We start from the raw sequence: 57,671 nt of genomic DNA on the forward strand, positions 1-57,671 counted from the left end.
TAGATTGATTTGTATTAGCCTAGTACAACCCTGCGATGTAAATGATGAACTACACCTTAGCAGTATATAATTTGATAGAATTAACAGTTGAATCAATAGATTAATTTTATTGATCATCTGACTTGTAAGTTATAAAGACTTTTTTCTGCGCCTGAGTGAGCGATTTTTTTTATACTTAAGTCGTGAAGTGAATGTTTTGACTCAAAAAACAGTATGATCAATGAAGCCAACATTCAGCCGATGTTGTTTAAAACAATGATAAGCAGGAAGGATCAATAAAATGAGTTTTGCTCCACAAATTAAAATTCCAGCAACGTATATGCGCGGTGGAACCAGTAAAGGTGTGTTCTTTAAACTGGATGATTTACCATCTGCCGCACAACAGGCCGGAGCTATTCGAGATCAATTGTTATTGCGTGTGATTGGTAGTCCAGATCCCTACGGTAAACAAATTGATGGCATGGGTGGAGCAAGTTCAAGTACCAGTAAAACAGTGATCTTAGCTAAAAGTTCACAGCCCAATCATGATGTAGATTATTTATTTGGTCAGGTGGCGATTGATCGTGCTTTTGTAGACTGGAGTGGAAATTGTGGCAACTTAACTGCGGCGGTTGGGGCATTTGCGATTTCAAATGGCTTGGTCAATGCAGAGCGCATTCCTGAAAATGGGTTATGTACAGTCCGAATCTGGCAAGCCAATATTCAAAAAACAATTATTGCGCATGTTCCGATGAGTCACGGGCAGGTACAGGAAACAGGTGACTTTGAACTTGATGGTGTGACTTTTCCCGCAGCAGAAGTTCAAATTGAATTCCTTGATCCAGCCGATGATGGTGAGGATGGCAGTGCCATGTTCCCCACTGGAAATGTAGTCGATACTTTTAATGTGCCCAATATTGGCACTTTCCAAGCCACTTTTATTAATGCGGGCATTCCGACTATTTTTCTAAATGCAGAAGAAATTGGCTATACTGGAACAGAATTACAAGATGTGATTAATGGAAATGCTGAAGCATTGGCACGTTTTGAAACCATTCGTGCGTATGGTGCAAAACAGATGGGTTTAATCGAAGATATTTCCGAAGCCGAGAAACGCCAACACACGCCAAAAATCGCTTTTGTAGCAAAACCAAAAACCTACATTTCTTCAAGTGGTAAGCAAATTCAAACTGAAGATGTCGATTTGCTGGTTCGTGCCCTCTCAATGGGCAAACTGCATCATGCCATGATGGGTACAGCTGCAGTGGCGATTGGTACAGCTGCAGCTATTCCAGGTACACTGGTAAATTTAGCCGCGGGTGGGGGAGTCCGTGAAGCGGTACGTTTCGGCCATCCTTCAGGTACATTACGTGTTGGTGCACAAGCGGTTCAAGAAAGTGGACAATGGCAAGTTAAAAAAGCAGTCATGAGTCGTAGCGCACGTGTGTTGATGGAAGGTTGGGTACGCATTCCTGAAGAAAGTCTGAACGCATAAACGTGATAGAGAATTTTGTAAGAAACCAGTATCATGAGTCATAAGTTCTCTGTTAGTCACCAGCAGAATAATGCAGATGAAATTCAGCTCATTGAGCAGTATTTCTGTTGGTTTATATCTCTAATCACCAAGTAAAATGTTCGAGGCGAATGTGTCATCTTTAACTGACCTACCTGCTCATGTATTAACTGAAGCACAGCAACGTATTCAACAGGATTTATTGACGGCATTAGAGGCATTTTCTATTCCAGAACCACTGAAAAGTGCGGTACATCATACAGTGATGTTAGGCGGTAAGCGTGTACGTCCAGCACTATGTTATGCCACGGCTGCAATCCAGCAAAATCCGAATTTTGCCGCAGTACGGCGTGCGGCAGTTGCAATTGAAATGATTCATTGCTATTCGTTGGCACATGATGATTTACCGTGTATGGATAATGATTTGCTGCGTCGTGGTCAACCGACTTGTCATGTGGCTTTTGGTGAAGACACTGCCTTGTTGGCGGGTGATATTTTACAGTCAATGGCTTTTGAAATATTAGGCAGTCGTTTGTTTGATCAAGGCCCTATGGTTGATCCATCGATTGTTCTCAAACAGATGCAAATTTTGGCAACGGCCAGTTCAAAAATGGTCTGTGGTCAAGTGTTAGATTTACAGGCAGAAGGCAAACAGATAGATCGACAAGCTTTAGAAAATATTCATCAGAATAAGACGGGTGCACTTATTTCTGCGGCAGTCATGATGGCAGCGGTTACAGTATTTAAAGGAACCGATCCCGCGATTCCGAAACTGAGAGAATATGCGCAAACTATTGGTTTGGCATTTCAGGTTCAAGATGACATTCTAGATATTATTTCAGATACAGCTGTCTTGGGCAAAACCGCAGGCAAAGATCAACAAGTGGAAAAATCTACTTATCCTGCATTAATGGGATTAGAGCAAGCCAAAATGTATGCGCAAGAGTTGCATCATCAAGCCATGGCTGCTTTATCATCTTTCAATGATCAAGCGCAGCAGCTGAGTCAGATTACTCAGTTTTTACTAGCGCGTAAAAGTTAAACATACATGTGCAATAAAAAAAAGAGGACATTAAGTCCTCTTTTTATGCGCTTATTCTAAGATCAAGCTATTGAGCATCTTTGTATAAGCGATCACCTTCGTCGAAACGCGTTGTGATCTCCTCAGATGGTACTTTACCCAATAGGCTCACTACAACAATGGCAATAAGCGAACAAATGAAGCCTGGCACAATTTCATACAACTCCGTTGCACTAAAGAAATTTTTCCAAACAATCACCATAATCGCCCCCACAATCATCCCTGCAAGTGCGCCATTTAAGGTCATGCGGCGCCAAAATAAAGATAAAATAATCAGTGGGCCAAATGCTGCACCAAAACCTGCCCAAGCATATGAAACCAAGCCCAATACTTTCGATTCAGGATTACCGGCCATCCAAATTGCAAGCATGGCTATGAGTAACACCATTAAACGACCAATCCAGACCAATTCCTTTTGTGAAGCATTTTTGCGTAAAAATGATTTATAAAAATCTTCGGTTAAGGTACTTGAACAGACCAAAAGTTGACAGCTTAACGTACTCATGACAGCAGCTAAAATGGCCGCCAATACAATCCCTGCAATCCATGGATTAAATAGGATTTTAGTCAGTTCCATAAACACTGTTTCAGGGTTGGCATTGACCACACTGGCGAGCTCTGGATGCTGTTGGAAATAGGCAATTCCAAAGAAACCTGCAGCAACAGCTCCACCCAAGCAAAGAATCATCCAAGTCATGCCAATACGACGTGCATTTGGGATTGATTTAACCGAATCTGCTGCCATAAAGCGAACCAGAATATGCGGTTGACCAAAATAGCCTAAGCCCCAAGCCAATAATGAAATAATCGCAACCACACTTAAATCGCCTATGACATCTGTTGCTTGCGGACGAGCTGCCTCAAGCGCTAAGGTCATTTGATTGATATCTGCAAAGCTTAACACCACCACCACAGGGGTGAGCAACAAAGCAAAAATCATCAGACCTGCTTGAATGGTATCTGTCCAACTGACTGCCAAAAAACCGCCAATAAAAACATAACTAATGGTTGCAATCGCACTGACCCAAAGAGCAGTGCTGTATGACATATCAAACATGCTTTCAAATAAACGTGCGCCTGCAACCATGCCTGAAGCACAATAAATTGCAAAGAAAATGAGGATGATAAAAGCAGATGCGATACGTAATATTTTCTTTTGATCATTAAAACGATTGGAAAAATAATCGGGTAAGGTCAGAGCATTGTGTTGCACTTCAGTATGTACCCGCAAACGTCCAGCGACCAATAACCAGTTTAGCCATGCCCCAATAATGAGGCCAATAGCAATCCACATTTCAGATAGACCTGAAAGATAGATTGCGCCTGGAAGCCCCATAAGCAACCAGCCACTCATATCTGAAGCACCGGCAGAGAGCGCTGTGACAAAACTACCTAAGCGTCGACCTCCCAAAATATAATCAGAGAAATTGGCGGTCGCACGATAGGCCATTAAACCAATGACAATCATGGCGACGATATAAAAAAGAAAGGTAATTAAGGTCGGATTTAGGGAGCTCATACAGTATCCATTTACACGGTGGACAGTAGATCGAAATATAGGGCTTAAAAACTGGCACCTATAATTTCAAAAAAATAACGCGAAATTTAAGCATAATTTCGCAAGGATTGCAGAGTTTTTCGTATTTCAAATAACAATAGACAGCAAAAGCTGTCTATTGAGTACCAATAATTTGGAAGTATTATGGATTACGACCCATCACACCACGAATGGTATTCATGATGTCGGCAGGTAATACCACCGTTTTAGCATTATTGGATTTGGCCATTTCTTGCATGGCTTTCACATATTGCTCACCGAGCAAGTACGCAACAGGAACTTCTTTATCACCGACCGCAGAAGTAATCATTTCAATGGCACGTTGTGATGATTCTGCCAAAACCACTTGAGCTTCAGCATCACGACGTGACGCTTCTAAACGACCATCTGCTTCTAAAATAGCGGCTTGTTTTTCACCATCTGCACGGGTAACTGTGGCACGACGCTGACGCTCAGCGGCAGCTTGTGCTTCCATGGCAGATTGCATAGTACTAGAGGGTTGAATATCTTGGATTTCTACTGTTTTTAAGGTAATACCCCAATCAGAAATATCATCAGAAATAGCTGCTTTTAGTTTGGCTTTAATATGATCACGTGAAGACAAGGCATCATCTAAATCCATTTCACCGACAATTGAACGCAATGAAGTTTGAACCAAATTTTGAATCGCCCATGTATAATTTTCAATACCATAGACTGCTTTTTCTGGCGTCGTGATATTGATATATGCCATGGCATTCATCAGTAAAACAGCGTTATCACGAGTAATCACTTCCTGAGATGGAATATCCATTACAATATCTTTGGTCGTGACTTTATAAGCCACTTCATCGACATAAGGGATGACAAAGTTTAGACCCGGTGTAAGGGTGGTATGGTATTTACCCAAGCGTTGAACAATCCATTTGTATCCTTGCGGAACAATACGAACCCCTTTGAAAATGGTCACGCCAGCAAAAGCCAACAAGGCTAAAACAATAATAAAACCACCAGACATACTCTTTCCTCGCTTTATAAATTTTCGTTATTTGAATTATGTGGTTTAACCACAAGCTCATTGCCTAAAATATCGATTACGCGTACACGATCTCCAACACGAACAGGCTCTAAGCTACGACAATTCCACTCATCTGAGCCTAAAACAGGCATCGGAAAACGTACCGTGGTTAGGTCATGTTCCAGATGAATTTTAATGACCATCCCGACTTGACCGATGGTGGCCTCGCGCGATAAACCTGCTTTGGTTTTGTCGGTCGAAAGTGGCTTAATAAATTTAAACCACAGTAACGTGCACAAAATCGATAAAATAATCCAAGTGACTATTTGGGTGGTAAACCCCATCATTGGAAACAGCCAAAATAAAATACCCACCATGATGGCTGCGATGCCAAACCACAGTGCGGCAAAAGCGGGCAGTACCAATTCTGAGAGAATCAGTAAAATACCCAATACAAACCAATGCCAAGGTTCGAAAGCAAATTCCATACATCTACTCGTGTATTGTAAAAAAATTGATATAGATCAAAAAATGTCTATATCAATTTAGCAGATATATAAGTCTTTGAATATTAAAAAAGCATAATTTTTAGATTTTAGCTTTGGGTGCAGGTTTGAACGCCGCAGGAGACTTTTTAAAATCAGTAATGATTTTTTCGATGGCGCGAATTTTGAGTTGAGCTGCTTTTTCGCCTTCTAAAATGGATTGATTACTGGCTTTTAAATCTAAGGTTCCTAAATGCCCCACTTTAGGTTGAATCACAATCGTTGCTTGTCCAAGCTCTTCGTTAATACTTTGTTGTCCCATAATATTAATGGTTTGATCGAGTAAGCCCCACATGTTGAGTGGTTTATCCCCAACAGGTCGTGCAGAAATATCCACGGCAATGACAATATCCGCCCCCATGGCTTTGGCTGTTTTGACTGGAATAGGGCTAATTAATCCACCATCGACATATTTTGTTCCACCAATCAGCGCTGGTACAAAAACATTGGGAATACTGCATGAAGCACGTACTGCTTGTCCTGCATTGCCCTTTATAAATTCAGCTTTTCGACCATTGTCTAAACGGGTAGCGACTGCAGCAAAACGAATGGGAAATTTTTCAATGGGTTTATTTGCCACATGTGCGTTGACATAGTTTTGCAGTTTTTGACCTTGCACAAAGCCTTGACTGTTCAAGGTTAAATCACGAATGTCAGACTCTTTTAAAGTCAGCGCAATTTGTTGAAGTTGAAAAGGTGATTTACCGCTGGCATAAATACTACCGACAAAACTACCAGCACTGGTACCGGTCACAATTTTGGGTTTAATACCATGCGATTCTAGAACTTTGAGCACTCCAATATGTGCAAAACCTTTGGCGCCACCGCCACCCAAAGCAATTGCAATGATAGGTTCACGTGCTTTAATGGTGGTGATTTGGGTCGGTGTTTTAGTGGCTTTATCACAGCCAATAAGACCCAAACCAAGTAGGCTAATTAAACAATATCGTGCAAGTTTCATATTAAAATTGAAGATTAAATAGACAAAAAAAGTTGCGCACATGACAGCAGATTATGAGAGTGATGACCAGTCTTATTTCAGACGCTTTTGTAACGGTTCTGCTAACCAGTCAGGATTTTTGGGAGAAAATTTTCCAATATAGCGATTTAAAATATAATCTAAGTCGTGTTCGTACTGCCCCGTCGGATGAAATACGCCTAAGCAATGAATTGTTTTATCATCATAATCGAAAGAGAACATCACAATAGGAATATGAGCGCCTAAAGCAATTTGATAAAAACCACTTTTAATGTTTTGCGCATGCTTGCGTGTACCTTCAGGCGCCATGCCTATCCAAATTTGATCCTGCGTATCAATAAAATGAATGATTTGCTGTGTTAAACCCTGTTTTTGATTGCGTTGCACTGGAATCACCCCAATCCATTCTAGTAACGGTTTTAATGGTGTCTTAAACAGTGTATGTTTGCCAAAAATGGTCATTTTAAGGCCAACACCCAACAGTGCTGTAAAGCCATACCACGCATCAAGATTGGAAGTATGTGGAGAAATGATAGCGACAGCTTTGGGTAAGTCAGGAAGTTGACCTTCAAAGCGCCAGCCTTGAGTCAGAAAAATATGCTTAAAAAGCATTTGGCTGAAGCAATGACCACGACTCGGCACCTGTTTTGGCAAGATCGGAAAATTTTTATTCATGCTCAGTTATCCATAACATTACCAAGAATAGACTGCATTTTAAATATGTTAAGCTTTAGTAAAATAAGAGGCATTGGCAAAAGATAGGCTGCAATTGAGTGTGCATGAGCATAATCGCCAATGTTGTTTTGACCTTCAAGGTAGCTGATGCCAAAAATACGTAATCTCTATTTTTTATTGTTTTCGCTTTATTGGGCGCAAGGCTTACCTGTAGGTTTTATGACCCATGCTTTACCTGTGATTTTAAGAGCGCAGGGCGTGTCATTGGCTCATATTGGTGGCTTTGGCTTACTGATGTTGCCTTGGTCAATTAAAATTTTTTGGGCACCTTGGGTCGACCGTTTTGGATATTCAGCTTTGGGGCATTATCGAAGCTGGATTATTCCGACTCAATTTTTAAGTATGCTGACTTTGGTTGTTCTATCTTTTTTGCCGATACAGGCTTTAAACCAACCTGAATATTTATGGGTATTTTTTATTGTTTTACTCAGTATGAATCTGGTCGGTGCAACCCAAGATATTGCTACGGATGGTTTAGCGGTCAGTATTCTTAAAAATCAGCAACAACATTGGGGCAATACCTTTCAGGTGGTGGGTTCACGTTTAGGTTTTATTGTGGGTGGTGGTGCTGTGTTGTGGGCATTAGATCGCTTTGATTGGCAAATCACATTTTTGGTTTTAGCTGGGCTGGTTTTCTTGAATACCTTGCCCATTTTATATTTTAAAGAACCTAGCCAACCCCCAAATACTCAAAATCCTTCTGATCAAGAGTTATTTAGTTGGCACAAGGTCAAAGATTATTTAGCCTATTTTTATCAGACGCCACATCTGGCTTCATGGTTAATGGTTTTAATCAGCTTTAAAATTGCAGATGGTTTAGCTGGCCCTTTATTGAAACCTTTCATGATCGATGCGGGTCTTAGCTTTGCACAAATTGGAATTTATATCAGTATTTTGGGAGCACTTGCAGCTTTGCTGGGTGCAGGACTTGCAGGTTTGTGTTTGAAGTATTTTTCACGTGGCAATATGCTTTTAAGCTTTTCGCTGTTAAAAATTTTGAGCTTGATGGCCTACACATGGTTGGCACAACAATATGAATCAGGGCAGTCCATCCAACCTTGGGTTATCTATAGTATAAATGCCTTTGAAGACATGATTTCTGCCATGCTGTTAGTGGTGATGTTGACTTTAATTATGCAATATAGCCGCAGAGCATGGGCAGGCACTGATTTCACTTTTCAGGTGGCATTATTGGCTACGGTAAGCGGTGGTTTATATAGTTTGAGTGGAATAATGGGGGATATTTTAGGCTATGCTCAATATTTGGGTATCATCACTTTAATTGCTGTGCTGTGTTTAATTCCAATCTTTAAATGGCAGAGCCTCATGGATCACTCGTCCAAAGCTGATTAATTCAATTCAATATAGATTTAAAACCTAAACATAAAAAAAGATAAGCACATAAAAATTAAATCATTTTTTAAAATATTTCCAAACAGTAACATCTGCTACAGGTTTACTTCGGGGATATTTATAAATGAAAACCAAAATTGTAACAGCGCTTTTTTTAAGCGTATGGGCAGGGTCAACTTTTGCTGCACCGACGCTTTATGGGGAAATTGATGCCACTCTGGATTATCTGCCAGAAGACAATGCAACGCAGTCTGACCGTGATGTCTGGGAAATCAGTTCTAATAGTTCTTTTATTGGGGTGAAAGGAGAAGAAAAGCTCACAGATCGACTTAATGCGATTTATAGCATTGAGTGGGCATTTAATGCAGATGGGGAAGGCAGTGATTGGGCGAAACGCAACCGTTTTGTGGGTTTGAAAGATACCCAGTTGGGGACTCTAAAAGTCGGTGCACATGACACACCATTAAAACAGTTGTCGAGTTCGGTGGATACTTTTAATAATTATGTTGCAAACAAAGCCGATATTGCAGGAATTTTTACTGGTGAAAACCGACCTGCAAATGTTGTGGTTTATGAGTCACCTGCTATTTTAGTGCCTACAGGTGCAATTAAAGTGAACGCTTTGTTGGCGACAGGTGAAGGCAGTGCTATTAAATCGGACAATGGTGTGGTTAAAACTGCGGGTCGGGGTTTAGGGGATGCATGGTCAGCCTCAGTGGTATACGACAGCCCTGTTTTTGTGGCAGGTCTGGCTTATGACAAAGCCATTCCAAGCAACTTTGTTGGGCGAGGTTTTGTGAATGCTTCTGAGCCAGAAGTCACAGGCGGTTCATTGTTTGCAGCAGCCAATACAATTCGTGCAATTGGTCGAGCGAATTTAGCCAATGGGGTAGCACTTAAAGCGTTGTATCAAACCTCAGAAGTACAAGATGCCGAAGGCAATGCAGTGGGTTCAGAATTTATTGATGATGCGCAAGGCTGGTTAGTGGGCGCTGAGTATAATATTGCCACAGCTAAAGCGTGGACGATAAAAGGACAATATAGCCAAAATACCACCAGTTTTATCAATGGATCAGCTGATCTAGAAGCCAAACAAATTTTTGCAGGTTTAGATTATGCCTTCACGAAACAAGTGAAAGCCTATGGTTATGCAGGTTATTTAACCTTAGAACGGGGGAATGCAGAAACCAAGCAACCTGTAGCAGGAACAGGTTTAGAATTTAAATTCTAATGCAAGCCTGTTAAACATTGATTTAAAAGCGATGGTGACATCGCTTTTTTTATTTAAGTGAGTTTTAAGTTTAAAATTTTACATTGCAGCATCAGTATAAAAGATTAGCGATAAAATAATGCTCGATGCAATCCTCCAATTTCGGAATAAAATTCATCCGATTTCGTTAAACCAATTTAATTTAGTGCTGGCCATTTGGCTGGGCGTAGTTTTGAATTTGAGTTTTTTTCAACAGATTCATCACCTCACACCTTATCAAGGCATGAAAGCCTATTTATTTTTAGCTGCAACCGTAGTGGTTATCATCGCGGCGTACTATTTTATTTTTCAGCTATTAAATTGGAACTGGACAGCGAAACCGATTGCGATTGTCTTGCTATTTATTGGTGGCTTTGCGGCTTATGCAGTCAATTCTTTGGGCGTGCTGATTACGCCAGATCAAATTCAAAATTTGATGCAAACAGATCTGGCCGAGGCACGTGATACTTGGTCATGGCGTTTGGTCGGGTGGACAATCGTCATTACCTTATTGCCAATTATTGCGACTTTAATGGTCAAAATTAAGTCAGAGCCTGTGATTCGCCAAATGTGGAAAAAAATACTGACTTCGGTACTTTCTTTGGCTATGGTGGCTGGACTGTTGTTTGTATTTTATGTCGATTTTGCTGCAATATTTCGTGAACATCATGATTTAAAAAGCATGATTTCACCGCAAAATATGATTTCTTCTTTCACGTCATATTATAAAAATAAAACCCCAAAGCAAAATTTACCTTTAATTGTGTATGGTGAGGATGCACATTTAATTCAACAAGTCGCAGCACCGAATAAACCGAAATTGATGGTTTTGGTGGTAGGAGAAACGGCCCGTGCTGAAAGTTTTTCTTTAAACGGTTATGCTAAAAATACCAATCCTGAATTATCAAAACTTAATATTATCAATTTTAATCAGGTCAGTTCATGTGGAACAGCCACAGCAGTTTCAGTGCCTTGCATGTTTTCTGGCATGACGCGTAAAGACTATGATGAACAACTTGCAAGTCATCGCGAAGGATTGCTCGATATTGCACAGCGTGCAGGCTATAAAGTCACTTGGATTGATAATAATTCAGGTTGTAAGGGAACGTGTAATCGAGTGGAACAATATCAAATTCCACAGGCTATTCAGGATAAATGGTGTACAAAAGCAGGTGAATGTCAGGATGAAATTTTAATCGACAGCTTAAAAGCCTATCTTGCAGGGCTTGCGATTACAGATACAACGCCACGTCTCATTGTATTACATCAAATGGGCAGTCATGGGCCAGCTTACTATCAACGCTCAACCGTGGCATTCCAATCTTTTAAACCGAGTTGTGATACTAATGCGATTCAAGGTTGTAGCCGCACAGAGTTATTAAATAGTTATGACAATACAATTGTGTATACCGACCATGTATTAAGTTCACTCATTCAAGAATTAAAAACCCATACGCATTATCAAACAGGCTTTTGGTATTTGTCTGATCATGGTGAATCGACAGGGGAGAGTGGTATGTATTTGCACGGTGCACCCTATGCGATTGCGCCGAGTCAGCAAACACATATTCCCATGCTGATGTGGTTTTCAAATGATTGGCGCAAACACAATGCTGCACAAATCACTTGCTTAGCCCAACAAAAAAGCAAAGAATTGAGCCAAGATAATATGTTCCCCAGTTTGCTTAGTTTGTTAGATATAAAAACCCAAGTCATTCATAAACAAAATGATATGTTGCAACAATGTGAAACCCAAGAAAAAGTGTGAGTTTAAAGCATGACTAAAATATTAATGATTGAAGATGATTTTATGATTGCTGAATCCAGCATGACACTACTGAAATATCAACAATTTGACGTGCAATGGGTCAATAATGGAATTGATGGCTTAAAAAAACTGGCTGAAGAAAAATTTGATATCGTGTTACTCGATTTAGGCTTGCCGCTGCTGGATGGGATGCAAGTATTAAAGAAAATTCGGTTGCAATCAGCAACTTTACCTGTGCTGATTATTTCTGCGCGTGATCAACTGCAAAACAGGGTCGAGGGATTAAATCAGGGCGCCGATGATTATTTAATTAAACCTTATGAGTTTGATGAACTGGTTGCACGGATTCATGCATTATTACGTCGTAGTGGCAGTGACGTGATTCTGCAAGAGAGCGCAAAAATTTTACACTATGCGGACTTGACCTTAGATGTAGAGCAGCATATTGCTCAGTTCAAAGGACAATACCTAGATTTGTCTAATCGAGAATGGGCAATTTTGACACCTTTAGTCAGCCATCCCAACAAGATTTTTTCTAAAGCCAATTTAGAAGATAAGTTATATGACCTAGACAGTGAAATTAACAGCAATACCATTGAAGTTTATATCCATCATTTACGCGCTAAACTGGGGAAAGATTTTATTCGTACAATTCGCGGATTAGGTTATCGTCTTGGACAACAATAGGACAATGGATTGGTGCAGACACAATATTCATTAAAAAAACGCCTGATTATTTATATTTCTATTTTTAGTATTGCTTTGGGCTGTCTACTGGTTTTTTCTGCTTATCGGATTGCGCTAGAAGAAATTAATGAAGTTTTAGATGCTCAAATGAAAAATTTGGCAGAACGTATTGCTTTACACGACCCAGAACCAGTAAAAAGTCAGTTTGACCAAATGCGGCATTATCATGAAGAAGATTTGTTTGTCGATGTTTGGTCGTATCATGAAGAAGATCATAGCCAGCATCATTTAAATTTATTGGTGCATCCTGTACAAAAAGCCGGTTTTTATACGCATAAAACTGCAAATGGCGTTTGGCATACCTACATTCTACCTTTAAAAGATTATCAGGTTCAGATCAGCCAGCAGCAGAGCACGCGTCAGCATTTGGCTTTGGAGCTGGCAGGCAGCATGTTTATTCCTTATTTGCTGTTCATGCCTTTTGTGATTTGGGGATTAAGTTGGATTATTGGTCGTAGTTTACAACCACTCGATGATTTTAAAACTGAATTGGCCCAGCGTGATTCACATGAGTTAAGCCCAATTCAAATCAGTCATTATCCTGTGGAAATTGCACCGACGATTCGGGAAATGAATTTTCTGTTTGAACGTATTTTAAATGCACAACAAGAACAGCGACAGTTTATCGCAGATGCAGCACATGAATTGCGCACGCCCATTACTGCTTTAAATTTACAAATGCAAATTTTATTAAAGCAATTTCCAGAAGCACAAGATTTACAAAATTTGAGTAAGGGTTTAATTCGGATTCAGCATTTGGTCAGTCAGTTACTCAGTTTGGCAAAACAAGATGCCTCTATTTTGGAATTAGAAACAAAACAGCCCTGTTCGCTGCATCATGTCGCGCTCAATTGCGTAGAACAACTGATTCACTTGGCGATGCAGAAAGAAATTGATTTGGGTATGGAGCGTCAAGAGGAAATTTTTTTGCTTTGTCCAGAATCGGCGGTACATTCCATTCTTTTTAATTTGATTGATAATGCGATTAAATACACCCCCAAGCAGGGCATGATCAATGTTTCTGTTTTTGAGCAAGAGGGAGTGGCAGTTTTGCTAGTCGAAGACAATGGACCAGGCATTGCACCAGAACTGTATGAGAAAATTCTCAAACGTTTTTATCGTGTCCATCATCATTTAGAAATTGGAAGTGGACTGGGGCTTTCAATTGTAGATAAAGCAGTAGAACGCTTAGGTGGTCAAATTTCTTTTACACGCAGTGAGACGTTGGGTGGATTACAAGTGCGTGTTAGCTTACCTATGCAGTAAATTCAGATTCGCATTTATGGGGTTTTATTCGGATCTAAACTGAATTTTTTATAATTAAAAATATAAAAAACAACGTTTATGAGCCAAATAATCCAAGCGGTCCATAAGTTGTGACTCAGGAAATGTGCCCCGCGCATCATTTGTGCCCAACCCAAGGCAAAACCTAAAATCACAGCAGAAATGAGATAAAAATAAGCACGCTTTTGATTGGAGTCTCGGAACACAAAATAGCCTACCATCATTGCGAAACCTGTAGCAGCGTGTCCACCGGGGAAACAATGCCCCTTGGTCGCTGAAAAATCCCAAAAAAAACCTTGTGGTGTCGGAATAGTGATATTCCAAGGACAGGCATGAGCAGATTGTGATTTGAGTAAGCCAATCATTGAGGTGGACAGAATCACCATGCCAAAGAAATAACCGTATCGCCAACGGTTTGGTTTCAACGTACTGAATTTAAAAGAACCCAGCCATAGGATTAAAAAGCTGACATAGATCAAGATAATGAAGTTTTTAATATAGCGATGATTAAGTTCAGCCAAATACCAGTTATCGCGAAGTATAAATTGTCCTGAGGGGCTAATCCATGGATCGATTAAGATCAAATCAAGCATTCCCCCTATAGGAAAACCAATCCAAAGCACACAAAAACTGACGATCAGAAAGCAGCCTTGATAGAGAATAATGCGTTGTTGGTCATGCATATAAAAGTTCAATAGATTTTATTTTGGCTATTACAGCAACATAAACTTAATTTCGCCTTAAGACAGAGTGAAGAATTTTTTAAGCTGATTAATTTCAGAATTCTAGCTTAGGTTGCTCATGCTATTGATATTCTGTATCGAGATTGATTTAAAAATAAAAAAAGCGACTTTGATTCGCCGCTTTAAAATTTCAGAACATCATTAAAAAATAGCATCTTCCGAATTTGCTGAGATTTTATGGATGGATAAATCTGCGCCATTGAATTCATCTTCTTGCGATAAACGAATGCCTATGGTGTATTTAAGTACGCCATAAACCAAAAAGCCGCCTGCAAGTGCGATTGATATCGCGAGTAAGGTACCGATGATTTGAGAAATCATGGAAACTCCACCTAAACCGCCCAACCAAGATTGCCCAAAAAGACCCACTGCCAAACCACCGAAGGTTCCACAGATGCCATGTAGTGGCCAAACGCCTAAGACATCATCTACTTTGAGTTTATTTTGGGTATAGGTAAACAGTTTGACAAACATAATACCTGCTATCGATCCAATGACTAAAGCACCCAAAGGATGTACCACATCTGAACCTGCACAAATAGCGACTAAACCTGCCAAAGGACCATTATGTAAAAAGCCTGGGTCATTTCTACCCGCAAAATTTGCCGCAATGGTTCCACCCACCATGGCCATAAGAGAGTTAATAGCGACCAGTCCAGAAATAGCCTCTAAACGTTGTGCGCTCATGACATTAAAACCAAACCAACCCACAATTAAAATCCAAGAACCTAATGCCAGAAATGGAATAGAAGAGGGGGGATGAGCACTTACACGCCCATCCTTTTTGTAACGACCATGACGTGCGCCGAGTAAGATTACTGCAGCAAATGCGATCCAGCCCCCCATAGCATGTACCACAATAGAACCCGCAAAATCATGAAAATTGGCACCGAATGTCTGAGCTAACCATGCTTGTAGACCTAAGTTGCCATTCCATGCAATTCCTTCAAAAAAAGGATAGATCAAGGCAACCAACAGTAAAGTGGCAATGGCTTGCGAACGCATTTTAGCCCGTTCGGCGATACCACCCGAAATAATGGCAGGAATGGCAGCGGCAAAGGTCAACAAGAAGAAACAGCGCATCAGGTTGTAGCCATGATCTGTAACTAAAGTTGCACCAGAATGGAAAAAATGTTGCCCATAGGCAATGTAATAACCCACAAAAAAGTAAGCCATGGCAGAAAGAGCAAAGTCCGTCAAAATTTTACTGAGGGCATTGACTTGATTTTTATGTCTAACGGTCCCCAATTCCAAAAATGCAAAACCTGCATGCATGGCCAATACTAAAATCGCACCAAGAAGGAGAAAGAGTAAATCTATGTTTTGCATTTTATGGCTCCATTTTAGTGCTTAAATCACAAAAAGGTAATCAGTATACTCATATGATTATTTTCGGGAAGAGATTTGGAAAAGGGAAATTTTGATTAAATAGGGCTAAAAAATAATAAGCCTCGATATAAAGCAAAGCTATGCACTATGATGGAATCCACGCACTATTTTAGAACATCTTGCAGATCGGTGCTTTATTTTATCTTGTTGAATAATATATATAAATTATATTCAATCCATTCAGTCAAAGAATAAATCATTCAAAATTTAATCAAAAATGAGATAAACATTCTATCGGAAAAGTTAAAAATAATAGAAAAAACCAATTCTAGATCTTCTAGTGCAGCTTATTTTAATTTTTAAGGACCAGTGGAGATGCATCTTTACATGACAATCGCTTGCTGCTGTGTAGATTTGATAAAACTAATATTTGAGATGATGAATTATAAGTTTTAGATAACCCTTTAATAAGAATGAGTGAGTTTTAATCGTGCAATACAATTAGGCAATTAACACGGCAGTTTAATTCACCGAGTTATGAATTGTATCTCTCAATAAAATAAATAAGGCAACAAAAAGCAGATCGATTGATCTGCTTTTTTTGCTATGTGCAAAGTTTAATGCAAAATTTTATCTAGGAATTGCTGAGCACGTTCACCGCGCTTTGTATTAAAGAATTCATCTTTAGTACAGTCTTCAACAATTTTACCTTGGTCCATGAAAATCACCCGATTGGCAACTTGACGTGCAAAGCCCATTTCGTGGGTTACACACATCATCGTCATGCCTTCTTTGGCTAAACCGACCATAACATCAAGTACTTCTGTAATCATTTCAGGATCAAGCGCAGAAGTAGGTTCGTCAAATAACATTGCGATGGGATCCATGCTTAAAGCACGGGCAATTGCCACACGTTGTTGTTGACCACCTGAAAGTTGAGCAGGGAATTTATCTGCTTGAGCACTGAGGCCAACACGATCTAAGTAGGCCAATCCTTTTTTCTTAGCTTCTGCTTCAGAACGTCCTAAAACTTTAATTTGGGCAATGGTTAAGTTTTCAGTAATGGTGAGGTGAGGAAATAATTCAAAATGCTGAAATACCATTCCCACTCGGCTACGTAATTGGTTTAAGTTGGTTTTTGGGTCTTTAATGGCAATGCTATTGACCAAAATATTGCCTTGCTGGAAAGCCTCTAAGCCATTCACGGTCTTAATCAGAGTCGATTTACCTGAACCCGAGGGACCACAAACTACAACGACTTCGCCTTGACAAATTTGCGTGCTGCAATCGGTCAGTACTTGAAATTTATCGTACCATTTACTCACGTTCTGAATGTCGATCATCACTTTGGTATCATTCATACACGTAACCTTCTTTGTAATTTTTTAACGGCATAAGTAGCCAAAAGACTAATGGTGAAATACACCAAACCTGCAAATAGAATATATTGCGTGAGTAGCGACATGAGGTCACCGCGCACATAGGTGGTTCTGAAAAAGTCCAGTAGCCCAATGGCATACACCATAGTTGAATCTTGAAACAAAATAATCGTTTGTTGTAACAGCAACGGTGTCATTTTGCGAAAAGCTTGAGGCAAAATAATGAGTCGCATGGATTGCCCATAACTCATCCCTAAAGCTGAAGCCGCGGCAGATTGTCCTCTTGGAATAGACTGAATGCCTGCACGTACAATTTCAGAGAAATAAGCCGCTTCAAATAGCATAAAGGCCACAATACTGGAAACCAAAGCCGTATCAATGGTCAGATAATTCCCTGTGACTGCGGTATAAATGAAGGGCACTGCAAAATAGAACCACATCAATACCAATAGCAATGGAATAGAGCGAAACAAGTTGACATAAGCTTGTGCTATGACATTTAAAACTTTAATGGAAGATAAACGCATTAAAGCCAAAATGGTGCCAATGAAAATACCGCCTACTGTTGCAATACACACGACTTTCAAAGTAATACTAAAGCCATGCCACAAAGCAGGTCCAGACAGTTGTAAGTCATTTAAAAATGCAGAGAGCCATTCCATTATTTACCTCCTGCAATTAAACCGGGAACGTGTAAGCGTTTTTCTAACAGGTTCATCGCCGAAATGAGGCAGACATTAATCACCACAAAAATAATGGTCACGATAGTATAAATTTCGATCGTGTTTTGGGTATATTCACTAATGGTTTTCATTTGCGAAATAATTTCTGCAACCCCTACGAGGGAAGCAACCGAGGTATTTTTGACACAGTTGGTTAATTCTGAACTGAGTGGCGGTAAAATAGTACGAAATGATTGCGGTAAAACCACATAACGATAGAGTTGAGCTGTGCTGAACCCCATGGCATAACCTGCATTGATTTGACCAGTAGGTAAGGCTTCAATCCCTGTTCGTACTTGTTCACAGACTCGAGCTGCGGTGAACAAACCCAAACCGACACTGGCAGAAATGATGGCTGTGGTATTGGCACTTAAATCATTAATCCACCAGTCACGAATGCCTGAAGGTAAAAAATTAGGTACCACATAAAACCAGATAAACAATTGAATCAGCAGCGGGATATTACGGAAGATAGTGACATAAGCTGTACCGATGGTTCGAGCAGTTTTATTGGGCAAGGTACGCATAATGCCTAAAATACTGCCCAGTACCATGGCAATGGTCCATGCAACAAGTGCAATTACCAATAACCAGCCAAGTCCAATAAATACCCAATGCAAATAAGTGCTATCACCGACACCGGTGGTTTGCCACAAGACACCCCAGTTCCAAGTATAATTCATAGTGTCTCCACCAAAGCTACAGGTTAAACATCCATTTCAACCTGTGCTTCTATGTTTTTAGAGTTTATTGATCGCGATCGTGTGGTGTTGCAATTAACGCTTTAAGTTGATCTGACATTGGGAAATTCAAATTGATATTTTTCGGTGGAATGGGTTGTTGGAACCATTTTTGATACATTTTATTAATCTCACCCGAGCCATAGGTGGTTTTAATGGCATCATTAACGACTTGTTTAAAGCCAGCATCGCCTTTACGCAACATACAACCATAAATTTCATGGATAGGTGCAGTCCCTACAATTTCCCATTTGTTTGGATCAGATGCTTTAGATTTTTCGCCCGCAAGTAAAATGTCATCCATCATAAAGGCCGCTGCACGTCCATTTTGCAGCATTAAGAAAGATTCAGCATGATCTTTGGATGAAATAATTTCACCAATACCCAGTTCTTTTTGGTGTTGACGGATATAACGTTCAGACGTTGTACCTGCGGTGGTCACCAATTTTTTGCCTTTTAAATCAGCAAAATCTTTTACACCCGAATCTTTTGCAGTGAGTAAACGTGAACCGACTTCAAAGAAACCTAAAGAAAAATCGACCTGTTGCTGACGTTCTTTGTTGTTGGTGGTCGAACCACACTCTAAATCGACTGTACCATTTGAAACCAACGGAATACGATTTTGGCTGGTGACTAAGTTATAACGCACTTTTAAGTCGGGCATATTCAATTTTTGTTTGACTGCATCTACCACTTTAAGTTGCAAATCATGCGCATAACCTACAGGTTGATTTGGATTATCTGCAATGTAGGAAAATGGAATAGAAGAATCACGATAGCCCAAGACAATAGTGCCAGATTTTTTAATTTTATCGAGGGTACCAGAGGTACTTGCGTCTCCAGCCGGTTTTTCACCCGATGCTGGTGCTTTATTATCGCTACAGGCACTTAAACCCAAGATAAGCGCACTGGTAAAAAGTAAAGAGGTCATACTGCGTTTAGGTGACATATTAAAAACTCCTTGTCTATTATTGAGCATCATTTGCTTAAATTTTAGGCTGATTATTCATTAATCATGCAGTGGTAACAAATGAACTTTTTGTCACATTTTTTTGTCCTAAGTCTCATATTAATCGAGTTTGGTCTTTAAGCTCAAGCAAGATTTTTTACCATTTTGTTAAGAGTAAATGTTTATGATTTATAGACTTTTTGTGACAATTGAAGTTCTGAAAATAGAGCATAATCTATGCCAAAATCAACTTAAATCGATTTTTATTAGACTATAGGATAAGGTTTATTTCACTTTAAGCGCGAGCGTTAAAATATGCGTTTAAAATTAAACGCAATAAAGTAAAAAACTAGATCATGAGGCACCATTACTCAATTTGTTCTTTTTGTATTCAAGGCTTTTGTCCATTCACAGCATTTACAACGTATGCATTGTTGTTGTGCATTGCTCAGCATGTCGACAAAACCGCAATAAATACAGGCGTAATGGGTTTCTGGGAGAACCTGTTTAACCACTTGGCAGGCTTTGGGGAAAAGGGGAAGTCCATATTTGACTTGGTCTGCTTCGTAAAAAAGAATACTAAATTTACCATCCGTTTCTAACAGCGCCGTTCTGATCTGTCCTAAATGTTCAGTATTTTGCTGACGCATTTCTGCAAAGAATTCATCGTGTGAGTATTTCCCTTTTTTAATATCTTCCAACACCATCATGCCATCCTCCACAATATACAGCGATTGTCCTTCTAAAATATCTTCAAACCATTGATATTTCATCATTAACCATGTGGTTAAACGATACATCAGAATAATGACCGACATCACCAATACGGCTTGTATCAGCGGAATTTCTTTGGTAAACATTGGATCGCCTGCGATAGATCCCAAAGCCAGAATAATGGTAATTTCAAAAACAGAAAGTTGACGTACACCACGTTTACCCGTAAGCCGTAAAAATAAAACAATCATCATAAACATGATGACGCAGCGAATTAAAATTTCTGCTGCAAAAGTCCAAGTGGTGTCATGAATAAATAATTCTAGCCAATCCATATATTTCTCAATCCTGATGCTTAGCGACTAATTTAACAGGACTTTTTGTAATGAAGTTTTATTGTTTGTCAGTGAAATTTGTCTTGTGATGTGAAGTTAAAACAAGGAAAGGATTTTTAAATTGATCAAGCCTGAAGTTCTAAAACGTTTTTTATCATTTTAAATGACTCAATTCATGTGATCCATCATTTTTAAATCATTAGGCAGAGAAATGGTTATGCAATTCTTCCACATATATCATTTCATCACGCACTCCAGAAACCTGAGCTGAAACTGTTCACTGTTATTGAAGTATGATTATTGCTATAGTTTTTCTTTTGCTTTTATGTTCATTATGTCGTTCGATTTAAAACTCAGTGTACAGCAAGAGTCGCAAAATTTATCACCACAACAAAAAAAGCTAAATCGGCTGATTGAGCAAATTGAACAGCAAAAAATACAACTGGCAGCGTGGCAAAAAGCTCAAGCCGAAATTCAGCAACAGGCACGTAAAACCCTTGTTCCCATCTATACCGAACTGCATGACATACTGTTTCAGCAGCTTGAACAGTTATGGAACAGCTTACAGCGCTATGATTTTTCGAAAGCGGATATTGCGCAGTTGGATGATAAAATCCAAAATCTCGCTGCAATCTTAAAAAGTTCCCAAGTGCTTTCAGAACAGCAAAAGCTGAAAGTCGCTCAAATTGATCACTTTTACCAACAACATGCAGAACATACTCAAGCTAAAAAGCACAAGAAAAAGCCAACGATTGAAAGTCATGATCCGACAGAAACCTATGATCAGCACTTAAATCATGAACAAGCAGAAGTTGATTTAGATGGCTATGAATATGATACGCAGCAATATGAAGTAGAACGTGAACAGCACAGGTTAAATAGACAAAAACAAAAACGTGAGCAAGCGCAAAAAATGGCCGAGCAATCACTCAAAACGGTTTATCTTAAAATTGCCTCGATTATTCACCCTGACCGTGAGAAAGATGAAAGCAAAAAAATTGAAAAAACGGAGATGCTGCAACATGCCAATGCAGCTTATGAGAAGCAGGATTTATTTTATTTACTCAAACTGCAAATACAAGTTGAGCAGAATAGGGGGGAAGCTCAAAAAGGTTTGAGTAATGAGCAACTGAAGTTTTATAAACTGGCTTTAGATGCGCAAAAACAGCAATTAGACAGTCAAATTGATGACATTATTGAATCGTTAAATTGGACGAAACAAGAAAAATCAAAAGTTAAAAATTTTTCAAATCCACTTCAAATTACGGATATGTATAAAAAATTAGAAGCGGATTGTGCTGAATTAAAACAGCAAGTGAAATGGGAAAAAGAGGGGTTGAAGTATATCAGTCGGGTGAAAGGCTTAGAGATGTTGTTGGAGAATGGGGCGCTGTAATTTTTTAAATCAATGAAAATATTTTACAAGTAGAATTTATAATATATAACCAACTGATTATGGTGATATTCTAAGAAATATACTAGAAATATTAATGAGGGGAAGATGGGAAATTATTCAAATATTACAATTGAAGATGATCAGTTTTATAGTTTAGAAAAGCATTTTGAAATTGCTTGTAACCGCCATCCCCATTTAAAACTTTTAGAGTCTCAATGGCGTTTTGATCAAGAGTTAATTAGTAAAGCTCTACAAAATATCAATACAATTTTTCCTCATTATAGTAGACACGATGCTTCACACTCAAAGCAAATAATTGTAAATATTGAGCGAATGCTTGGAGATAAAATCAAGTATTTAAGTGCAACCGATACTTGGCTAATACTTGAAGCAGCATATAATCATGATATTGGAATGGTTATAACTCAAAAACAAATTGAGGATATGAATTCTTTAGAATTTGCAGAATATGTAAGAACTTTAAAAGATGATAAGGAACATGAGTTACATAGCTTCGCAAAAAAGTGGTTAAAAGAAAAAGCAATATTACCCCAAAAAGCTAAAGCTCACTCATTTTTTCATAATTATATTCAATTGCTTGCTGAATGGTATAGACGAAAACATCCTATAAATTCAGCTAAGATTGTACGAAATCCACTACAAGAAATCGGTTTGGATTCTCCTCGGAATGAACTATTACCAGATCGATTATTTAGGGTCGTAGCTGATATATGTCGTGCACATGGTGGTAGCTTTGAAGATGTTATGAAGTTACCCAAAGCTGAGGCAGGCATGGCATCAGAGGATTGTCATCCAAGATATGTAGCTTGTTTAATAAGGATGGGTGATTTATTAGATGTAGACGATAACCGTTTTTGTCCTGTAATGATGAATATGTGTGGTAGTAATATGCCACATTTAAGTAAGACACATAATGAAAAGCACCAATCCGTCCGACATTTGCGTCTTGATTCAGAGAGAATAGAAGTCGATTCTGTATGTCCTAATCCAGATGCTTATGAGGTTACACATGACTGGTTCAATTGGCTACAACAGGAATATCATAATCAAACTCAAAAATGGGATCAAATTGTTCCTTGTAAAGAGTTAGGTAGATTACCAACATTAACTACCCCTAAAGTTGATATAGAAGAACCATATTTAATTTTAGAAAAAGGGAAGAAGCCTAATTTTAAAGTTAATCATGATGCAGTTTTAGGCATATTACGTAGCACAGGATTATATACATCTAAAATAGATAGTATTCGTGAAATACTGCAAAATGGTGTAGATGCAACTCTACAAAGAATTTGGTTTGAAGATTCAAAAGTTGTTGATGATGCAAAGAGTCCTTTGGATATAACAATTCAAGATTTATATGATAAATATCCTATTGATATTAAATTTGAACAAAAAAGTGATGAAATATGGGCTTTAGAAATTACCGATCGTGGAGTCGGTATTGATTTTGAAACTCTTAAATTTATGCTTGAAGTTGGTGGTTCAAGAAAGAACAAAAATAAAATAAAAATGATAAAAGATATGCCTAAATGGTTTAGACCATCAGGTATGTTTGGTATAGGTTTGCAAAGTGCTTATTTATTAAGTGATAAGTTTACAATTATATCTAAATCAATACATAGTAATGAGGTTTTGAAGATAAACTTTAATAAAGAAAAAGGAACTGTAATTATAAAAAAAGTCAGTGGAAATATTTTTTATGATTTTGGCACTAAATTTATTGTAGATTTAAGAATTAAAGACTTTCCTGAGCGTATTTCTCTGGGATGGGGTGAAAGTGAAATAAAAAGAAAACTTAATGACTATGATTTTACTAAGTCAGGGTCAAATCTAAAAGATTATGAGGTACTCAATATAAAAAATAATATTATTAATTTTTTTTATGAAAGTCCAATTGGTAGTAATTTTCTAAATATAAAAAGAACTGAAAAAAACTATTATTATGATTGTAAAACAATGATTATGCTTTCTGAAATAAAATTCGGAGATTTTTCTTATAGTAATTTTAATACTTACTTTAGAGGTCAAGAATTTAAAGATTTAAATTCAAGTAATGTTCTAAATTTTTGTGTAGGTAGTATTAATTTTTATGGTGAAAGGGCAGATGAATTTTTAACGTATAATCGAGAGAAGATTTTAATTGAGGCAAAGTCTGGTGCCCTGAAAAATATAAAAATTGCAATTAAAAATTATATTCGAGAAAAATATGATGCTATTCCTGACATTGAAAAACCATATGCTTCTGCTTGTTATATTGGATTGTGTCGTCTCGATGAAATTGAGGATAATATTTTAAAAGGTTTAGATGAGCTAGAGATTATTTTAGATACAGATAAAATTAAGTTTAAAAAATTGATTGATAAAATTAAAAATGAAAAAATTAAAGAGATTATTATAAGTAATAATACGACTTTAGCTGATAATGGCTTAATGAAAAATAAATCGAAAGATGATATTTTGAATCTTCTTCTTTTTTTTATTACAAAGCAGGATATTTATTATCAGGTTGATTATTTAGATTTGTCTGTGAGGAGGTATAAATTTTTTTCTCAAGATATTCAGCCTATATCAGATGATTATTTCAAGAAAATTTTAAATTTTAATATTAGTAATAGTTTTTATGCAATAGGATGTCGTAAAATTTTCCCAGCTTGGGGGGAATTCAGGGATTTAAGCTTTAGTGCAAAAATACAATGGCCTGATCGTTTTCACTATCAAGACAGCCGCGGTGATTTATTAGTTTTGCCTTACTTATTTAATAAGAATTTATCTTTGGAAGATAGATTTGATAATAGTAACGAATTCGTAGAATGGATATTTAATAATAGAAAAAATAAAGTAGTAACTTTAGATGAAATACGTATTTTAAATTCTAAATTAATAGATAGATTAAAAAGTATCATGGAATAAAAAAATCCCCTCAATCGAGGGGATTTTTTTAAATCAAACTGACAACACCTTAAAGCGCCGCAATCTGATCCATATTCGCTTTAATTTTCACTAACTGATCCGCAAATTCAGCTAATTTCACTTTTTCACCTTCAACCACAGCAGCAGGTGCTTTCGCTACAAAACCTTCATTCGAAAGTTTTCCTGCAATTTGGTCATGCTGCTTTTGAACTTTATCAAAGTCTTTTTGCAAACGACCCAATTCCGCTTTCGGGTCAATTAAACCCTTCATTGGAACAAATACAGACACATGACCCACAACGCTTGATGAAGACAATGGCGGTTGCTCAGCATCGGTTAAGAACGTAATGCTTTCAACTTTTGCCAAGGCTTTCACCAATGGTTCAATACGTGCAATCTGCGCTTTTTCAGATTCAGTTGTGTTCTGTAAAAGAACAGGCAATAAACGTGCATTGCCTAAGCCCATTTCACCGCGAATGTTACGTACCGCACCAATCAAACCTTGTAGCCATTGCATGTCTGCTTCAGCTTGATCATTGATTTTCGCTGGATCAGCAACAGGGTAAGCCTCAGTCATAATAGTTTCGCCACCCAAACCAATCATTGGTGCAAGGGTTTGCCAAATTTCTTCGGTCAAGTACGGCATGATTGGATGCGCAAGACGTAACGATGCTTCCATGACTGCAAGTAGCACACGACGAACTTCAGCTTTACGCTCTTCAGCAACATTTTCATCATTTAGAACTGGTTTCGTCAGCTCTACATACCAGTCACAGTATTCATTCCAAATGAACTCATAAATCGCTTGCGCAGCCAAGTCTAAACGATAAGTCGCAAAGGCTTGTTGAACCGCAGCTTCCGCTTTTTGTAAACGGCTCACGATCCATTGTTCAGGCAATTCCCACAGATCAGGACGAGCCGTTTGACCCACCGTTTGACCTTCAACATTCATCAGAACGAAACGTGTACCATTCCAAATTTTGTTACAGAAGTTACGGTAGCCTTCAACACGTTTCATGTCGAATTTAATGTCACGACCCGTGTTGGCAAGCGCGCAGAAAGTGAAACGAACCGCATCTGTACCGTAAGCTTGAATGCCTTCTGGGAATTCTTTACGCGTTGATTTTTCAATCTTCGCGGCTTGTTTCGGGTTCATCAAACCTGTGGTACGTTTTTGTACCAAAGTTTCTAAATCGACGCCGTCAATCAAATCTAAAGGATCAAGCACGTTACCCTTAGATTTAGACATTTTCTGACCTTCGCCATCACGTACTAAACCGTGTACATACACAGTTTTGAACGGAACTTGTGGCGTGCCATCTTCATTTTTCATGAAGTGCATGGTCATCATAATCATGCGGGCCACCCAGAAGAAGATGATGTCAAAACCAGTTACCAATACATCTGTTGGGTGGAAAGTATTAAGGAAATAGTTTTCAGCGTCTTTCTTTGCGTCGCCAGTCCAACCGAGTGTTGAGAACGTCCACAAACCCGATGAGAACCACGTATCCAACACATCTTCGTCTTGGGTGAGTTGAACATCAGCAGCAATGCCATTTTCTTCGCGCACTTCAGCTTCATTACGGCCGACATAAACGTTGCCATCTACATCGTACCAAGCTGGAATACGGTGACCCCACCACAATTGACGTGAAATACACCAGTCTTGAATGTTGTTCATCCAAGCCATGTACATGTTGCTGTATTGCTCAGGTACAAATTTAATGTCGCCATCTTTAACCGCTTGAATTGCAGGTTCAGCCAAGGGTGCAATTTTGACATACCATTGATCGGTCAGTAGAGGTTCAACGATCACACCTGAACGGTCACCGCGTGGTGGCTTCAATGTGTACGGTTGAATTTGCTCTAACCAACCTTCAGATTCTGCTTGTTCAACCAATTTTTTACGTGCCGCAAAACGCTCTAAACCGATATAGTCCGCAGGGGCAGCAATGGTTTTCGAAATTTGTTCGCCCGCTTTGGCAATAAACTCAAACTCTGCCAAAATTTCTGCATTTTTATTGAAAATATTGATGATTGGCAATTCACAACGTTTACCCACTTCATAGTCATTGAAGTCATGTGCAGGGGTAATTTTGACACAGCCTGTACCGAATTCTTTGTCTACATACTCATCTTTTACGATGGCAACACTACGACCTGTGATTGGCAAAATAATATTTTTGCCCACAAGATGTGCATAGCGTTCATCATCTAATGCTACCGCAACCGCAGTATCACCGAGCAATGTTTCAGGACGTGTGGTTGCAACGACGATATAATCTTTATCATCGTGAGTACGTAGTGATTGATCTTCAAAGAAGTATTTGAAGTGCCAAAGTGAACCTTGTTCTTCTTTATCAGACTCTACTTCTAAGTCAGACAGGGCCGTTTGTAATTTTGGATCCCAGTTGACCAAACGTTTACCACGGTAAATTAAACCGTCTTTGTGCAAACGAACGAAAACTTCTTTCACTGCATTGGATAAGCCATCATCCATGGTGAAGCGTTCACGCGACCAGTCTACAGAAGAACCTAAGCGACGAATCTGATTGGTAATGTTATTGCCTGATTGTTCTTTCCATTCCCAAATTTTGTCGATGAACTTTTCACGACCAAGATCATGGCGGCTAATGTCTTGTGCAGCCAATTGGCGCTCAACCACCATTTGCGTGGCAATCCCCGCATGGTCTGTTCCCGGTTGCCATAAGGTATTTTTACCTGACATACGGTTGTAACGGGTCAGAGCATCCATGATGGCATTGTTAAAACCATGACCCATGTGCAAGCTACCCGTGACGTTAGGCGGCGGAATCATAATGCAGAATGAGTCGCCTTTTTGAGAAGGCTTAAAGTAACCATTCTCTTCCCAAGTCTTGTACCATTTTTTCTCGATCTCGGTAGGATCGTAGGTCGTAGCAATATTTTGCGCAGAATCAGTCATAGTAAAAACAGATCAAAAGTGAATAAAAAATGGCTTTTATTGTAGCAAAAAAAATGCAAGGTGAGGGATGTTCAGCAAATGCAAAATTTAACAAATTCACGCACAATCCATTTAATCTTAAATCTAGATTGTAGAAAAAAGTATTCAGCGGTACTGAACACAATTAAAAAGGATAAAACAAAGAATGAGTAATTTAATTTCACTGAAACTCAAACCAGAAACGCACCAGCGTTTTCAAGATATTTATCGTAAGTTAAATGCAGGTGAACGTACAGATCAGGCAAAACCTTTGGGTGAAAACTTGGCCGACATTACTTGTGAAATTATTGATCAAGTCTTTGGAACCATCTCAAAAATTTCAACGTCTCAGGATCAGGAATCAGATAAAGTCATTCAGCAAATTTTGGACACCACACGAAAATATATGCCGTGGTCAGTGTCATTTTTTGGTAATGAGCGTTTAACGCCGATGGTAAATTATTTACAAAATATGACGTATGAAAAAGATGGTCATTATTTTATTGCTTATTCTGTCGATAAAAATTTAATTTCAGAACTGATGGGAAATGTAGACCAGATTAAAGCGGGCAATGGTCAGTATGTGTCACCTGCGTTAAAAATCTTTACGCAAGTGGTTGATCAGGGGGTAACCAGTCTGATTCGAGAACCTAAAAAAATGCTTAAATTTAATATGGTGGTAGATAAAACCTTAAACGGGGTGATTAGTCTGACCACGCAATTGGGTTATAAACGTTTTGATAAATTGGGCAGCATGTATGATGCGCAAACAATTAGTCAATTTTTTGATCATTTCCTTGTGTTTTTAGAAAATCAGGCTAAAACTAACGTATAAATATACGTTTATACGGATGGATAAATGCCAAAACAAGATTTGAAAAATAAAGTGATTTGGATTACAGGTGCATCATCTGGCTTGGGCCAAGCGCTTGCAGAGGAGTGCGCTTTACGCGGTGGACAGGTGATTTTAACAGCACGACGTATAGCAGAGCTGGAAAAAATTAAGGCAACGTTGGTTCACCCTGAACTGCACCTCTGTATTGGTGCAGATATTACGGATGAAAGCCAAGTGCTTCACGCTTATGAGCAAGTATTACAGTCAAAAGGTCAAATTGACTGGCTGATTAATAATGCAGGTTTAAGCCAACGCGCTTTAATCGCTGACACGACCATGCAGACTGAACGTGCGATTATGGAAGTGGATTATTTTTCACAAGTCTTTATCACCAAAACGGTTTTACCGACTTTTTTAAAGCAAAAGTCGGGCAAGATTGCCTTTGTCTCCAGTGTGGCGGGTTTGTTGGGAACGCAATACCGCGCATCTTATTCAGCTGCAAAAGCGGCCATTCATATGTGGGCCAATAGTCTACGTGCCGAAGTGGCTGATCAAGGTGTAGCTGTGTCTGTCATTTTTCCTGGTTTTATCAAAACCAATGTCTCGATCAATGCTTTGAATGGGGAGGGTAAACCACAAGGCCATGACAATGAAGCCACTGCCAATGGTTTAACGCCTGAAGTGTTTGCTAAAACTGTGGTCAATGCTTTATTGAAAGATGAAGAATATATTGTGGTGGGTGGAGCGAAAGAAAAATTGGGTGTACTGGTTTCACGTTTATCTCCTACTACACTCTATAAAATGATTCGTAAGATGAAAGTGAAATAAAGTTAAAATTCCCCTTTTGCATTCAACAGAGGTGCGCTAAAAAAAGGGGAGTTGCATATAAACTCAGAAAAAGCCCTCTTTATTGAGAGGGCTTTTTCTGAGTTCTATTTTTATAAAAGGATAAGAGGTTAGGGCTGAATTGCTGTGCCATAGGCAAACACTTCGACCATTCCACCCTGCATACCAAGTTCAGTGGTACTTAAACGTAGCCCCATAATTTGGTTCGACCCAATTTTTTCAGCTTCAAGCTTTAAGCGAACAATGGCTTCTCGACGCGCACGCTCCACCACAGTTTCATAACTGCTCAAACGACCACCAAAAAAGTTTTGGATATTGGCAATGACATATTTAAAGTAATCATTTGAAATGACGACATTGCTGCTGACCAATTGTCCTGTATGAGACGTGGTTTTGAAACGGCTATTATCGAGCTGAATATAAGCCAAACGTTGTTCTTTTTGTTCCAATTCATGTAAATGTTTGCGTTCTGCATGACGACCAAAACCCCAGCCAATGGCAAATAAAGCAGCAAATACCACTATTTTAAAAATGAAAGCATCCATGTTTTAGCCTTCAGTGTTAAAAGGGTCGGGAAGTCTGGTTTGACCAGTCGCGACAACTACTGCAGTTCCATAAACAAAAAGTTCAGATGCACCTTGAGCAATATTGGAGGTTGAAAAACGAATCCCGACAATTGCATTTGCACCTAAAGATTGCGCTTTAGCAATCATGCGATCCATGGCTTCTTGACGTGACTCTTCTAGTAGTTCGGTATACGCAGTAAGTTCACCACCCACGATATTTTTTAAACCTGCCAATAAATCGCGTCCAACATGTTTACTACGAACAGTGCTCCCATATACCACATCAATTTGACGGCTAATGGTATGCCCAGGAACAGATTCTAAATTACTCAGTAACATTTTTAATATTCAAATAAAAGAAGTTGTAATGAAGATAGGAAATCATGCTGTAAAAAGCAATAAAAAAAGCCTGCGTTGAGCAGGCTTTTTATTTTATTTAAAAATTATGGAGCGCTTGCTGCTGCTTTTTGTTCAGCAGTAGACGGCTGCTGTTGAATCACATCAGCAGTATTGGTTTTAAGACCGCCACCGAGTGTTTTATATACTTCAACCTGATTATTCATATTGGCTTGTTCAAGAAGCAATAAGCCTTGTTCAGCCGCATAAGAAGCACGTTGTGCATCCAACACCGTTAAGTAACTATCAATTCCTGCACGGAAACGCGCATTAGATAGTTTATAAGTGGTATTGGTTGCCTCAACCAAACGTTTTTGTGCAGACAAACGATCGCCAATATTTTGACGAACCGCCAACGCATCATTTACTTCGCGGAACGCAGATTGAATTGATTTTTCATAATCAGATAACGCAATTTGTTGATCCGTTTCTGAAATTTTGATGTTGGCTTTACGTGTGCCCCAATCGAAGATTGGAATATCTAAACTTGGACCGACTGACCAAATAAATGCGCCAGATTTAAACAAGTCGCTTAAATCGGTAGAAGCATAGCCTGCAGAACCCGTCAAGCTAATGGTTGGGAACATACGCGCTTTAGCCGCACCAATATTGGCACCCGCAGCAGAAAGTTGATATTCTGCAGTACGGATATCTGGACGGTTATTCAACAAGTCACTTGGTAAACCTGCACTTAAGGTATTGGTCTTAGTTACTCGCGTTACACGTTGATTCGGCAATAAATTCGCAGGAACTTGCTGACCGACCAAAAGATTCAATAAATTTTGTGCTTGTGCAATTTGGGTTTTGTAATTCGCGACATCATTACGTGCAGTTTCTACAGAAATTTGTGCCTGACGAACAGGAACTTCACTGTCGATACCCACATCGAAACGTTTTTTGTTGAGATTAAAAGACTCAAGTTGTGCTTTGAGTGTTTGATCTGCAAGTTTTAAATTTGCATTTGCAAACGAGTAGGATAACCAAGCTTGCGCCACCTGACCCACCAGTGCAATTTGCGTTGCATCACGTGCGCTTGAAGTTGCCAAATAAGTGTCTAGAGCATTGTCTTTTAAACTGCGGATACGTCCCCAGAAATCTAATTCATATGCTGTAACACCCAAACCAACATTGTAGCTGGTCATCGCGCCATTGGTGTTAAGCGTGTCTTGACGAAGCACGCCACCACTGGCACCAATGGTTGGAAGTTGGTTGTTTTGGGTAATTTGATACTGTTGTTGCGCACGCTGAATGTTTAAGGTCGAAGTACGCAAATCACGGTTATTGGCCAATGCCAAATCAAGAACTTGTAAAAGTCGTTGATCGGCAAAGAAGTCTTTATAACCTTGCTCAGCAATAGATGGACCAGCAGTATTGGTTAAATATCCCTGTTCAGGAATATTTGCTTGAGCTACGGGTTCTGGGCCACGCATACTTTGACAAGCTGTCAAAGCAAGCGCAAGTGCAGATACCGCAATGCTACGACCTGAAATAGACCATAATTTTTGCATCACGATGCTTGCTCCTGATTATTTGGTTTTTTAGGTTTGTATTTAAAGATACTTCGAATCCAGACATAGAATACAGGAATAAAGAAGATACCCAATAAAGTTGAACTGATTACGCCACCCAGTACACCATAGCCGACTGAGTGCTGGCTACCTGCACCGGCACCTGAAGAAAGTGCAAGTGGAAGTACACCAAACCCAAAGGCCAAAGTGGTCATAATGATTGGACGCAAACGCATTTTTGCTGCATGTAATGTTGCTTCAAGTAAAGGTTCACCGTGATCTTCTTGAAGTTCTTTTGCAAACTCTACAATCAAGATTGCATTTTTTGCAGCCAAACCAATGACCGCAATAATCGCCACTTGGAAGTAAATATTATTCGACAAGTTTGGATCATTAAGCAACACCATTCCTAGATAAGTCAAACCTACTGCACCGACAATACCTAAAGGAATAACCATAAGGACTGAGAAGGGAATAGACCAACTTTCATAAAGTGCAGCAAGACATAAGAATACGATTAACATAGATAACGCATACAGTCCGGCTGTTTGCGACCCTGCTTCACGTTCTTCTAAAGATAAACCCGTCCATTCATAGTCAAAACCATTCATTCCCATTTCAGGAAGTTTGGCAATAATTTCTTCCATAGCAATCATGGCATCACCAGAACTGATACCAGCAGCAGGTGTTCCTTGAATGTTCACTGATGAAATACCGTTATAACGCTCAAGACGTGGTGAACCATAGGTCCATTCACCTGTTGCAAAAGCAGAGAAGGGAACCATTTGACCAGCATTATTACGTACATACCACTTGTTTAAATCTTCAGGCATCATACGTGCATCGGGTACGGCTTGAACATAAACTTTCTTCACACGACCGCGATCGATGAAGTCATTAATATATGAACCACCCCAAGCAATACTCATGGTGCTGTTAATTTCAGCAATGCTCACGCCCATCGCCGTGGCTTTTTCATTATCAATATAAACTTTATATTGTGGTGTATCTTCTTGACCATTCGGACGAACGCCTGCAAGACGTTTATCTTGAGCAGCCAAACCTAAAATGGTATTACGTGCAGCAATCAGTTTTTCATGACCATTTCCTGCAGCATCTTTAAGCATAAAGTTAAAGCCTGCCGACACACCTAGTTCTGGCATTGCTGGAAGCTGTAAAGGCATCACATAAGAGGCATCTTTAGCAATCACATTGAGGGCCATACCACGTTGTATCACCGCACCAATTTGCGATTCAGGACTCGTACGCTCGCTCCAGTCTTTTAACTGAATAAACGCCAGACCTGCATTTTGACCGACACCTGTAAATGAGAAACCTGAAACACTGAAGATCGATTCAACGTTGGCTTTTTCATTTTCCATAAAGAAACCTGTCATTTGGTCAATGACTTTATCAGTACGGTCAAGTGTGGCATTCGGTGGAAGTTGAACCAAAGTCATCACTACACCCTGATCTTCATCAGGTAGGAAAGAACTTGGTAAGTTTTTAAACAGGAATAACAAGCCCACAATCACCACGGCATAAATTGCGCCTGCGATTAATTTATGAACTAAAAGTTTACCCACCCATTTCTGATAGCCTTCGGCCATACGATCGAAACGTGTATTAAATCCACGAAAGAAACGAGCAAAGAAGCCGTTACTCTGTTCTTTGTCTTTATCATGCTGTTTCAACAAGGTTGCACAAAGCGCAGGTGTAAAAGTCAAGGCCACAATCAAGGACAAAACCATGGCAGTGACAAGCGTAATGGAGAACTGGCGGTAAATTACGCCTGTGGTTCCACTAAAAAATGCCATTGGAACAAATACTGCGGTTAAGACCGTCGTGATACCGATCAACGCACCTGAAATCTGTTTCATCGACTTTTCGGTTGCTTCGACAGGTTCAAGATGTTCTTCTACCATCACCCGTTCAACGTTCTCGACCACGACAATCGCATCATCGACCAAAAGACCAATCGCAAGCACCATGGCAAACATAGTGAGGGTATTGATTGAGAAGCCGAAAACATTAATTACCGCAAATGTACCCAACACGACAACAGGAACTGCCAATGTTGGAATAATGGTTGCACGCCAGTTCTGTAAGAATAAGAACATGACAATGAAAACCAAAATAACTGCTTCAACTAAGGTGTGAACAACGCTTTCAATTGAAAGTTTGATAAATGGCGTAGTATCAAATGCTAACTTGTCTTTTAAACCGGCTGGATAGTTTTTACGTAACTGCTCTAAACGCTCTTCAACCGCAGTTGCTGTATCTAAAGCATTCGCACCTGTTGCAAGTTTAATTGCTACACCACCAGCAGGCTTACCATTAAATTTAGAGGTAAACTGATAATTGTCCGAGCCTAACTCAACCTTGGCAACATCTTTTAAGGTTACTTTTGCTCCAGAACCCATACTTTTTAGAAAAATATTTTGGAACTGTTCAGGTGTTTGTAGAAGGCTTTGTGCATTTACCGTTGCATTCAGAACTTGACCTTCAACTGATGGTGCACCACCCAATTGACCCACTGCAACCTGTGCATTTTGGGTACGTAACGCAGCGACAACATCACTTGGTGTAAGTTGGTAGCTGCTTAATTTCGCAGGGTCTAACCAAATACGCATGGCATATGAACCACCAAAGACTTGAACTTCACCTACACCTGCAACACGACTAAGCGGTTCAGAAATGTTTGAGTTTACATAATCTTTAATGTCGGCATCGGTTAACTCACCATTCGGTGAATAAAACGCCAAAACTTGCAAGAAGCTTGCACCAGATTTGGTGACTCTTAACCCTTGACGTTGTACGTCTTCAGGTAAAAGCGCTGTGGCGGATTGCAATTTGTTTTGTACTTGAACTTGGGCAATATCAGGATCAATCCCTTGTTCAAAGTTTAAAGCAATAGAAGCCTGTCCGTTACCCGCACTATTTGAAGAAATATAGCGCAAGCCATCTAGGCCATTCATTTGTTGTTCGATAATTTGCGTGACTGTATTTTCTACAGTTTCAGCAGATGCACCAGGATAAGTCGCAGAGATGCTGACCGTCGGTGGAGCAATCGTTGGATATTGTGCAATCGGCATACCGCTGAGGGTTAAAATACCCGCCAGCATAATCACCAATGCAATCACCCATGCAAAGATAGGGCGATGAATAAAAAATTGAGCCATTTGGTCTACCCCTTATACACTTGAAGTAGATTTTTGTTCAGTTTTAGCTTCTGGTTGTGATGCTTTTTTTGCATCTGCTGCTGGCTGTGCCGCACCACCTTGTGGCGCAGTTGCTTGAGGTTGATAAGGTTTAGCAACGACGGTTGCCCCTTCTTTAACTTTCGCAACACCATCAACAATCACTTTCTCTCCAGTTTTTAAACCAGAAGTGACAATCCAGTCTTTACCTTGAACACCCGCGGTTTCAACAGAGCGTGTTTCAACTATATTTTTGCCATTTACAATCATGGCAATCGCTTGACCTGTTGGCGTACGAGTAATTGCGGCTTGAGGAATTAAAACTGCGTTTGGAATCACACCCTGAACAATTTGTGCAGTGGCATACATACCTGGCAGCAATAAATGATTTGGGTTTGGAAACACAGCACGGATCGTAATAGTACCAGTATCTGGATTTACACTCGCATCGGAGAACGCGAGGCGTCCTTCAACTGGATAATAACTACCATCTTCAAGTTTTAGTTTGACTTTTGTATTATTACTGCTGTCTAAACTGCCTTGACTCAGTTGTTGACGTAAACGTAATAATTCAGAACTTGATTGATTAATATCAACGTAAATTGGATCTAAACGCTGCACTGTCACTAATGGCTCTGCTTGGCTTGCAGTCACCAACGCACCAATCGTAACAGTCGAGCGATTGGTTTGCCCAGAAATTGGTGCACGAACAGTTGAATAACCTAAATTAATTTCTGCATTGCTTAGTTCAGCTTGACTTGCAGCAACATCAGCTTCGGCTAATTTTACTTGTGCCACCATATCGTCATAATCTTGTTTAGAAATGGCATTCGTGCCAACCAATTGACGATAACGACCTTCTTTCACGCGCAATGCATTTAGGTTTGCTTTTTGACGGTTTAGGGCAGCACGTGCGCTATCTACACCCGCACGATTGGTACGTGCATCAATTTCATACAGCGCCTGACCTTCACGTACATAACTGCCTTCGGTAAACAAACGTTTTTGAATCACACCGCTGGTTTGTGGACGAACTTCAGAAATTTCAAATGCCGTGGTACGACCAGAAAGTTCTACCGATTGCTCTACACTTTGTGGCTGAGCAACAACAACACCAACTTCAGTCGGTGGCATTTGTTGTGCTGCGCCAGCTTGCTGAGCATCTTTTGGATCTTTGCTACAACCAACAAGTGCAAGACTTGTTGCTAATGCGCAAGCGGTTAGGGTCGTTCCCCATAGCTTTGCAGACATCATTGTTCCACCTCGATTAAATTACTGTCTAAAATTAAATCTAAAAATTAATTTGTTTTGTGTGACTGAATTTGGCATACAACAGATAAAGTAGCGTGATCCAAATAAAACCTATGCTCCAACCTGCCAAGACATCAGAGGGGAAATGTACACCCAAATAAATCCTTGAAATTCCCATACTCAACAACCAACTAAAAGCGCAAACCCAAATGAGTTGACGCTTCGCATGTTGTTGACTTAAATACATTGCAAGACAGCTTAAAACAGCTGCATATACAGTGTGCGCACTTGGAAATGATGCCCCATAGCTTTCGACCAAATGATATATTTCAGGTGGACGAGGTTTAGAAATTAAATATTTGAGTAGCCAAGCTATGGCAATACTCCCAATAAGTCCGAAACTAATAAAAATGGCACTTGTGTATTTTTTATACCAAACTTGATACAAACACCAGAGTGTGGTTAAAAATAACACAAATGGCATGCCGCCTATAGCAGAAAGAGTGATAGAAATTGTATTTAAATACTCGGTACGATGCTGAGCCAGCCCCTTTACGATCATCAAATCGACCTGACTAAAAGAGGGTATTAAAAGTATTAATATACTGATAGTTAATAGAAAAAATCCTACAAAAAGCATTAAGTAAGGCATGAATGTAACCTTTTTCTATATTAGTCGATTGAAGCAAAACTACTGAGCGCTTAAAGTGTACTCATCAGTACACTTTATTTCAAGTGTGTAAATGAGGCTCATTCTTTTTAACCATTTTTAACCATGAAGTAAAATAAAAAATGAATTACTTCACATTTTGTTTGTGTAAGTGTGTCGATTCTTCAACTTCAAGTGGGGTTTTAGGTGGCCAAAAAAAGTCACTAGGACGGGTTAGAAAGTGTGTCAATACAAGTTTTGCCAGAGGTTTCCACTGTTCAAAACGAACGCGTCGCGCACGTAATGCCACAATAATGGTTAGACTGAAACTTACAAATAAATTGGTTAATCCTATCAAAATGACTCCCAACAAAGAGACAATGATTAATCCAATTTCAGGGCTGCCATTAATGGTCAGTAAACCTTGACTAAAGTTGGCTGAAGCAAAAGCAATATGGCGAATATCCAGCGGTAGGCCCAAAATAAAACCAATGGTACTCATGCTACCCAGCATAATCCCAAATAAAAAATTCCCTGCCAACGCACCTAAATTTCGTTCAATATAGGCAGAAAACCTGTTTAGCCGCTCTTGTCCCATCATTCGCTTTAAGCGTGGATGAGCTTTTAAACGAGGGCCGACTTTACGATAAACCGCCATATTGTCGAAGTAACCAGCAATTAGGCCAGAAAAAAATAAACAAACTCCAGCAATCGCTGCATGTGGAATGGCAAGTGACGTAAATGGGTTGAGTGCATGCAAGGTTTGGGTGGCTTTGATGTGATTCAGAAGAGGTTCATCCATGCCGTATTGCCACAGCAGCGTAATGATTGCAGCAACAGGAATTGCAATTGAGATATTGCCTAAAATAGCAATAAATTGCGTTCGAATGATATTAATAATCAGTGCGGCAAGTTCTGCAATTTGTGCCGTTTTAGAACCTTTACGTTGTTGTACGGTGGCTGCAAGTGCAGCCGCGGTCATGGCGGGTTGTTTGGTCGCAACGGTAAAATGCAGCACGTGAATGAGCATAAACCCTAGAGAGTAATTCATGCTGAAAATAAATGCCTGCATCAGCGGCGCCATGACCAAACGTGCTGACAGAATTTTAAGCGTTGCCATGGTGGCGATAATAACGCCCGCGCCAGCAGCAGATTTATACATCGACCAAAAGCCTTGCTTATCTGTACTGACGTAATGTTCGCCCGTTTTACTGGCATTTTCTGTGACTTGAAGCGCAATCAGTTCACTATTGGTCGCCAAAAGAGATCGAACACTACGTTCACTATAAATTGCGGTGGTAATATCGACCATAAGCAAACCCAATGACTGGTAACGGATTTGCTCTTCATCAACAATGATGTTCAGTAACAGTTCTATGCGGTCTAGGCATTGTTCAAGTAAAGATAGGAGATAGGTGAGGCTTAGGCTTACCCCAATTCTTTTTGTTGCGCGACGAATTTTTAGTACGACATCCCGACATTGTTCAATCATGACCAAGGCTTGTGAGGCATCGGGTGGTACAATCACTGCTACGTCATCTGTGCTTTGATGAATTTTTTTATAATGTTGAATAAACTCAATAATTTCTCGGTTTTGTACCAAAAAAGGGGATTCATATTCTGTTAAATTTGGCTGCGCGTTAATAAATTCTGGATAAAGCCCAATCCCACTAATCCGATAGGAGAGTACAGTAATCGCTTTAATCAGTTCACTTTTAATTTGTAGCTTTTCTTTTTGATTTGTGTGACCTTGATTAATCAGTGCAAATATTTTTTGCCAATGATCTTGTGTAATATTATCTAACCAATATTTATCACTACGCTGAAAAAATACACGGCGGACCAAATCTTGAAGTTGGGTTTCATCATTAATGAGCGGTAGAAAGTGAGCACCTAAGCGCTGCGCTAACTGATTCCAAAATCCATCTAATGATAAAATTCCTGTGTCGGCATACAAGCTGGTTTGTTTATATTGAATAATCAGCTTTAAAACAAAAGTTTGCAAAGTGATTACCGCATGAGGGGTAATCAAAAGTGCTTGCAATAATGCCTGAACTTTGTGATTGATTTCTTCTGTATCAGCTGGATCGATAGGTCGAATTCGACCAATCAATTCAATCAGTAATACATCATCAAGAGCGGCTTGGTTGGATTCAAGCTGCTCCTGCATTTTTAAAAATAGATCATTAAAATTTATATGCATAAGCGAGCTTAAAATATATTTTTGAGAAGTTCATTATTGAATTCGATTTAAAGCAAGTTGGGTTAGATTAACCAATGCTTGACGATATGGGGTGTTGGGTAAAGCGTCTAGAGCTTCTAGAGCAGCGTGGGTTTCTTCTGTTGCACGTTGACGACAATAGTCAAGTGCACCACAGTTTTGTACAATTTCAATCACACGTTGGAGTTGAGCAGTACCACCTGTTGCAATACTCAAACGCACAATGTCATGCTCTTCTGCGGTGGTTTTTTGTAAAGCAGAGATCAAAGGTAAGGTGGGCTTACCTTCCATTAAATCGTCCCCAATATTTTTACCTAATGTTTCTGCATCTGAAGTGTAATCTAAAATATCATCGATAATTTGGAAGGCATTGCCAAAGTGGCCAGCAAAGACTCTCATGGGTTCTCTATATTGCGGCGTGTCTGCTAAAATTGCTGCGCCTTCAGTGGCTAGTTCAAACAAACGGGACGTTTTGCCGTGAATAATATCTAAATAGGTTTGTTCTGTGGTATCAGGCTGATGTTGTGCTTGAAGTTGTAGGACTTCACCTTCAGCAATTTCGCAAGTTCCCGTTGAAAAATCTTTGAGTAACGTCATATTGTTTAAATCGACCAATAAATCAAAAGCACGGGAAATTAAAAAGTCCCCGACCAAAACTGCTGTTTGATTATTCCAGGTTGCATTTGCTGTCGGTCGACCGCGTCTTAAACTTGATTCGTCTACCACATCGTCATGTACCAAAGTTGCGGTATGCAACATTTCAATAATGGCTGCCAATTTGCGGTGTGATTCTAAATCTTCTGCACCACAGGCTTTTGCAGCCAATAAACACATAATCGGACGCATGCGCTTACCACCAGCTTCGACCACATGTTTACTGACCGACATGACGAGCGCAACTTTAGAGGTAATTCCTTCATTAATAAAAGTGTCCATCGCAGCAAAGTCTGAAGCAACAGGAGCGAGAATATCTTGCTTGAAGTCGATGGCCATACGAAGAGAAACCTCTATAAAATTGAATTGCTTATTATATAGTGTAACAATTATATCTAATGATATCGCTAAGCGCTCAATATAGATGCTTAAATCGTGAGTAAGCAAAATTATTGTAATCTCGCTTAACTGTTGAATAAACATTAAATATATGACTGAGCGGGCGTTTGCTAGTCTATAGTAGTGAATTGATTTTTAAAATCTATTTCATTTTATAAAATGTAAGTCTTCAATATAAAAAAGCCATTTCATTAGAATTTGATCGTTTATAAAATAAACAATGCTTATGAATAAAAAAATATCAAAACAGCTTGTTGTTTATTCGATTATCACTTAATATCTTTGCCCTTAGATATCCCCCAGTGGCGCTCGTCTTAAGATCGATATATTCCTTTATCGGCACGACGACACGGGCATGTTTGGAGTACATTATGTACGCAGTAATCCAAAGCGGTGGTAAGCAACACCGTGTTATTGAGGGTGAAACCCTTAAAGTAGAATTATTGAAAGCTGAAACCGGTGCAACTATTACGTTTGATGACGTATTAATGCTTGTAAACGGCGAAAGCATTCAAATTGGTGCTCCAGTTGTTGCTGGTGCTACAGTAACTGCTGAAGTAGTTAGCCACGGTCGTCACGACAAAATTCGTATTGTTAAAATGCGTCGTCGTAAACATTACCGTAAACAACAAGGTCACCGTCAATGGTTTACCGAGTTGAAAATTACTGCTATTTCAGGCTAATTACGAGGATTATGAAACATGGCTACTAAAAAAGCTGGTGGATCGACACGTAACGGTCGTGACTCAAACCCTAAAATGTTAGGTGTTAAAATGTACGGTGGTCAAGCTGTGACTGCTGGTAACATCATCGTTCGTCAACGTGGTACAGAATTCCACGCTGGTGCAAACGTAGGTATGGGCCGTGACCATACTTTATTTGCTACCGCTGATGGCGTGATCAAATTCGAAGTGAAAGGTCAATTTGGCCGTCGCTACGTAAAAGTTGAAACTGTATAAGTTTTAATTTTTATAAAAAAACCCGCATTTTGCGGGTTTTTTTTTGCTTAATTTAAGCAATTCAATTTTAAATAATAATTTAAGCTGATGCCAAAATAATAAAATTTAAATACTTATCTGTTTTTTGATTGTTTTTCGAACACTTTTTGTTTCAATTAACAGCACATTAATTGAAAATTTTGTGAATTGTGTCACATTTTGAGGAATATACTAAACATTACAAAATTAAAATAAAGGCAGATGGACATGAACACAATATTTAAAAAAGTCTTGCGCTCATCAAATTCTTATCTAGCTCACCCAATAGAAAAAGCGCATAAAAATCAGCATAGTTATATATTTGAATTCAATTCATTATCTTGTCCTTATTATTTTTCTCATGAGCAGAAAAAGTGTGTTGAACATTTAAACCTCACCCCAAAATTACTATTGTTAAGTGTCATGTTGGCAATGGGTGGGAATGTTTGGGCAACAAGTGGAGATAGTCATCAATCTCATGGAGGAAGTCAGGGGCAAGGACACGAATCTCATGGTAATGGGAACGGATATGGGCATGGGCCGAAACCTCCCCATTCTTCTGGCCCTCAGGGTCCTGTTGGCCCTCAAGGACCTCAAGGACCTCAAGGACCTCAAGGTGAGCAAGGCATACCAGGTATAAATGGTGATACCGGAGCAACCGGAGCGACAGGCGCACAAGGTGTAATGGGCGTCACAGGAGCTCAAGGTGTAATGGGCGTCACAGGAGCTCAAGGTGTAAAAGGTGACATGGGGGTAACAGGCGCACAAGGTATGCAGGGTGTGAAAGGCGACACAGGTGCAACCGGAGCGACAGGTGCACAAGGTGCAATGGGATTGACAGGTGCTCAGGGCATAAAAGGTGATACGGGTGTAGCAGGCGCACAAGGTATGCAGGGTGTGAAAGGCGACACAGGAGCAACCGGAGCGACAGGTGCACAAGGTGCAATGGGATTGACAGGTGCTCAGGGCATAAAAGGTGATATGGGTGTAACAGGTGCACAAGGTGATATGGGTGTAACAGGTGCGCAAGGCGTAAAAGGCGACATGGGGGTAAAAGGTGATACCGGAGCAACCGGAGCGACAGGCGCACAAGGTGTAATGGGCGTCACAGGAGCTCAAGGTGTAAAAGGTGACATGGGGGTAACAGGTGCGCAAGGCGTAAAAGGTGATATGGGTGCAACTGGAGCGACAGGTGCACAAGGTGCGATGGGTGTGACAGGCTCTCAAGGCGTAAAAGGTGATATGGGGGTAACAGGCGCACAAGGTATGCAGGGTGTAACAGGTGTGCAAGGCGTAAAAGGCGACATGGGGGTAAAAGGTGATACAGGAGCAACCGGAGCGACAGGTGCGAGTGGGGATGATCCTTATATCGAAATTGAATCAAACCGACTCAATACAGCCCCTAAACCAACCGCAACAGGTCAAGATGCAATTGCCATTGGAGCAGGTACCAATGCAACGGGTGGTCAGTCAATTGGTTTGGGCGTGAACAACAACATCAGTGGTCAAAGTTCAGGAGCGGTAGGAAGTAATAATACTGTTAGTGGCGATCACACTTATGTCGTAGGGAATAATGTAAATACGGCTGCGAATAATAGTGTGGTGTTGGGTCATGATTCTGCTTCAAATCGAGATAATACTGTTTCGGTGGGAAAAACAGGCGTCGAGCGACAAATTATTCATGTTGCCGCTGGTGTCCAAAATACCGATGCTGTAAATGTGGCGCAAATGCGTCAAGCAGACCTTGATGTACTCAATAATGCAAATAGTTATACCGATCAAAGAAGTGCGTATACACTGAATCAAGCAAATGCTTATACAAATAGTCGTGTTGACATGTTAAATCGAGACATGCGAGATTTGGAAGATCGTACTTACGCAGCTGTGGCTTCAGGCATAGCAATCGCTTCTTTACCACAACCGACAGAGGCGGGTTATAATATGGTCAGTATAGGTGCTGGGACTTGGGAAGGTAAACAAGGCTTTGCAGCAGGTTTCAGTGGTGTCACAGAAAACAATAAATACGTTTATAAAGCTGCTGCAACGACCAATAGTGAAGGTGACTTTGGTGCAGGTATTGCAGTAGGTTACCAATGGAAATAATTAAATACATCCATCGCGCTAAAAAGCCTCTTATTTTAAAGAGGCTTTTTTGTTTCTTTCATTTATATTTCTACATCATGATGAAGAAAAAGTGACAATCAATATTAATAACCATACAAAACTTCTTATTTTCTCAATTATTAGACGCAAAAATTGGTTTAAGATGAGACATTCAAAAAATTGCGATACTGCAAATAAAAAGGTGATGATATGAAAATGCTTCGTAAAACCCTATGTGCGATGACCCTAGGTGTGGCAACACTTGCACCAGTAATCAGTACTACTGTTTTTGCTGCACCTGTAGCAGCATCGGAGCAACAAGCCACCGCAAACTTAGTAAAACAGTTAAGTAATATCAAAAGTTTGTCGGCAAATTTCGAACAAACCACAAAAGCAACTGTTGCAACCAAAGCGCCTCAGAAAAAAGGCTTAACAGGACAGCATATGAATCAAACCTTTAAAGGGGTGATGAAAGTTGCACGTCCAGGTAAATTCTTTTGGGAAACCACAAGTCCTTCTAAGCAGACCATTGTGACCACAGGTAAAACAGTGTGGATTTATGATCCAGATTTACAGCAAGCTGTACGCCAAAGTCTAGATGATCAAGTCGCCAATACACCTGCATTATTACTTTCGGGTAATACCAGTCAAATTATGAATGCCTACCGTGTGACTCAACCAGATAAAGGTAAAACGTATTACACTTTGTATCCGAAGGACCGTGATGGTGCTTTTCAAAGCTTAACGATTAGTTTTGGTGTAAATAAAGCACCCAGTTTAATGATTTTGGAAGATTCATTGGGGCAAACTACACAGGTACGCTTTAATAATGTGAAAGTTAATCCTACTATTCCTGCTTCAACCTTTAATTTTACGCCGCCTAAAGGTACAGATATTATCGATCAATAATATTGATGCTGATATAAAAACCACTTTCGAGTGGTTTTTTTATTTTAAAATGAAAATGAAGCTCAAAATAATGATTAAAATTTTTAAAATTAATTATTTATAGATCAGTTGGATTGACTAATCGGGTGTTGAAAATGCTTTGAATAAGCATTTTATGTTGAACTTTATACCATGCTACATATTGTAATTTTATCTCGAAGAGAGACTTTGTATAGTGGAATGATTCATTTTAAGAAAATACAGAGTTGTGTAATGAAACCGACATTATTAAAACCATGGTTTTTGGTGTGTACAATCATAATTGGTGGTGGAGCCCTAGTGGGATGTCAGCCTAAAAACGAGCCTCAAGCTGAAAATTCAAAACAGGCGCAGTCGCCTCAAAATAGTGAAGAAAATATTCCTGCCATTCAAGCCAAAGTTATTCCTGTAAAGTTGAGCAAATCAGAAGCATGCGATCCGCAAGGCTGTATTCAATACGATATACAGACTGTAGAAACCAACCTCAAATGGATTGATCAATACTTTATGGAACGAATAAAAAAAACCGATCCGATCGCTTTTTCTGAAGAACCGAACCAAAAAATAAATACTGCAGAAGGCGCTGAACCCAATTTAAGTCAAAGTTCAACTTATGTCCGTTTTATAGGACAAAATTATCATCACGCTACATTTGCCATTCAAAGTTATAACTATTCAGCAGGTGCAGCACATGGCATGCACCATCAGGAATTTGTTAATTTTGATTTAAAGACTAAAAAACGTTTAGCTTTGGCTGATATTTTGGTGAAAGGCGCAGAGCAGAAAGTATTGGACACACTTTATGACACAAATAGTCTTTGGTTAGATCAACACAATATCGAACGAGATAAATTAAAACTGAGCGATAATTTTTACTATGGTGTCAACGGAATTGTGTTTGTTTATCCTTTATATGAATTGGCCTCGTATGCAGAAGGCATGAGTGAGTTGACTTTGCCCTATACTGCGCTTACTCAATTGGTTAAAGCTGAATACTTGCCAAGTTTACCGAGCTATCCAACGCCCTAATTTTTGAAAATTTCGCTTAAATTTGCTGTAATAAGGTGCAGCTGTAAGCGGGATTACTGTCTTTTTTGCTGTTTAGCGCTTACACTATAGCCAGTTTTTTTCTTTGTAAAAGATTGGCTATGATCGACCCGAAATTAATCAGAAATAATATTGAGGCTGTAAATTTAGCCTTGGCAAAACGTGGTGTGCAACTCGATGTGGCGGAGTGGGCATCACTTGAATCTCGTCGTAAAGAGCTTCAATCCAAAACTGAAGCTTTACAAGCAGAGCGTAATTCGGGTGCTAAACAAGTTGGCCAAATTAAAAAATCTGGTGGCGATGCATCTGAAATTATGGCGCGTATGTCTGCCATTGGTGATGAAATTAAGGCAGCAGAAGCTTCTCTTACAGAATTGCAAAATGAAATTGAAAATAAATCATTAACTATTCCAAATATGCCGCATGAATCTGTCCCTGAAGGCAAAGATGAAGACGATAATGTTGAAATTTTAACTTGGGGTACACCACGTCAATTTGATTTTGAAATTAAAGATCATACTGACTTGGGTGAATGGATGGGCGGTTTAGAGTTTGAAACTGCCACTAAGTTAACTGGTTCGCGTTTTAGCGTATTGAAGGGTCCGCTTGCGCGTCTGCAACGTGCCTTAACGCAGTTCATGTTAGATACACACACACTTAAAAATGGCTATACCGAAGCCTATGTACCGTATTTGGTCAATGCAGAATCTTTGCGTGGTACAGGTCAATTGCCTAAATTTGAAGAAGATTTATTCAAATTACAAGGTGAAAAAGAATATTATCTCATTCCAACGGCAGAAGTACCTGTCACCAATTTTGTGCGTGATGAAATTGTTGATCCAGAACGTTTACCCTTAAAATATGCAGCGCATACACCATGTTTCCGTAGTGAAGCAGGTTCTTATGGTCGTGATACACGTGGTTTAATTCGTCAGCACCAGTTCGACAAAGTCGAAATGGTGCAAATTGTAAAACCTGAAACTTCAATGGACGCACTTGAAGAACTGACAGGACACGCAGAAGGTATTTTGCAAGCCTTAGGTCTTCCATATCGTAAAATCATTTTGTGTGGTGGCGATATGGGCTTTGGCGCAATCAAAACCTACGATTTGGAAGTTTGGGTGCCAAGTCAAAATACCTATCGTGAAATTTCAAGCTGTTCATGTATGGGTGACTTCCAAGCACGTCGTATGAAAGCGCGCTATCGTGTTGACCAAAAGAAAACTGAATTTCTTCACACCTTGAATGGTTCTGGTTTGGCTGTAGGTCGTACATTACTGGCGGTGATGGAAAATTACCAACGCGCTGACGGTTCTATTGAAGTTCCTGACGTGCTTCGTCCTTATATGGGTGGTGTTGAACTTATTGATTAATCCTCGGGGATTTTAAAATAAATCAATAGAAAAACCATTTTGTGCACGAAAATTGCTTAAGACAATCAGATTTAAAACATTGAGGTAGTCGGTGGATATTTTTCCAATCTCTTTAAAGTTGCAGCAGCAACCGTGTCTGATTGTCGGTGGCGGGCATATTGCATATCGCAAAGCCGTACTGTTGGCAAAAGCAGGCGCAGTTATTCATGTGATTGCACCTGAAATTGAAAGTTCTTTACTTGAGATTGTGGTTGCTAGCCAAGGGCAATATATTCAAGCACCTTTTAGTGTAGATATTCCGTTACGTCATTATCGTTTAGTCATTGCAGCGACCAATGATAAAGCGACCAATATCCAAGTTTTTGAAGCCTGTGAAGCTGAAAAAATATTGGTGAATAGTGTGGATGATCCTCCACATTGTCGTTTTATGGTTCCTGCAATCATTGATCGTTCACCGTTGGTGGTATCAATTGCCACGAATGGTACATCACCTGTTTTATCGCGCCAAATTCGCACTCAACTTGAAGCCAGTATTCCACATGGTATGGGGAAGCTCGCTGAATTTTCTGGGAAATGGCGTGCCGTAGTAAAATCTAAAATTGAAAATCCTGATGAGCGTCGTATTTTTTGGGAAGACTTGTATGCCAGTCCACTCAAGGAACAGGTGTTTAATGACAATATCGCCGATGCTGATAAATTAATTGAACAGGCCTTAAAGGAATGGAAAACACCCAAAGGTGAAGTCTATTTAGTTGGAGCAGGGCCAGGTGATCCTGAATTATTGACCTTAAAGGCACTGCGTTTAATGCAACAAGCGGATGTCATTATCTATGATCGTTTGGTCTCCCCAGCAATTTTAGAATTATGCCGCCGTGATGCTGAAAAAATTTATGTTGGAAAAGCCCGTTCAAACCATAGTGTTCCTCAAGATGGGATTAATGCTTTATTGGTTGAATTTGCTGAAAAAGGTAAACGTGTCTGCCGTTTAAAAGGTGGTGATCCGTTTATTTTTGGTCGTGGTGGCGAAGAAATTCAAGAGCTGTTTGCAGCAGGTGTTGCTTTTCAAGTGGTTCCTGGCATTACCGCAGCATCGGGTTGTTCAGCTTATGCAGGTATTCCGTTAACCCATCGTGATTACGCACAAAGTGTTCGCTTTTTAACGGGGCATTTGAAAGAAGGTTCACCTGAATTGCCTTGGCGTGAACTGGTCTATGAAAATCAAACACTTGTATTGTATATGGGGTTGGTCGGTTTAGAGAAAATATGTGCTCAACTGATTGCCCATGGGCAACGTGCCAATATGCCAGTAGCATTGATTTCTAAAGGGACGACACCAGAACAGAAAGTGGTGGTCGGCACATTGGCTGACATTGCATCAAAAGTATCAGAACATCAAATTCAAGCACCCACCTTAACCATTATTGGTGAAGTGGTGAGTTTGCGCGAACAATTACAGTGGCAAGGCTAATTTGAGTCTTGTTGCGATTAAAAGAGTAGAGAAATCCCGTGATTCATGTTGTTCTATATGAACCTGAAATTCCTGCCAATACAGGTAATATCATTCGTTTATGTGCCAATACAGGTGCACAGCTACACTTGGTTAAACCTCTCGGGTTTGAACTTGATGATAAAAAGCTGAAACGTGCAGGTTTGGATTATCATGAATGGGCACGTATGCAAATCTGGGAAAATTTTGATGATTGTTTGCTGAATTTGCAACTGCAAGGAATAGAAAAGGATGCAATTTATCCACTGACCACCAAAGGTGTTGAAACACCGCATACTTCCAATTTAAACCGTCCAGTTGCTTTGTTGATGGGGCCTGAAACGCGCGGGCTTCCTGAACATATTCGAATGCTGTTTCCTGAGAAACATTGGATTCGCTTGCCAATGGCAGCGACTTCACGCAGTTTAAATTTATCCAATGCAACCGCTGTGATTGTGTATGAAGCTTGGCGTCAGCAAGGTTTTAAAGAACTGATATAATTAATTTATATGTTATCTAGAGCCACTTTTGAGTGGCTCTTTATGGCATAAATTTTAAGAGAGGCTTTATGATTAAATTACACTGCAAATTTAACACCTAAAAAAGACGCATAATGCGTCTTTTTTATTGTAGGAATGGACAATACATTAATGCGAGTCATCGAACTCATTGTGTTGAGGCGCAGGTTGTTTGAAACCTTTGGTTTTATAACCTAAGTATAAAATCCCAAACATCGCCCACCATAAGCCATATTTTAATGAGGTTTCTTCAATTTCGAGCCATAGTGCAAATACGCTGATAAAACCAAGTAGCGGTACAATCACAAAGTTTAAAATATCTTTGAAGTTTTTGGTACGTCCATCGCGTAAAGCATAACGTGAAATAACAGAAAGATTGACAAATGTAAATGCAGTTAAAGCACCAAAACTGATCAGCGAAATCACCGTATCAAGATTCATAAATCCAGCTGTTAAAGCCACAGCACCAACAATTAAAATATTGTAAGAAGGGGTTAAGCTTTTAGGACTGATATGACCAAAGATTTTTTTATTGATTACGCCATCACGACCCATGGCAAACATCAGGCGCGATACACCCGCATGTGCTGAAATACCCGATGCCATCACTGTTACAATGGCAAAGCCTAAGACATACGATTGGAACAGTGAACCACCCACAAGCATTAAAATATCAGGTTGAGTCGCAGCGACATCTGCAAAATATGTGTTCGGATCATGCGGGAAATAGATTTGCATGAAATAAGCACTGACAATAAAAATCACACCTGCAATTAAAGCGGTTAAAAAAATCGCTTTAGGTAAGGTTTTTTCAGTGTCTTTGGTTTCTTCAGCCAGAGAACTGAGTGAATCAAAACCTGTGAAAGAAAAGCAAAGTAATGTTGCACCCGTAATAAGTGCACCGACTGATGTCAGCTCGTTCCAAAATGGTTCAAGACTCCAAAGCTGATAGCGTTGTTCTACAGTCATTGGACCGTCTGCATTAAAACCAGCCTGAAGTTTGCTATAAACCAAATAGGTAAAAACAGCAATCACAATCAGCTGAATCAATACAATCAGACTATTAAAGTTCGCAACAAAACGTGCACCTTTTAAATTGATCCCTGTCATAAATGCAGTTAAGACAATGACCCAAACCCAATGATTAACATCTGGAAATAGTGCTTCAAGATAAATGACAGCTAAAATAATGTTGACCATGGGTGAAAGGAGATAATCTAGCCAAGATGACCAGCCCACCATAAAGCCCACATTTGGATGAATCGATTTTTGAGCATAGGTATAAGCCGAACCCGACGAGGGATAACGGCGAATCATATGACCATAACTGAGGGAAGTGAGTAGAATTGCAACAAGTGCAAATATATAGGAGGTCGGTACGTGAAAATGACTTTCTTCCGACACGAGTCCGAAAGTGTCAAATAACGTCATAGGCTGTATATACGCTAAACCAATAATGATGATGTGCCAGAGTCCCAGCGTTTTTTGCAGTTTAGCTGCCGATGGAGTCCCAGAGATATTTGTCAACGGCGTTACCCTCTTAATCGTTGATCAAGGATCAGTCATATTTTTAAGGATCGTTTTAAAACAACGATCCCCCCATACAAAGAAAACAAAAGTCCGCCAATCTACTCTAATTTGATGCCTTTTGCCAATCCCTGTTGAATGTATTGAAGCATTAAATATGCCAAGAGACAGCAATATTAGATTTATGTTTTTGATCAAAAAGCAAAAACCTGATGTTTGAAAAAACATCAGGTTAATGTGAATAAGCTTGGCTTAATTTTTAAGCTTACCAAGCTTTATCTAAAATTGCTCTCAAATCTTTGAAATTAGCTTCTTTCGGATTGTAAATAATGGATCCATCATTGAGTGCTTTTTCTGCTACTTCATCGAGTTGAGCTTCTGTTACTTTACCTGTTTCACGTAAAGTTCGAGGGAGCTTGGTCAAGGCATACAAGCGGTCACGCATAGTCAAAATAGTTGCAATCGATTTATCAGCACGTAAGTGTGCAGGTGTTTGAGCATAAATATCAGAACCTGCCAAAGGTAGAAGCAATTCAGCAATTTTATCGCCATTTACTTCTTTGTTATATTCAAGTACGTAAGGTAAAAATAAATTCATGCATAAACCGTGGGGGAGGTGAGCAACAGCACCTAAGGCATGACCCAATGAATGGACCAATCCGACCATCGAGTTTGAAAATGCAATTCCAGCCATCGTGGAAGCCTGCGCCAGCTCAAGACGCCCAAACTCATCTGTAGGCTTATCCAGCACAGTAAATAAACTATTGCTCACTTTTTTAATGGCAGCAGTGGCATAGGCATCACTGATTGGATTTGCAGCCAAGCAGGTATACGCTTCAACAGCATGCGTTAGCGCATCCATTGCCGTCATTGCTGTTAAATGTGGTGGTAAAGTTTGAGTCATTCGTGGATCAAGAATAGCTGCATGTGGCATCAAGTAATAAGATGCAAATGCCATTTTGACATTTTTTTCAACATCCGCTACGACAGCAACCATCGTAACTTCTGAACCCGTACCTGATGTTGTTGGAATCACAAAAAAAGGCTTCAATGGCTTAGGTAAATTGTGGGCACCTGAGAACTTAAGTAAGTCATCGCCACCTTCAGTCACCAAAATATTGGTCGCTTTTGAGGTATCAATCACTGAACCCCCACCTACGGCAATAATGGCATCACAATGATTGTCACGATAGGCTTTTGCTGCATTGCGGACCGTGGCTATACTTGAATCTGGTGGTACATCATCGAAAATATAACCAATGACCGCATCTGTTGATTCAAACGCAGCTTCAATTGGGGCAAGTAGATTATTTGCACGTACACCTTTATCTGTAATGATGAGTGGACGTTTAGACCCTAAAGTCGCAAGTTCAAATGGAATGTGTTCTAACGCGGCATGACCTGCGATCACTTTAACGGGACAGAAAAATTCGTAATAAGGCTTAGCCATGTTATACACTCCGTTTAAAATAGGACTGAGCAACTTTCAAATAAATATTTGCAGCGCTGTTAAGTTTTTCTTTTAGGCTTAATTCATGGGGATATTGTTTTACGGCAAGCTCAGCCACTAATTTCGGTAAAATCAGTGATTCCATTTTATTTAAGCAACGTACCAAACGAATGGCATACGCCACATCACCATCTGCAATCATACGGTCATGCGCAAAAGCTTGTGCCGTACTTTCCTGAAAAGAAAACACTAAAAAGGCATGACTTAAATGCTTGAAAGTAATGGTAAGATCGGGCTTGGTTTCAACAGATGACAGCAATTTTAATTGATAGTCTTCGGTTACTTTTGCAATAAAAGCTGGACCATGCGGAAATACTTTCATCGACAGAACGAAGCCGACAGGAAATTTTGCAACCTCTTGTTTTACTTCTTTGTCGACTTGACTTGCCATGACTAAACCTCTGCCAATCACATCCATCATGAGTTTGACATAATTTAGTTGTAAGGCCGGCTTTACGGATTTGGTTGAAATCACTCGCGCATCCTTTCTCTAAAAACATTTTTATTAATTTAGAGTAAATACTCTAATTTATTTTGATCATAAAAGCAAAATTATTGTTGCATGACTTGAACTTGATTAAAGTAACCGCTGTGATTTAAAGTTTCAATCATATCTGCACAGAAATCATTAAAAAATGGATAATCTTCAACGAGATCCTTGACTCGAACCATTTCTAGTCCGGCATAACCGCAGGGATTAATGGTCTGAAAACCCAAAAGATCACAATCAATATTTAAAGCCAAACCATGATAGCTACGTCCTTTACGAATTTTAAAACCCAAAGATCCAATTTTACGCTCTGCAACATAAACCCCTGGTGCATCCGCTTTAGCATAAGCTTCGATTTTGTATTTTTTAAGCAGATTAATCATTAAATTTTCTGCATACGTCACTAATGTTCGCACGTTCCAGCCCAAACGATTTAAATCAAACATAAAATAAGCCACCAATTGCCCTGGACCATGCCAAGTCACTTGCCCGCCACGGTCGCTTTGTACAATGGGGAGCTGAGTTGCTTGTAGAATATGTTCAGGTTTACCAGCTTGTCCTTGGGTTAAAACGTCGTGGTGCTGCAAAATCCACAGTTCATCTGGCGTATTTTCATCACGATTTTCAGTCAGACTTTTCATTTCTTGAAATCGTTCAAGATAAGGTGTTAATTCATTGAATTGACGAATAATTAAATCAGGTTTTAGAACAGCATCTGTCACGTCAAGTGCGTCCATAAAAGTTTAAAGATAGAAGGAATTATAAAGAAATCTTGAATAGATGGAGCGGCTTTATATTAAATTTCATATTTAATTCATTGATATTTTAAGATTAAAAAAAAGCTTATTTTTGAATATAAAAAACACGCCGATTGGCGTGTTTTTATAAAAATTAGAGTGCAGTTTTAATTAACGGGCAAGCAGCTAAATCTGCATAGAGTGCATGTACTTGTTCAAGTTCTACAAATACAATTTGGGCAGTTAAAGAGTGGTATTTTCCTGTGCGAGAAGGCTGCACGTTAATGCTTGAAGCATCAAAATCAGGAAAGTGTTTCACCATTATCTCTACTACTGCACCATGCAATTCATCACCTGCAACGCCAATCAATTTAATGGGATAATCCATGGGGAAAACCCAAAGATCTTCTTGAAGTTCACGAGATGGTGTACGGTCTAGCATAGTCATGAGAGTGAGTCCCCATATATCAAACGCCTGCTTAAGTGCAGGCGTTATATTTCTGTTAGATACTAAATGGAGACTGAAATTCAGATTTCAAGCGCCCATGAGTATCATCAAAAATTAGTCATTTTCTAGGAATGAACGTAAATGTTCAGAACGTGAAGGATGACGTAATTTACGTAAAGCTTTTGCTTCAATTTGACGAATACGTTCACGTGTTACATCAAATTGCTTACCCACTTCTTCCAAAGTGTGATCTGTTGGCATATCAATACCAAAACGCATTTTCAAGACTTTCGCTTCACGTTCAGTCAAGTTTTCTAAAACTTCACGTGTCGCTTCTTTTAAGCCTTCTGAAGTTGCGGCATCAATTGGAGAAGTGATATTGCCATCTTCAATGAAGTCACCAAGATGCGAATCTTCATCATCACCGATTGGTGTTTCCATTGAAATCGGTTCTTTGGCAATTTTAAGTACTTTACGTACTTTCACTTCGTCCATTTCTAGACGTTCGCCTAATTCTTCAGGTGTTGGTTCACGTCCCATTTCCTGTAACAACTGACGAGAAACACGGTTAATCTTATTAATCGTTTCAATCATGTGTACTGGAATACGAATAGTACGTGCTTGGTCGGCAATAGAACGGGTAATGGCTTGACGAATCCACCACGTTGCATAGGTCGAGAATTTATAACCACGACGGTATTCAAACTTGTCAACGGCTTTCATCAAACCGATATTGCCTTCTTGAATAAGATCCAAGAATTGTAAACCACGGTTGGTATATTTTTTCGCAATTGAAATTACCAAACGTAAGTTGGCTTCAACCATTTCTTTTTTAGCACGACGAGCTTTTGCTTCACCCACAGCCATACGTTTAGCAATGTCCTTGATGTCTTGGACACTCAGGTTCAATTCTTTTTCAATATCTGCAATTTTTTGTTGGAAAGCCAATACATCAGGACGAACTTTTTCCAAATAACCTTTTTGATCAGCAGGTGTTTTGGCAATTTGTTCATCTAACCAAGCAGGATTGGATTCGTAGCCTGGGAACGATGTACGGAATTGAGTACGATCCATTCGACCACGACGAACGGCATAACGCATTACTTCACGTTCAGAAAGACGAATTTGCTCATGTGTGCCACGAATCATTTCAGAAATGATATCAAATAAACGCGGTGTAAATTTGAACATCATAAACACAGATGCCAATGCTTCTAATGCTTCTTCTGCTTCGCTGCTGTTGCGACCATGTTTTTCAAGGGCAGCTTTAGTGACTTTCCAAGCATTTTCTAATTCAGTAAAACGAATACGTGCAATTTCAGGGTCAGGGCCTGATTCACCTTCAGAGTCATCATCGCTTTCAGACTCTTCTTCTTCGTCATCATCGAGTTTTACATCTTTGGTGGTTTTTGTGGTGGTTTCATCATCTTCAGAAATTTCAGCTTCTTCTTCTAAAACTTCTGGAATTGGATCGTTAGATTCTGGGTCTAAATAGCCCGATAAAATATCTGCAAGACGACGTTCACCTTCGGTAACATCGTTATATTCTTTGAGTACCACTTCAACAGCATTCGGCCAATAAGCAATTGAATGAAGGACATCGCGGATTCCCTCTTCAATACGTTTTGCAATGCTAATTTCGCCTTCACGCGTCAATAGTTCAACCGTACCCATTTCACGCATATACATACGCACTGGATCTGTGGTACGACCAGGTTCACTTTCAACAGAAGCTAAAACAGCAGCCGCTTCTTCTTCTGCGACTTCATCGGTTGCTTCAGCATTGTTGCCATCGAACATCGTATCATCAGATTCAGGCGCACGTTCATGCACAGGAATACCGACGTCTTGAAGCATTTGAATAATGTCTTCAATCTGTTCGCTTTCTGTGATCGAGTCCGGGAGATGATCGTTAACCTCAGCGTAAGTTAAGTAACCTTGTTCTTTGCCTCGGCTAATCAGAGCCGCTACTTGCGAAGTAGGGGAAGTCATATCGCTCATCTTTGCTTACTCTTCGTTGAATCTGTGGCGTGAAAAACCGTGCATGATAGCACAATTCGCTTAAAATTGTTTTCGAATTGATGACTCAAATGTCATTTTAGAAAAGATGACTTTGATTTAACAATTGTTTTGGATATTGGGTTAATTTTATTTTTTTCAAGTCCGTGCTTAAAATTGCATTATAACTTTTATGACAACCTTAGATTAAAATCACACCACCCACAAATATACAATTTGAGATTAAAAAACAAGATTAAATTCATTTTTTAAGATAAAAATTAAAAAAAACTTGACAAGAATTAAGAACAAAGATAAATAGCGCCTAGGCCCATTTACTTTTTTCACTATGAGGTAGTTTTAGTGTCTTCTACAGATTTTGAACTAGATGATAGCTACAGTGATGATGATGTTAGTTTTGATGAAACATCAAGAAAAATTAGTGCTAAAGAGTCGTTGGAAAAACGTCGTCTGATTGATGACCTTCTGGCACAACGTCGTTTAGAACGTGAACTTAAAGATTTTGATTACGATCTAGATGATGACGATTTTGATGATGAAGACTAAATTCTGATTTAGCATAGCTGACTAAAATGTTATGCTACAGCCAGTTTTTTAATAAATTTGGATTTTAAATGAGTGCTTTAGATTTAGACTTGTTAAGCGAATATCTAGATGGCGACCAAAATGAACATGGTCTAGATTTTGCAGCAACTCATGGTTTTTTATGTGCAACTGCGGTTGGACCTAATTTTGATCAATGGCTCGATGAACTTTTCGATAATAATCAAAAGAAAGTTCCTGCTGACATGATTGTACAAATAAAAGCATGGTTAGAGGCAATTCGTCAAAATTTAGCCAATGAAGAAGGAATCGAGTTTCCTTTTGAAGTTGAAGAAGCTGATGTTGAGTCAAGTTTAGGCGATTGGAGTGTCGGTTTTGTTGATGCGATGTTCCTAAATGAAGAGGCATGGTTTACGCCTGAGCATGAAGAACAATTGGTTGATTTAACGTTACCGATGATGGTGTTCAGTGGCGTTGATGATGAAGATCCACAGATGGAATCATTTCGACGTAATGGTCAGTTAATGGATGAAATTGCTGAAGAAATTCCAGAAAATCTAAATGAAATTTATTTGATGTATCATACTCCTACGTAATGGTATACCTTGCGCCACTACAATCGTGGCTCATGTATCACACGCCAACATAATTCTTTAAAATTAAAAACACCTCAACTTGAGGTGTTTTTTTATGGTTGTCGTTAGCGCTTTAGTCATAAAAGTAGACTAGAACTATTAATATTTAGAGCTTAGTCTTGAAATGATCGTGAATAGATTGGGGGGTGCTAAAACTGTATTGATCTCAACTACTTTATTTTAATTTTTCGTTGATATCTGCGGTAGAAAATCCAAAACACAATCATGAGTACAATAACAATGATGATGTAGCCGACTTGGCTGAAAATTTGATGCATCAGTGCTTGATTTTCACCAAAATAAAATCCGACGCAAGCCAAAAATGTGGTCCAGATAATTGTTCCTAATCCACTATAGAACATAAATTTCCAGAAGGGCATACGGCTCATTCCTGCGGGAATACTAATCAGTGAGCGCACAGCGGGTATCATTCGACCAAAAAAAACAATGCGATGTCCATAGTGTTCAAACCAGTCCAGTGATTTTTTAACATCTTGAGATTTTAGGAATAGATATTTTCCATAACGGTCAACGAAACGAAAAATATGATCATGATTGAATTTATAGCCAATCCAATAGAGAGCAGCGGCAGCAGTCAGGGAGCCTATGCATCCAGCAATAATCACGCCGACTAAAAGCAATTGACCTTGTGAGGCAGAATAACCTGCAGAAGGCATAATAATTTCAGAAGGAATGGGGGGGAAAACATTATCGAGGAACATCAGCAGGGCAATTCCCCAATAACCGAGTTGTTCCATAATAGAGATAATCCATTCTGTTAAATTCATAATATAATAAAAATAATAAGATTCTGACTA

The 57,671-nt window shown here is 39.4% G+C and carries 49 protein-coding genes; 21 read left to right on the plus strand and 28 right to left on the minus strand.

Translation table 11 applies throughout. The features are described from left to right. Positions 1-280 precede the first annotated feature (280 nt). Positions 281-1,474 (plus strand): 2-methylaconitate cis-trans isomerase PrpF, encoded by a 1,194-nt coding sequence (gene prpF, locus GA0116959_RS06285; protein WP_092719537.1) that lies wholly within the window; start codon positions 281-283, stop codon positions 1,472-1,474. A gap of 136 nt (positions 1,475-1,610) precedes the next feature. Continuing rightward, positions 1,611-2,534 (plus strand): polyprenyl synthetase family protein, encoded by a 924-nt coding sequence (locus GA0116959_RS06290; protein WP_425304202.1) that lies wholly within the window; start codon positions 1,611-1,613, stop codon positions 2,532-2,534. 67 nt (positions 2,535-2,601) lie between these two features. On the opposite strand, the gene putP is transcribed toward GA0116959_RS06290, so the two are convergent. The 5 genes from putP to GA0116959_RS06315 all read right to left on the minus strand — a co-directional run bounded on the left by putP (position 2,602) and on the right by GA0116959_RS06315 (position 7,327). After that, positions 2,602-4,092, minus strand: coding sequence for a sodium/proline symporter PutP (gene putP, locus GA0116959_RS06295; RefSeq protein ID WP_092719539.1), 1,491 nt, complete (start codon positions 4,090-4,092; stop codon positions 2,602-2,604). A gap of 181 nt (positions 4,093-4,273) precedes the next feature. Then, entirely contained in the window at positions 4,274-5,128 is an 855-nt protein-coding gene (locus GA0116959_RS06300; protein ID WP_053579772.1) for an SPFH domain-containing protein, read from the minus strand. A gap of 14 nt (positions 5,129-5,142) precedes the next feature. After that, a complete protein-coding gene (locus GA0116959_RS06305) occupies positions 5,143-5,616 on the minus strand; it encodes an NfeD family protein (protein WP_092719542.1) in 474 nt (157 codons plus the stop codon). 100 nt (positions 5,617-5,716) lie between these two features. Next, on the minus strand, positions 5,717-6,634 hold the full coding sequence (locus GA0116959_RS06310) for a patatin-like phospholipase family protein (protein ID WP_092719701.1): 918 nt from the start codon (positions 6,632-6,634) through the stop codon (positions 5,717-5,719). Positions 6,635-6,706: 72 nt separating this feature from the next. Beyond that, on the minus strand, positions 6,707-7,327 hold the full coding sequence (locus GA0116959_RS06315) for a 1-acyl-sn-glycerol-3-phosphate acyltransferase (protein ID WP_092719545.1): 621 nt from the start codon (positions 7,325-7,327) through the stop codon (positions 6,707-6,709). A 147-nt stretch (positions 7,328-7,474) separates the two neighbouring features. Here GA0116959_RS06315 and GA0116959_RS06320 point away from each other — a divergent pair, with 147 nt between their 5' ends. The 5 genes from GA0116959_RS06320 (at position 7,475) to GA0116959_RS06340 (ending at position 13,770) form a co-directional block, all read left to right on the plus strand. Continuing rightward, positions 7,475-8,740 (plus strand): MFS transporter, encoded by a 1,266-nt coding sequence (locus tag GA0116959_RS06320; RefSeq protein WP_213030762.1) that lies wholly within the window; start codon positions 7,475-7,477, stop codon positions 8,738-8,740. Between the two features lie 124 nt (positions 8,741-8,864). Beyond that, entirely contained in the window at positions 8,865-9,971 is a 1,107-nt protein-coding gene (locus GA0116959_RS06325) for a porin (protein ID WP_092719548.1), read from the plus strand. A 118-nt stretch (positions 9,972-10,089) separates the two neighbouring features. Further along, on the plus strand, positions 10,090-11,757 hold the full coding sequence (locus GA0116959_RS06330; protein WP_092719551.1) for a phosphoethanolamine transferase: 1,668 nt from the start codon (positions 10,090-10,092) through the stop codon (positions 11,755-11,757). A 9-nt stretch (positions 11,758-11,766) separates the two neighbouring features. Beyond that, positions 11,767-12,444 (plus strand): response regulator transcription factor, encoded by a 678-nt coding sequence (locus tag GA0116959_RS06335; protein ID WP_092719554.1) that lies wholly within the window; start codon positions 11,767-11,769, stop codon positions 12,442-12,444. Between the two features lie 12 nt (positions 12,445-12,456). After that, entirely contained in the window at positions 12,457-13,770 is a 1,314-nt protein-coding gene (locus GA0116959_RS06340) for a sensor histidine kinase (protein WP_092719556.1), read from the plus strand. A 14-nt stretch (positions 13,771-13,784) separates the two neighbouring features. On the opposite strand, the gene GA0116959_RS06345 is transcribed toward GA0116959_RS06340, so the two are convergent. The 7 genes from GA0116959_RS06345 to GA0116959_RS06375 form a co-directional block, all read right to left on the minus strand. Continuing rightward, on the minus strand, positions 13,785-14,471 hold the full coding sequence (locus GA0116959_RS06345) for a phosphatase PAP2 family protein (protein ID WP_092719559.1): 687 nt from the start codon (positions 14,469-14,471) through the stop codon (positions 13,785-13,787). 201 nt (positions 14,472-14,672) lie between these two features. Next, complete coding sequence (locus GA0116959_RS06350) at positions 14,673-15,860, minus strand: ammonium transporter (protein WP_053579779.1); 1,188 nt, start codon at positions 15,858-15,860, stop codon at positions 14,673-14,675. A gap of 617 nt (positions 15,861-16,477) precedes the next feature. Further along, a complete protein-coding gene (locus GA0116959_RS06355; protein ID WP_171256877.1) occupies positions 16,478-17,203 on the minus strand; it encodes an amino acid ABC transporter ATP-binding protein in 726 nt (241 codons plus the stop codon). A 14-nt stretch (positions 17,204-17,217) separates the two neighbouring features. Continuing rightward, the gene (locus GA0116959_RS06360) at positions 17,218-17,901 is read right to left on the minus strand and encodes an ABC transporter permease subunit (RefSeq protein ID WP_092719564.1); all 684 of its coding nucleotides are present in this window, start codon (positions 17,899-17,901) and stop codon (positions 17,218-17,220) included. Then, on the minus strand, positions 17,901-18,644 hold the full coding sequence (locus GA0116959_RS06365; protein WP_053579782.1) for an amino acid ABC transporter permease: 744 nt from the start codon (positions 18,642-18,644) through the stop codon (positions 17,901-17,903). The genes GA0116959_RS06360 and GA0116959_RS06365 overlap by 1 nt, the downstream gene beginning before the upstream one ends. A gap of 64 nt (positions 18,645-18,708) precedes the next feature. Then, complete coding sequence (locus GA0116959_RS06370; RefSeq protein WP_092719567.1) at positions 18,709-19,650, minus strand: transporter substrate-binding domain-containing protein; 942 nt, start codon at positions 19,648-19,650, stop codon at positions 18,709-18,711. Positions 19,651-20,021: 371 nt separating this feature from the next. Then, positions 20,022-20,699, minus strand: a complete 678-nt coding sequence (locus GA0116959_RS06375; RefSeq protein ID WP_092719570.1) for a DUF421 domain-containing protein — start codon at positions 20,697-20,699, stop codon at positions 20,022-20,024. Positions 20,700-21,033: 334 nt separating this feature from the next. Here GA0116959_RS06375 and GA0116959_RS06380 point away from each other — a divergent pair, with 334 nt between their 5' ends. Both GA0116959_RS06380 and GA0116959_RS06385 read left to right on the plus strand, forming a co-directional pair. After that, positions 21,034-22,095 (plus strand): coiled-coil domain-containing protein, encoded by a 1,062-nt coding sequence (locus GA0116959_RS06380; protein ID WP_092719707.1) that lies wholly within the window; start codon positions 21,034-21,036, stop codon positions 22,093-22,095. Between the two features lie 105 nt (positions 22,096-22,200). After that, positions 22,201-25,026, plus strand: coding sequence for an HD domain-containing protein (locus tag GA0116959_RS06385; protein ID WP_092719573.1), 2,826 nt, complete (start codon positions 22,201-22,203; stop codon positions 25,024-25,026). 49 nt (positions 25,027-25,075) lie between these two features. On the opposite strand, the gene GA0116959_RS06390 is transcribed toward GA0116959_RS06385, so the two are convergent. After that, on the minus strand, positions 25,076-27,970 hold the full coding sequence (locus GA0116959_RS06390) for a valine--tRNA ligase (protein ID WP_092719576.1): 2,895 nt from the start codon (positions 27,968-27,970) through the stop codon (positions 25,076-25,078). Between the two features lie 184 nt (positions 27,971-28,154). Between GA0116959_RS06390 and GA0116959_RS06395 the strand changes: the two genes are divergently transcribed. Together GA0116959_RS06395 and GA0116959_RS06400 are read left to right on the plus strand one after the other, a co-directional pair. Then, complete coding sequence (locus tag GA0116959_RS06395; protein ID WP_092719579.1) at positions 28,155-28,823, plus strand: hypothetical protein; 669 nt, start codon at positions 28,155-28,157, stop codon at positions 28,821-28,823. A 24-nt stretch (positions 28,824-28,847) separates the two neighbouring features. Beyond that, complete coding sequence (locus GA0116959_RS06400) at positions 28,848-29,651, plus strand: SDR family NAD(P)-dependent oxidoreductase (protein WP_092719582.1); 804 nt, start codon at positions 28,848-28,850, stop codon at positions 29,649-29,651. A 128-nt stretch (positions 29,652-29,779) separates the two neighbouring features. On the opposite strand, the gene GA0116959_RS06405 is transcribed toward GA0116959_RS06400, so the two are convergent. The 8 genes from GA0116959_RS06405 to sdsA form a co-directional block, all read right to left on the minus strand. Beyond that, a complete protein-coding gene (locus tag GA0116959_RS06405; protein WP_092719585.1) occupies positions 29,780-30,214 on the minus strand; it encodes a YbjQ family protein in 435 nt (144 codons plus the stop codon). A gap of 3 nt (positions 30,215-30,217) precedes the next feature. Then, positions 30,218-30,574 (minus strand): YbjQ family protein, encoded by a 357-nt coding sequence (locus tag GA0116959_RS06410; protein WP_053579791.1) that lies wholly within the window; start codon positions 30,572-30,574, stop codon positions 30,218-30,220. 104 nt (positions 30,575-30,678) lie between these two features. After that, positions 30,679-32,139 (minus strand): multidrug efflux RND transporter AdeIJK outer membrane channel subunit AdeK, encoded by a 1,461-nt coding sequence (gene adeK, locus GA0116959_RS06415; RefSeq protein WP_092719588.1) that lies wholly within the window; start codon positions 32,137-32,139, stop codon positions 30,679-30,681. Beyond that, positions 32,139-35,321 (minus strand): efflux RND transporter permease subunit, encoded by a 3,183-nt coding sequence (locus tag GA0116959_RS06420; protein ID WP_092719591.1) that lies wholly within the window; start codon positions 35,319-35,321, stop codon positions 32,139-32,141. The genes adeK and GA0116959_RS06420 overlap by 1 nt, the downstream gene beginning before the upstream one ends. Positions 35,322-35,333: 12 nt before the next feature. Beyond that, positions 35,334-36,593 (minus strand): efflux RND transporter periplasmic adaptor subunit, encoded by a 1,260-nt coding sequence (locus GA0116959_RS06425; RefSeq protein ID WP_092719594.1) that lies wholly within the window; start codon positions 36,591-36,593, stop codon positions 35,334-35,336. Positions 36,594-36,630: 37 nt separating this feature from the next. After that, positions 36,631-37,242 carry a phosphatase PAP2 family protein gene (locus GA0116959_RS06430; protein WP_092719597.1) on the minus strand — a complete coding sequence of 204 codons (612 nt, stop codon included), beginning with the start codon at positions 37,240-37,242 and terminating at the stop codon, positions 36,631-36,633. A gap of 145 nt (positions 37,243-37,387) precedes the next feature. Further along, complete coding sequence (locus GA0116959_RS06435) at positions 37,388-39,442, minus strand: site-specific recombinase (protein WP_092719601.1); 2,055 nt, start codon at positions 39,440-39,442, stop codon at positions 37,388-37,390. Between the two features lie 33 nt (positions 39,443-39,475). Continuing rightward, positions 39,476-40,453 (minus strand): All-trans-nonaprenyl-diphosphate synthase, encoded by a 978-nt coding sequence (gene sdsA, locus GA0116959_RS06440; protein WP_092719604.1) that lies wholly within the window; start codon positions 40,451-40,453, stop codon positions 39,476-39,478. A gap of 431 nt (positions 40,454-40,884) precedes the next feature. Between sdsA and rplU the strand changes: the two genes are divergently transcribed. From rplU to GA0116959_RS06480, 8 genes are all read left to right on the plus strand, one after another. After that, positions 40,885-41,196: a 50S ribosomal protein L21 gene (gene rplU / locus GA0116959_RS06445; RefSeq protein WP_053579798.1), complete on the plus strand. Its 312-nt coding sequence runs from the start codon at positions 40,885-40,887 to the stop codon at positions 41,194-41,196. A gap of 18 nt (positions 41,197-41,214) precedes the next feature. Next, the gene (gene rpmA, locus GA0116959_RS06450) at positions 41,215-41,472 is read left to right on the plus strand and encodes a 50S ribosomal protein L27 (RefSeq protein ID WP_053579799.1); all 258 of its coding nucleotides are present in this window, start codon (positions 41,215-41,217) and stop codon (positions 41,470-41,472) included. Between the two features lie 246 nt (positions 41,473-41,718). Continuing rightward, positions 41,719-43,593, plus strand: a complete 1,875-nt coding sequence (locus tag GA0116959_RS14465) for a YadA family autotransporter adhesin (RefSeq protein ID WP_280513249.1) — start codon at positions 41,719-41,721, stop codon at positions 43,591-43,593. Between the two features lie 210 nt (positions 43,594-43,803). Further along, the gene (gene lolA, locus GA0116959_RS06460; RefSeq protein ID WP_053579802.1) at positions 43,804-44,502 is read left to right on the plus strand and encodes an outer membrane lipoprotein periplasmic chaperone LolA; all 699 of its coding nucleotides are present in this window, start codon (positions 43,804-43,806) and stop codon (positions 44,500-44,502) included. Between the two features lie 252 nt (positions 44,503-44,754). Beyond that, a complete protein-coding gene (locus GA0116959_RS06465) occupies positions 44,755-45,549 on the plus strand; it encodes an RsiV family protein (RefSeq protein WP_092719609.1) in 795 nt (264 codons plus the stop codon). Between the two features lie 119 nt (positions 45,550-45,668). Then, on the plus strand, positions 45,669-46,940 hold the full coding sequence (serS, locus tag GA0116959_RS06470; protein WP_092719612.1) for a serine--tRNA ligase: 1,272 nt from the start codon (positions 45,669-45,671) through the stop codon (positions 46,938-46,940). 91 nt (positions 46,941-47,031) lie between these two features. Further along, positions 47,032-48,408 (plus strand): siroheme synthase CysG, encoded by a 1,377-nt coding sequence (cysG, locus tag GA0116959_RS06475; protein WP_053579805.1) that lies wholly within the window; start codon positions 47,032-47,034, stop codon positions 48,406-48,408. 38 nt (positions 48,409-48,446) lie between these two features. Further along, positions 48,447-48,926, plus strand: a complete 480-nt coding sequence (locus GA0116959_RS06480) for a tRNA (cytidine(34)-2'-O)-methyltransferase (RefSeq protein WP_092719616.1) — start codon at positions 48,447-48,449, stop codon at positions 48,924-48,926. Positions 48,927-49,073: 147 nt separating this feature from the next. Here GA0116959_RS06480 and GA0116959_RS06485 read toward each other — a convergent pair whose 3' ends face one another. The 6 genes from GA0116959_RS06485 to rpoD form a co-directional block, all read right to left on the minus strand. Next, positions 49,074-50,471 (minus strand): APC family permease, encoded by a 1,398-nt coding sequence (locus GA0116959_RS06485; RefSeq protein WP_053579807.1) that lies wholly within the window; start codon positions 50,469-50,471, stop codon positions 49,074-49,076. Between the two features lie 265 nt (positions 50,472-50,736). Continuing rightward, positions 50,737-51,921, minus strand: a complete 1,185-nt coding sequence (locus tag GA0116959_RS06490) for an iron-containing alcohol dehydrogenase (RefSeq protein WP_053579808.1) — start codon at positions 51,919-51,921, stop codon at positions 50,737-50,739. A gap of 1 nt (position 51,922) precedes the next feature. Then, a complete protein-coding gene (locus GA0116959_RS06495; protein ID WP_092719620.1) occupies positions 51,923-52,456 on the minus strand; it encodes a hypothetical protein in 534 nt (177 codons plus the stop codon). Between the two features lie 77 nt (positions 52,457-52,533). Next, complete coding sequence (lipB, locus tag GA0116959_RS06500; RefSeq protein ID WP_092719710.1) at positions 52,534-53,193, minus strand: lipoyl(octanoyl) transferase LipB; 660 nt, start codon at positions 53,191-53,193, stop codon at positions 52,534-52,536. A gap of 169 nt (positions 53,194-53,362) precedes the next feature. Then, entirely contained in the window at positions 53,363-53,650 is a 288-nt protein-coding gene (locus GA0116959_RS06505; protein ID WP_171250382.1) for a YbeD family protein, read from the minus strand. Positions 53,651-53,770: 120 nt separating this feature from the next. Next, positions 53,771-55,657: an RNA polymerase sigma factor RpoD gene (gene rpoD / locus GA0116959_RS06510; protein WP_092719624.1), complete on the minus strand. Its 1,887-nt coding sequence runs from the start codon at positions 55,655-55,657 to the stop codon at positions 53,771-53,773. A 360-nt stretch (positions 55,658-56,017) separates the two neighbouring features. Here rpoD and GA0116959_RS06515 point away from each other — a divergent pair, with 360 nt between their 5' ends. Next, complete coding sequence (locus GA0116959_RS06515) at positions 56,018-56,221, plus strand: PA3496 family putative envelope integrity protein (protein WP_053579813.1); 204 nt, start codon at positions 56,018-56,020, stop codon at positions 56,219-56,221. Between the two features lie 68 nt (positions 56,222-56,289). Further along, positions 56,290-56,814, plus strand: a complete 525-nt coding sequence (locus GA0116959_RS06520; RefSeq protein WP_092719626.1) for a YecA/YgfB family protein — start codon at positions 56,290-56,292, stop codon at positions 56,812-56,814. A 209-nt stretch (positions 56,815-57,023) separates the two neighbouring features. Here GA0116959_RS06520 and GA0116959_RS06525 read toward each other — a convergent pair whose 3' ends face one another. Next, positions 57,024-57,641 (minus strand): DedA family protein, encoded by a 618-nt coding sequence (locus tag GA0116959_RS06525; RefSeq protein ID WP_092719629.1) that lies wholly within the window; start codon positions 57,639-57,641, stop codon positions 57,024-57,026. Between the last annotated feature and the right edge of the window lie 30 nt (positions 57,642-57,671).

Source organism: Acinetobacter albensis (assembly GCF_900095025.1).
Lineage (GTDB): Bacteria > Pseudomonadota > Gammaproteobacteria > Pseudomonadales > Moraxellaceae > Acinetobacter > Acinetobacter albensis.

Excerpts from the sequence above, each read along its gene's own strand:
- prpF (WP_092719537.1), top strand. The coding sequence starts at position 281 with ATGAGTTTTGCTCCACAAATTAAAATTCCAGCAACGTATATGCGCGGT.
- GA0116959_RS06290 (WP_425304202.1), top strand. The coding sequence starts at position 1,611 with ATGTTCGAGGCGAATGTGTCATCTTTAACTGACCTACCTGCTCATGTA.
- putP (WP_092719539.1), bottom strand. The coding sequence starts at position 4,092 with ATGAGCTCCCTAAATCCGACCTTAATTACCTTTCTTTTTTATATCGTC.
- GA0116959_RS06300 (WP_053579772.1), bottom strand. The coding sequence starts at position 5,128 with ATGTCTGGTGGTTTTATTATTGTTTTAGCCTTGTTGGCTTTTGCTGGC.
- GA0116959_RS06305 (WP_092719542.1), bottom strand. The coding sequence starts at position 5,616 with ATGGAATTTGCTTTCGAACCTTGGCATTGGTTTGTATTGGGTATTTTA.
- GA0116959_RS06310 (WP_092719701.1), bottom strand. The coding sequence starts at position 6,634 with ATGAAACTTGCACGATATTGTTTAATTAGCCTACTTGGTTTGGGTCTT.
- GA0116959_RS06315 (WP_092719545.1), bottom strand. The coding sequence starts at position 7,327 with ATGAATAAAAATTTTCCGATCTTGCCAAAACAGGTGCCGAGTCGTGGT.
- GA0116959_RS06320 (WP_213030762.1), top strand. The coding sequence starts at position 7,475 with ATGCCAAAAATACGTAATCTCTATTTTTTATTGTTTTCGCTTTATTGG.
- GA0116959_RS06325 (WP_092719548.1), top strand. The coding sequence starts at position 8,865 with ATGAAAACCAAAATTGTAACAGCGCTTTTTTTAAGCGTATGGGCAGGG.
- GA0116959_RS06330 (WP_092719551.1), top strand. The coding sequence starts at position 10,090 with ATGCTCGATGCAATCCTCCAATTTCGGAATAAAATTCATCCGATTTCG.
- GA0116959_RS06335 (WP_092719554.1), top strand. The coding sequence starts at position 11,767 with ATGACTAAAATATTAATGATTGAAGATGATTTTATGATTGCTGAATCC.
- GA0116959_RS06345 (WP_092719559.1), bottom strand. The coding sequence starts at position 14,471 with ATGCATGACCAACAACGCATTATTCTCTATCAAGGCTGCTTTCTGATC.
- GA0116959_RS06350 (WP_053579779.1), bottom strand. The coding sequence starts at position 15,860 with ATGCAAAACATAGATTTACTCTTTCTCCTTCTTGGTGCGATTTTAGTA.
- GA0116959_RS06355 (WP_171256877.1), bottom strand. The coding sequence starts at position 17,203 with ATGATCGACATTCAGAACGTGAGTAAATGGTACGATAAATTTCAAGTA.
- GA0116959_RS06360 (WP_092719564.1), bottom strand. The coding sequence starts at position 17,901 with ATGGAATGGCTCTCTGCATTTTTAAATGACTTACAACTGTCTGGACCT.
- GA0116959_RS06365 (WP_053579782.1), bottom strand. The coding sequence starts at position 18,644 with ATGAATTATACTTGGAACTGGGGTGTCTTGTGGCAAACCACCGGTGTC.
- GA0116959_RS06370 (WP_092719567.1), bottom strand. The coding sequence starts at position 19,650 with ATGTCACCTAAACGCAGTATGACCTCTTTACTTTTTACCAGTGCGCTT.
- GA0116959_RS06375 (WP_092719570.1), bottom strand. The coding sequence starts at position 20,699 with ATGGATTGGCTAGAATTATTTATTCATGACACCACTTGGACTTTTGCA.
- GA0116959_RS06380 (WP_092719707.1), top strand. The coding sequence starts at position 21,034 with ATGTCGTTCGATTTAAAACTCAGTGTACAGCAAGAGTCGCAAAATTTA.
- GA0116959_RS06385 (WP_092719573.1), top strand. The coding sequence starts at position 22,201 with ATGGGAAATTATTCAAATATTACAATTGAAGATGATCAGTTTTATAGT.
- GA0116959_RS06390 (WP_092719576.1), bottom strand. The coding sequence starts at position 27,970 with ATGACTGATTCTGCGCAAAATATTGCTACGACCTACGATCCTACCGAG.
- GA0116959_RS06395 (WP_092719579.1), top strand. The coding sequence starts at position 28,155 with ATGAGTAATTTAATTTCACTGAAACTCAAACCAGAAACGCACCAGCGT.
- GA0116959_RS06400 (WP_092719582.1), top strand. The coding sequence starts at position 28,848 with ATGCCAAAACAAGATTTGAAAAATAAAGTGATTTGGATTACAGGTGCA.
- GA0116959_RS06405 (WP_092719585.1), bottom strand. The coding sequence starts at position 30,214 with ATGGATGCTTTCATTTTTAAAATAGTGGTATTTGCTGCTTTATTTGCC.
- GA0116959_RS06410 (WP_053579791.1), bottom strand. The coding sequence starts at position 30,574 with ATGTTACTGAGTAATTTAGAATCTGTTCCTGGGCATACCATTAGCCGT.
- adeK (WP_092719588.1), bottom strand. The coding sequence starts at position 32,139 with ATGCAAAAATTATGGTCTATTTCAGGTCGTAGCATTGCGGTATCTGCA.
- GA0116959_RS06420 (WP_092719591.1), bottom strand. The coding sequence starts at position 35,321 with ATGGCTCAATTTTTTATTCATCGCCCTATCTTTGCATGGGTGATTGCA.
- GA0116959_RS06425 (WP_092719594.1), bottom strand. The coding sequence starts at position 36,593 with ATGATGTCTGCAAAGCTATGGGGAACGACCCTAACCGCTTGCGCATTA.
- GA0116959_RS06430 (WP_092719597.1), bottom strand. The coding sequence starts at position 37,242 with ATGCCTTACTTAATGCTTTTTGTAGGATTTTTTCTATTAACTATCAGT.
- GA0116959_RS06435 (WP_092719601.1), bottom strand. The coding sequence starts at position 39,442 with ATGCATATAAATTTTAATGATCTATTTTTAAAAATGCAGGAGCAGCTT.
- sdsA (WP_092719604.1), bottom strand. The coding sequence starts at position 40,453 with ATGGCCATCGACTTCAAGCAAGATATTCTCGCTCCTGTTGCTTCAGAC.
- rplU (WP_053579798.1), top strand. The coding sequence starts at position 40,885 with ATGTACGCAGTAATCCAAAGCGGTGGTAAGCAACACCGTGTTATTGAG.
- rpmA (WP_053579799.1), top strand. The coding sequence starts at position 41,215 with ATGGCTACTAAAAAAGCTGGTGGATCGACACGTAACGGTCGTGACTCA.
- GA0116959_RS14465 (WP_280513249.1), top strand. The coding sequence starts at position 41,719 with ATGAACACAATATTTAAAAAAGTCTTGCGCTCATCAAATTCTTATCTA.
- lolA (WP_053579802.1), top strand. The coding sequence starts at position 43,804 with ATGAAAATGCTTCGTAAAACCCTATGTGCGATGACCCTAGGTGTGGCA.
- GA0116959_RS06465 (WP_092719609.1), top strand. The coding sequence starts at position 44,755 with ATGAAACCGACATTATTAAAACCATGGTTTTTGGTGTGTACAATCATA.
- serS (WP_092719612.1), top strand. The coding sequence starts at position 45,669 with ATGATCGACCCGAAATTAATCAGAAATAATATTGAGGCTGTAAATTTA.
- GA0116959_RS06490 (WP_053579808.1), bottom strand. The coding sequence starts at position 51,921 with ATGGCTAAGCCTTATTACGAATTTTTCTGTCCCGTTAAAGTGATCGCA.
- GA0116959_RS06505 (WP_171250382.1), bottom strand. The coding sequence starts at position 53,650 with ATGCTAGACCGTACACCATCTCGTGAACTTCAAGAAGATCTTTGGGTT.
- rpoD (WP_092719624.1), bottom strand. The coding sequence starts at position 55,657 with ATGAGCGATATGACTTCCCCTACTTCGCAAGTAGCGGCTCTGATTAGC.
- GA0116959_RS06520 (WP_092719626.1), top strand. The coding sequence starts at position 56,290 with ATGAGTGCTTTAGATTTAGACTTGTTAAGCGAATATCTAGATGGCGAC.
- GA0116959_RS06525 (WP_092719629.1), bottom strand. The coding sequence starts at position 57,641 with ATGAATTTAACAGAATGGATTATCTCTATTATGGAACAACTCGGTTAT.